The following is a 51,111-nucleotide window of genomic DNA, read 5'->3' as shown; positions in this document are numbered from 1 at the left end:
GCGGCGGGCGCTGCGGCGCCAGCCAGATCGTCAGCGCCGACACCGCCACCGGCCAGGCCAGCGTGCGCAAGGCCTGCCGCAGCACCGCGCCCACGCCCTGCCCGCCTCGCCAGCCGGCCCACGCGTCAAGCACCGCCACCAGCGCGGCCATCGCCAGCAGGAACCACACGGTGCCGGGCACCTGGCCCAGCTGCAGCAGGCCCACCGTCAGCGCCGCAAACGCCACGTACTCGCCTTGCGGGATGTAGATCACCCGCGTCACCGCGAACAGCAGCACCGTGGCCATCGCCAGCAGCGCGTAGATCGCTCCGTTCGTCACGCCGTCCAGCAGCAGGATGCTTGCAATGGAGATGTCCATGTCCGTCTCGTCTCAATGCGCCCGCCCCCAACCGGCACCCAGCGCAGCCCCGAAATCCGAGTGCCGCCGCGGATCCGGCTCTGCCGGTCCGCTGGTGGCGCCCCTCGAGGGGCGGCCGAAGGCCGTAGGGGTGAGCCCATCCCTGCCGGTCCGCCAGCGGCGCCCCTTGAGGGGCGGGCGAAGCCCGCAGGGGTGGGCTTATCTCTCCAGCCGCCAGTCCCCATTGACCACCTTCATGATCACGCCGGTGTCGGGCCGGAATCCCCAGTGGTCGGTCGGGCTGAAGTCGAGCACGCCATGGCTGACGGCGACGGCCTGCGCGTTCTCGATCGCGTCGCGCAGCGCGGCACGGAACTCCGGCGTGCCCGGTTGCGCCTTCTTCAGCGCGACCGGCACCACCTGTTCCAGCAGCAGGTGGCCGTCATAGGAATGTGCAGCCAGCTGGTTGCGCGTGCCGGCACCGAACATTTTTTCGTAGGCCTGCACGAACTTCAGGCCCTGCGCCTTGGACGGGTGCTCGTCGGACAGCTGCTCGGCCACCACCACCGGCCCCGACGACACGAAGGTGCCCTCCACCGCCTTGCCGCCGACGCGCATCAGGTCACGCGTGGCCGCGGCATGGGTCTGGTAGTACTTGCCCTTGTACCCGCGGTCCACCAGCGCCAATTGCGGCATGGCAGCGCCCGAGCCCGAGGCGACGATGACCATGGCATCCGGGTTGGCGGACGTGAGCTTGAGCGCCTGGGCCGTCACACTGGTGTCGGCACGTGCAAAACGCTCGGTGGCGACCAGCTGGATGCTCGCCTTCTCGAGCCGCGGCTTGAGTTCCTGCAGCCACGATTCGCCGTACGCATCGGTGTAGCCGATGAAACCCACCGTCTTGACGCCGGACTTCTGCATGTGCGCGACGATCGCGTTCGCCATCACGCCGTTGGACTGCGGCAGCCGGAACGTCCAGTGGTCCTTGCCGGCCGGCAGAGGCGCCGGCGACATCGCCAGGTGCGGTGTCTTGGCCTCGGCCGCCACATCGGCCATCGGAATGGCCACCGGCGTCGCGCCGGAGCCCATCAACACGTCGACCTTGTCCTCGGTCACCAGGCGGCGAGCGTTCTGCACCCCCTTGCTCGGGTCGGTGGCGTCGTCCAGGATGACCAGCCGCACTTTCTCGCCCGCAATCGTCTGCGGCCATAGCTTGAAGCCGTTCTGCATCGGGATGCCGAGGCCGGAGGCCGGCCCGGTGAGCGGCAGCACCACGCCGATCGTGAGGTCGGCCAGTGCCGTGCCGGAGGTGGCCACCGCGATGACAGCCAGGCCGGCCTTGAATACAGCTTTCATGGATTGTCTCCTTCGTCTTCGGGTCAGGGAAAGTTCATGCGCACAAGGTGCGGATGTCGTCGGGAACGGGGATCGATCTGAGGCGCCCCTCGGCATCGCGGATGCAAAAGGCACGCGTTTCGCGGCCCTCGCACAGCAGGGTCTCGTTCCGCATCACGCGGTGTCGCTGGATGAAGACTTTGCGGCGCCACTCCTCGATGTCGGTGTGCACCTCCAGGGTCTCGCCGTAAGTGGCCGGCTGCAGGAAGCGGGTGTGGATCTCGAGCAGCGGCGTGCCGATGATCCCGGTCGTCTTGACGAGTTCGCGCCAGGGCGGCACGCCGCACTGCACGAAGAAGTGCAGTGACGCAGCGTCCATCCAGCGCGAGAAGTTCGGAAAGAACACGATGCCGGCTGGGTCGCAGTCGCCGAACTGCACCTGCACCGCGAACGTGGTGGCCCGGCTCATGCGGCCTCCATGTTCTCGAGCAGCAGCGCAATGCCCTGGCCTCCGCCGATGCAAGCGGCGGCGACGCCCCAGCGCGCCTGCGCCTCGCGCAGCTGCCGCGCCACGGTGACGGTCAGCCGCACGCCGGTGGCCGCGAGGGGATGGCCCAGCGCGATCGCACCGCCATGCACGTTCAGGCGTGCTTCGTCGAGCCCCAATTCGCGCTGCACGGCCAGGGTTTGCGCGCCCTGTGCCTCGTTGATCTCGAAGCGCGCGATGTCGTCGAGCCGCAGCCCGGTGCGTTCCAGCAGCAGCCGGATCGCGGGTGCAGGGCCGATGCCCATGACCTCTGGCCGCACGCCCACGACAGCGGCGGCTGCCACGCGCGCCAGCGGCCGCCTGCCCCAGCGCTGCATTGCGGGTGTCGACGCCACCACGGCAGCGGCAGCGGCGTCGGTCAGCGCCGAACTGTTGCCGCCGGTCTGAACGCCACCGGGGTACACCGGCCGCAGCTTGGCCAGCACCTCCACCGACGACGGCCGCGGGTGGGTGTCCGCGGCAACTTCCTCTGTCTTGCCCGACAGGCGTATGCCCCGCGGCCGATAGCCTTCCAGTTCGAAGCGCTCGTCGCGCACCGGAACGATCTCGCCGTCGAACCAGCCGGCCGACTGTGCCCGCACGGCCCGTTCGAACGAACGCGCCGCGTAGCTGTCGACCTCCCCGCGGGTGAGGCCGTAGCTGCGTGCCAGGTTTTCTGCCGTATGGATCATCGAGATGGCAGGAGCCGAGTCGTTCAGCGCCTCCCACATGTAGTCCTTGAACCCGATCGGCGCACCGAGCTTGAAGCCCTGCCGGTGCTCGAAGGCGGCGATCGGGTTGCGCGACATCGATTCGGTGCCGACCACCAGTACCGTCTCGGTCCCACCGGCTTCGATCTGGTGCCCGGCCTGGCGGAACAGCTCGAAACCGGTGCCGCAGATGCGCTGCACCATCAAGGCCGGCGCCTCGAGCGGCACGCCGGCATACAGGCCGATGTGCCGCGGCAGGTAGAACTGGTCGAAGTCGCCGGGCGCCATGCTGCCGGCCAGCACCTGATCGACCTGCGCAGGGGGAATGTCCGTGCGCGCCAGGATCTCGCGCGCCACCTTGATGCCCAGGTCCGTGGGCGACACGCTGGCCAACGCGCCGCAGTAGTCGACCATCGGGGTGCGCACGCCGTCGAGCAGCCAGACCCCCTCGAAGCCGTCGAACATGCCTTTGGATGCCATCTCAGTTCCTGTCCGGTGTCATGCCACGCCCACCTTGGCCGCGCGCTTTTCCAGAAAATCCCGCACGCGCTGTTTGGCGGCGTCGTCGCCTTGCGCAATCGCCGACATCAGCGATTCGACGAACAGCCCGTCGCCCTGGGCCATGTCGGCGATGCGGGGCAAGGCGTGCATCACGGCGAAGTTCGACAGCGGCGCGTTGGTGGCCACCTTGCGGGCCAGCTGCATCGCATGCCGGAGCCCGGCGCCGGCTTCGACGAGGTAGTGAGACAAGCCGGCCGAGTGGCCCTCGTGCGCATCGAGCACACGGCCGGTGAGCATCATGTCGGTCATGGTCGAGACGCCCACCAGGCGCGGAATGCGCGCCGAGCCGCCGCCTCCGACGAAGATGCCGCGCTGCCCCTCGGGAAGCGCGTAGAAAGCCGAGGGTTCGGCGACCCTCAAATGCGCCGACGCTGCCAGTTCCAGCCCGCCGCCGACCACCGCGCCATGCAGCACCGCGATCACCGGCACGCGGCCGAACTGCACCTGCTCGAACGCTGCGTGCCAGCGCCGCGAATGCTCGATGCCTTCGCCGACGTCGCGTTCGTTCAACTCCGACAGGTCGAGCCCGGCACAGAAGTGCTCGCCCTCCCCGCTGACGATCGCCACCCGTGCCTGGGCGGGCAGGTTGACAAACGCGGTATGGATTTGCGCGACGAGTTCATCGTTGATCGCGTTGCGCTTGTCGGGCCGCGCCAGCTGCAGGTGCACGATGGGGCCATCGGCCTGCGCGCGCAGCAGCGGCAATTGAGCCAGCAGGCCGGGCACCGGTTGGAAGTTCATGCGCATTCCTGGAAGAAGTGATGATTCATCGGGCGAGCACGACGCGCGGGTCGGCCCCGCCTGCGTACAGCGCGGCGACGTCGGCGGCACGGCGGGTCAGCACCGCACGCTGGTTCACGTAACCCTTGTCGGTGATCTCGCCGGCATCGGCATCCGGCGCATCGGGCAGCAGCAGCGCCCGTGCCGGCGCCTGTGACGAGCCGCCGCCGTCGGCACGCAGGCTCAGCAGCGCGTCGCGCACGCGGGCTTTGAGCTCTTCGGGCGGCAGTTCGCGCGCGGCGGGCTGCAAGAAGATCAGCACGCCGATCTCGTCGCGGTCGTGCCCGGTGACGACCACGTCCTGCGCCAGCGGCGCCAGCGCCGAGACCACCTTCACGCGCAAGGTGCCCACGGACACCCAGGTGCCGGTCGTGAGCTTGAAGTCCTCGGTCACGCGGCCATTGAAGACGACGCCGCGCTCGGGCCGGTCTGGGTCGACGAGGTAGCCCGCGTCGCCGATCTTGTAGTAGCCCTCGTCGTCGAAGGCCTGCGCGGTGAGGTCCGGGGCGTTGCGATACCCGGGAAACACCGACACGCCTCGCACGCGCAGCTCGAGCTTCTCGCCGTTGGGCACGAACTTCAGCTCCATGCCCGGCAGCGGCAGCCCCAGGCAGCCGGCGCGGTCGAGCTGCCAATGTGCATTGGTGACCGCCGGCGACGTCTCGGTCGAACCCCATGAGGTGGTGAACCACACCGGCTCCCGACGCACCTTGCGCGCGACGGCCTGCAGCCGCTCCCAGGTGGCTTGCGGCAGCGCGGCCCCGGCGTAGAAGAGCATGCGCAGCCCCGAGAAGAAGCCGCGTGCCAGCGCCTCGTCGGACTCCAGGTACGGCAGCAGCATGTCGAAGCCGCGCGGCACGTTGAAGTACAGCGTCGGGCGCACCTCGCGCAGGTTGCGCACTGTCTTGTCGACAAGGCCCGGTGCGGGGCGGCCGTCGTCGATGTAGAGGGTGCCGCCGTGGCGCAACACCAGATTCATGTTGTGGTTGCCGCCGAAGGTGTGGCTCCAGGGCAGCCAGTCGAGCACGACAGGCTTCTCCTGCTCCAGGAAGCGCCACACCTGCGCGATCATCTGCTGGTTGGCGCACAGCATGCGGTGCGTGTTGACGACGACCTTCGGGTGCCCGGTCGACCCGGATGTCAGCAGGTATTTGGCCGGCGTGTCGGGCAGGATGGCCTCGAAGGCGGTGCGCACCTCGTCGCTTTCGATCGTGCGGGTCAGGCTCGAGAACGCCAGGGCGCCGGGGCAGGCTTCGGCGCCGCGGCTGAACACCGCCACCGCGTCGAGCCGTGCGCTGCTCACCGCCGCACCGTAGATGGCCGAGTCCGAGGCATACACCAGCGCGGGGTCGAGCGTGCCCAGGATGCCGTGCACCTTGCTGTAGTCCCTCGTCAGTCGGCAATAGGCGCTCGATACCGTGCAGACCGCGCGGCCGATGTGCATCGTCGCCAACATCAGCAGTGCGTGGTCCATGGCGTTGTCGGACAGCACGACCACGGGCTTGGCCGGCGGCAGCCTGAGTCCCAGCAGACTTTGCGCCACCGAGCCGACCAGGCGGCGCAACGCAGACCAGGTCAGCACGCGCCACTCGCCTTGCTCATCGCGTTCGGCGAGTGCCGGTGCGTCAGGCGTGTGCTCGGCCCAGTGCTCGAGCCATTCGCCGACGCAACGGGCATATGGCCGCAGCGGCTCGGGCGAACGCAGCACGAAGGCGCCGCCATCGAAGTCGATCTTCACGGTGCGCGCCGGCGCCAGCATGCCGGGATCTTCGAAGCATCCTTGGATCATTCCTGTCTCCATACACATACACATGTGTATGGAAAGAAATGCTAGTTATGTTGCCCATGATCTGCATCGGGGTTTGCCCCCGTACACATACATATGTGTATGGTTCCATGCTGGATAATCCCCGGCTTTCCGATGAGGCAGCTCCGATGGCAGATACCGAACGCCTGGCGCCCCTGCGCCGCCGCAAGCAACCCAGTGCCGCGACCGCAGAACAGCCGCGCATCTCGCTCACGCCCGAGCGCTGGATCGAGTGCGCCACCGCACTGCTGGTGGACCATGGCATCGACGCGGTACGGGTGGACGTGGTGGCCAAGACCCTGGGCGTCACCCGCGGCAGCTTCTACTGGCACTTCAAGGACCGCGACGACCTGCTGCTGCACATGCTGGAGACGTGGCGCAATGCCGCCACCGAACAGATCATCCAGCGCTTCGAGAAGGTGCAATCGGATCCGCGCGCGCTGGTGAAGGAGCTGCTGAGCCTGCCGTTCCGCGGCCGGGCTGCCGAGCGGGCCGCACGTATCGAGTTGGCGATTCGCGCCTGGGCGCGCAGTGACCCGATGGCACGTCAGGCACTCGACGACGTGGATTCACGACGCCTGTCATACATCGCACAGTGCTTCTCCGCCCTGGGTTTCGGCATCGCCGAGGCACGTTCGCGGGCCTTCATCCTCTATGGTTACGAGGTCGCGGAATCACTGCTGCATTCGCAAGGCACCGCATCGCAGAAGGCCGATCGCAGCGCGCTGATCGAGCGCTTGTTGCTCGCCTCTCCTTGAGACGGCCCGTCAAGAAGCCCGCGGTCCAACCGTCGCCTGCCACGCCCGTTGGCGCAGCGCAGGGCTGACCCGGTAGCGCTCGCCGCGGTAGCAGGTGTCGAGGTGGTCGAGCAGACGCACGACGTCGTTCGCAGGCCAGTGCTCCAGCCATTCGAACGGGCCGGCCGGGTAGTTGACGCCCAGCTTCATCGCGAGGTCGGCGCCTTCGGGCGTGCACACGCCCTGGTGCGCGGCATCGCACGCTTCGTTGACGAGCATCGCGATCGTGCGCGCCACGACGAGGCCCGGGGCATCCTGCAAGCGCCGAGGCGCGTAGCCGGCCGTGCCCAGCCATTGCGGCACCTGCTCCAGCCAGCCTTCGTTCGACGCTGCACTGCCGCTCCAGGCCAGTGCGCCGCCGCCCTGCAACGGCAGGTCGTACAGCGCCAGGTCCCGCACGCCCTCTTCCACGCTCACCTGCAGGGCTGGCCGACCATCGGTGAGGCGCAATTGCGCCAAGCCGGCCTGCAGGCCGGTCCAGGGGCTGTCGGGCCGATGGGCGCAGACGCAGCCCGCTGCCTGCGCAGCGCGTTGCCACAGCTGTGCACCCGGGCCGCCCCCATGCACGACGAGGTCGGCTGCTTCGGGCCAGGCAACCGTCTGTACGGGCTGCGAGCTGCCGGCTTCCGGCATCGCGGCATCGTGCCGATAGAAGCCGCGTCCCGACTTGCGGCCCAGCAGCCCGCCGTCGACCATCTCGCGCTGTACGAGGGAAGGTGCATAGCGCTTGTCGCCGTGGTTGGCGTGGTAGACCGACTCCGTTACCGAGTAGTTGGTGTCGTGGCCGATCAGGTCCATCAGCTCGCACGGCCCCATCCGGAACCCTGCGCCGCGCAAGCACGCATCCAGCACGGCCGGCGTCGCGGCCTGCTCTTGCAACAGCGCCAGTGCTTCGGCGTAGTACGGCCGCGCGATGCGGTTGACGATGAACCCCGGCGTGGAACGCGCGTGCACCGGGGTCTTGCCCCAGGCGACGGACAGCTCGAAGATGGCCTCGGCCACCGCCGCGTCGGTGTGCAGCCCGGACACCACCTCGACCAGCTTCATCACCGGCACGGGGTTGAAGAAATGCATGCCCACCACCCTGCCGGGCTGCTGCAGGCCACGGGCCAGCGCCGTGATCGAAATGGACGAGGTGTTCGACGCCAGCACGGCATGGGCCGGCACCAGCGCTTCCAGCTCTTGCAGCAGCTCGCGCTTGGCATCCAGGTTCTCGACGATGGCCTCGATCACGAGGCCGGCGTCGCGGGCCTGTTCCAGTGCGCTGACCGGCTCGATGCGCGCCAGCGTGGCGCCTGCCGCTTCCACGCTCAACCGGCCCTTGGCGACCAAGGCCTCAAGACTCGAAGCCAGCTTGCGATGGGCCTCGGTTGCTGCGCCTGCGCGAGCATCATGCAGCCACACGCGATGGCCCGATTGCGCGGCCACCTGGGCGATGCCGGCGCCCATGATGCCGGCCCCCACCACCAGCACCGGCGCGGTTTTCAACGCTGCACTCATGACGACCCCCACGCAGCCGGACGTTTCGCCAGGAACGCCGCAAAACCTTCGCGCGCCTCATCGCTGCCGCGCACGCGTGCGATGGTGCGGGCGGTGAGTTCGCGCACCTCTTCGTTCACGGGGCCCGCCTGCAGCCGGCCGAAAAGCCGCTTGATTTCGCTGAGCGCCTGCGGGCCGTTCTTCAGCAGCTCGTTCACAGTGGCCTGCACCGCCGCATCCAGCCGATCCGACGGCACCACCTGCTGCACCAACCCCAAGGCCAGGGCTTCCTCGGCGCGAATGCGTGCGGCAGTGAGCGCGAGGCGCCGTGCCTGGCGCGGCCCTACCGCATTGACGAGATAAGGCCCGATCACCGCGGGCAGGATGCCGAAGCGCGCCTCGCTGACGGCGAATTGCGCGTCGTCGGCGGCGACCGCGATATCGCAGGCGCATGCCAGCCCGGCACCACCGCCCAGTGCCAGCCCCTGCACTCGCGCTATGGTGGGTTTGGGGCAGGCCGCGATGCACGCCAGCATCGCGGCAAAGCGGCGCGCATCGTCCAGGTTCCACTCGAAGCTCGCCAGAGAGGCACGCTGCATCCACTCCAGGTCGGCCCCCGCACTGAAAGCCTTGCCTTGCCCGGCCAGCACGACGACCCGCACCTCTGGGTCGGCAGACAGCGCATCGAAGGCCTGCGCCAGCTCGGCGATCATGGTCTCGTCGAAAGCGTTGTAGCGTTCCGGCCGGGCCATCTCGACCGTCGCTACGCCCGTCGCCGAGCGAGAAACTTGGAGGGTGTTCATCGAAACATCACCAGTACATGAATCGGACAATCCGAGTGACGCCGCCGATCCGGCGCCGGTCCGCTGGCGTCGCCCCTTGAGGGGCGCGCGAAGCGTGCTGGGCTAGTAGGTCTCCAGGTGCAGCCGCCCTTCGCGCTTGAAGGTCGCGCCCAGCGTTTCCCATGGCAGCCCCGCCTGCAGCGCCACCTCGCGCAGCGCCAGCAACACGCCCTCTTCCATGCTCTTCAGCCCGCAGACATAGACGTAGGTGTCCGGGCTCGCGAGCAGCCCCGCCAGGTCGGCCGCGCGCTCTCGCATCAGGTCCTGCACATAGCGTTTCGGGCTCCCGGGCGTGCGCGAGAAGGCCAGGTTGACGTCGATGAAGTCCTTGGGCAGCTTCATCAACGGGCCGAAATACGGCAGTTCTTGCTGCGTGCGTGCCCCGAAGAACAGCATCAGCTTGCCGCCTTCGAACTTTCCGCCGGCACGCAGGCGCCGCCGCCATTCGGTCATCGCGCGCATCGGTGCGCTGCCGGTGCCGGTGCACACCATCACGATGTTCGAACGGGGGTGGTTGGGCATCAGGAAGCTGGTGCCGAACGGCCCGATCACCTGCACCGTGTCGCCCACCTTCAGGTCGCACAGGTAGTTCGATGCGATGCCCCGCACGGGGCGTCCCTGGTGATCGGCCGTCACGCGCTTCACGGTCAGCGAGACGTTGTTGTAGCCGGCGCGCTCGCCGTTGCGCGGGCTGGCAATCGAGTATTGGCGGGCGTGATGCGGCTTGCCGTGGGCGTCGGCGCCCGGCGGCACGATCGCAATCGACTGCCCCTCCAGCACCGGGAACGGCATGGCGCCGAAGTCCAGCACGATGTGATGGGTCTCGTTCTCGGTGCCGGCCTCGTTGACCTTGAAGTTGCCCGCCACGGTGGCGGTAGTCGGGCTCTTGGGGCCATAGAGATTGGTATACGCATGTGCCGCCGACCACGGCGGCACCGTGGCGCCATACGCAGCGGCGTTCAGCGGCGAATCGCCGGCCGTGTTCGACGCTGGCATCGCGGCAGCGCCCGGCGCCAGCGACACCTCGGCCTGCGCCATGTCCACCCCCGCGGCCGCGAGCTGGTCGTCGCTCAGCTCGGGCGGCAATTCGTCCCAGCCGAGCTGCGCCTCGATCGAATAGGCGAGCGCCTTCGGCATCTGGCGCCAGTTGTCGATCGCACCGGTCGGGCATGGCGGTACGCAAGCCATGCAGCCGTTGCACACGTCCGCCTTCACCACGTAGTTGCGGTCGTCATGCGTGATCGCGCCGATCGGGCACGTGGCCTCGCAGGTGTTGCAGCGGATGCAGATCTCGGGGTCGATCAGGTGCTGCTTGATGATGACCGTCTGCGTCGCCATGTCCATGCTGAATCCTTCAATTCGCGGTCGTCCTACGCGATACGGCAGCGCGTTCTCCAGTGGACACCGCGGATCCGGCTCCGTCGGTCCGCGTGGTGTCGCCCCCTTGCAGGGGGCTGAGCCGGACACGAACAGTCCCTGCGGACTGTTCGTGCCTGGCGAAGAGTCGGACCGTCCCCGGTCCGGCGCGGGCTGCAAGCCGCCGCAGGCCATAGGGATGGTCGCTATCAGCCAAACCGCACGTACTCGAAGTCCACCGGCTGGCGGTTGATGCCCATCACCGGCGGGGCGATCCAGTTGGCGAACTTGCCCGGCTCGACCACGCGCCCCATCAGCGAAGCCACGAAAGCACGGTCGTCGGGCGTCGCCAGCCACTGGTCCTTCTTCGCGTCCCACTCGGCCTGGGAAACAACGCGGCCTTCGGGCGAGACGCGCACGCCGGCTAGCGTGCCGATCTGGCGGTTGAAGGCCTTGTGCGGCACCGTCAGCCTGAACGGGATCCCGGCCTTCTCGATGACCTTGTTCCAGCGCCCCACACCCGCCATCGAGTCCTTGATGTAGTCGTCGCGCAGCACTTCGTTCAAGCCGTTGAGCATGGGCACGTCCTTCTCGGCAAGTTGCCCGTCACGCACCTCCAGCACCTTGTAGGTCTCGCTCTTGAGGCGGTGGTCGTCGGTGCGCTTGCCCTCCTCGTAACGACCTTTCAGCCCAGAGGTGTAGAAGGTCGCTGCGTTGGACGACTCGTCGGCGCCGAACAGGTCGATCGTGACGCTGTAGTGGAAGTTGAGGTAGCGCTGCAGAGTCGGCAGGTCGACCACGCCGGCGGCGCGGATCTTCGCCGGGTCGTCGGTCTTGAGCTGGTTCATCACTTCGCAGGTCCGCTGGATCACGCGCGACACGCCCGACTCGCCCACGAACATGTGGTGTGCCTCCTCGGTCAGCATGAACTTCGTCGTGCGGGCCAGCGGGTCGAAGCCCGACTCGGCCAGCGCCGACAGCTGGAACTTGCCGTCGCGGTCGGTGAAGTACGTGAACATGTAGAAGCTCAGCCAGTCCGGCGTGCGCTCGTTGAAGGCGCCGAGGATGCGCGGGTTGTCGGCGTCGCCGGAGTTGCGCTGCAGCAGCGCGTCGGCTTCCTCGCGGCCGTCGCGGCCGAAGTACTTGTGCAGCAGGTAGACCATGGCCCACAGGTGGCGCCCCTCTTCCACATTGACCTGGAACAGGTTGCGCAAGTCGTACATCGACGGCGCGGTGAGGCCCAGGTGACGCTGCTGCTCGACCGAGGCCGGCTCGGTGTCGCCCTGAGTGACGATGATGCGGCGCAGGTTGGCGCGGTGCTCGCCGGGCACGTCCTGCCACGCGTCTTCGCCGGCGTGATCACCGAAGTGGATCTTGCGGCCTTCCTCCTTCGGGTTGAGGAAGATGCCCCAGCGGTAGTCGGGCATCTTCACGTGACCGAACTGGGCCCAGCCCTGCGGGTCGACACTGGTCGCGGTGCGCAGGTAGACGTCGTACTGATGAGAGCCCTCGGGGCCCATGTCGCCCCACCAGCCCAGGAAGTTGGGCTGCCACTGCTCGAGCGCACGCTGCAGCGTGCGGTCCTCGGCCAGGTTGACGTTGTTGGGAATCTTCTCGCTGTAGTTGATGCCGGTCATTCAGATCTCCGCGGTCGATGCTGTGCTGGTGGGAGGAGGAAGAGAACTCGGTGGCGGCGCGACCCGTCGGGATCCGTGCCGCACAACGTGCCGGTCAGATCCGGTGCAGGTCGAAGGCGGCTTTCTCGCCCTTGCCGTAGACCTTCAGTGCACCCTTGTCGCCCACGGCGTTGGGGCGCTGGAAGATCCAGTTCTGCCAGGCGGTCAGGCGGCCGAAGATCCGCGTCTCCATGGTTTCTTTCTGAGCGAAGCGCAGGTTGGCTTCGAGGCCCGTGAGCGCATCGGGCGACATCGCTGCGCGCTCCTCGATGGCCAGGCGGATCTCGTCGGTCCAGTCGATGTCGTCGGGTGCGGCGGTGACCAGGCCCAGTCCGAGCGCCTGGTCGGCATCCAGCGCCTGGCCGACGGCAGCCCGTGCGGCCCCCAGGGGGCCGGCTTCCTCATAGAAGCGGCGCGCCAGGCGCGACTGGCCGTTGACCATCGGGTAGGTGCCGAAGTTGAGCTCGCTCAACTGCAGGCGCGGCGTGCGGTCGGCATCGTCGGGCAGCGCCAGCATATAGGCCCGGTCGGCCGCGAAGGCCAGTTCGGCCAGCGTGCCGGCGAAACACGACCCCGTCTCGATCAACGCGAACAGGCTGCGCGAGGACACGTCCAGCCGTGCCAGCGTGCGGCGCAACAGGCCGGTCACCTCGCGGACGAACCAGTGGTTCTGGTGCGCCTTCAGCCTCGCATCGCAAGCCAGCACGGCCTGGGCGTCGCCTTCGGTCTTCAACAGCCAGGTGCCGATGTCGGCCTCGTTGGTGCGCATCTCCAGGATGGCGTCGTCCAGCTCGCGCGCCATCTGCATCGGCCACCAGCCGGCGCCGGCGGCTTCGATGCCGGCGATGTCGGCCGGCTGCGCCGCGGCAGGCGACTTGACGGTGAAGGTCGCGGTGCGGCGGTGGCGGTCGATCTGCACATCGACATGCGAATAGCGGATCGCATCGGTCTCGAGGCGGCGTTGCAGCGGGACCAGTGCAACGCCTCGGGCATCGGCAGGACGGTCGCTGCCGGCAGCCAGCTTCTGAGCCCTCTCCTGCACCGCCTGCCCGAACTGGGCCGGCTTCGCGATCGCGTCGACCAGCCGCCAGTCCACCGCGCGCTGGCCGCGCACTCCCTCGTTGGTGGTGCAGAAGATGTCGGCCAGGTCATGGCGCACATGGCGCTTGTCGGTCACGCGCGTCAGGCCGCCGGTGCCGGGCAGCACGCCCAGCAGCGGCACCTCCGGCAGCGACACCGACGACGAGCGGTCGTCGACCAGCACGATGTCGTCGCAGGCCAGGGCCAGCTCGTAGCCGCCGCCGGCGCACGCGCCGTTGAGTGCCGCGACGAACTTCAGCCCGCTGTGGCGGCTGGAGTCCTCGATGCCGTTGCGCGTTTCGTTGGTGAACTTGCAGAAGTTCACCTTCCAGCCGTGGCTCGACAGTCCGAGCATGAAGATGTTGGCGCCCGAGCAGAAGATGCGCTCCTTCAGGCTGGTGACAATGACGGCGCGCACCTCCGGGTGTTCGAAGCGGATGCGGTTCAGCGCGTCGTGCAGCTCGATGTCCACGCCCAGGTCGTAGGAGTTCAGCTTCAGCTTGTAGCCGGGGCGCAGCCCGCCTTCCTCGGCCACGTCCATCGCCAGCGTGGCGACCGCACCGTCGAAGCTCAGCTTCCAGTGCCTGTAGCGGGAAGGATCGGTCTGGTAGTCCACGCGTGTGGTGTCGTTCATCTGAAGGCTCCTGTCGGCGCATGCACCAAACTGCATGCAGTGCTGTGTTGACTGCACAATAGTGCATGTCATGAGCCGCGTCAAGAACACCAAGCTCGGGCAAACCCCAGGAAGTGATGAGGCCCACCGCCCGTCGCAGCGAGAACGTCCGCGAAGAAAAACCACCGTCCACCGTCCGCACATCGCCAGTGCCGCCAGGGATCCGGCTGTGCCGTTCCGTCGGTGCCGCCCCGTGAGGGGCCGACGAAGGCCGCAGGGGACAGGCCGTCAGGCCGTCCAGTCCATCAGCCCCACCGCATCGCGGACCGCGGTACGCAGGCCCGCAAAACTGGCCTCGAGCGAATGTCCGCTGGTGTTGTAGCTGAGGTCGGCCTTGGCATAGAAGGCTGCGCGCCCGGCCAGGATGCGCTTCAAGTCGTCCATGGCCTCCCGGCTGCCGGACATCGGCCGGAAATCGCCCTGCGCGACCACGCGTTTCATGTGGTCCTCGGGTTCGGCCTGCAGCCACACCGTGTAGCAATGCGACAGCAGGAGATTGAAGGTGGCCGCGTCGGAAACGATGCCGCCGGGCGTGGCAATGACCACCTCGGGGTAGATCTGCACGGTCTCCTCGAGGGCGCGGCGCTCGTAGCGCCGGTAGGCGTTGGTGCCGTACAGCGAGTGGATCTCGACAATGCTGCACCCCGCGACCTTCTCGATCTCGCGGCTCAACTCGACGAACGGGAAGCCCAGGTCTTCGGCCAGCATGCGACCCAGGGTCGACTTGCCTGCGCCGCGCAGGCCGACCAGGGCAATGCGCGATTGGCGCGAGTGCTTGTCGCCGCCCGATCCGAACAGCTCGACCAGCTTCTGGCGCGCCCGATGCAGATCCGCCTCGGAGCGGCCCTCCAACAGCTCCCGGATCATCAGCCACTCCGGCGACGACGTCGTTGCATCACCGAGCAGCTCTGCCAGCGAGCACTGCAGTGCCTGGGCCACCTGGTTCAACACCAGGATCGATGCATTGCCGGTGCCCAGCTCCAGATTGGCCAGGTGCCTCTCTGAGACGTCCGCGGCCAATGCCGTTTCCTTGCGGGTCAGGCCTCGCCGTGCACGCACCGTGCGTATGCGCTCGCCGAGTGCGACCAGAAAGGAGTCTTTCGCCGCCCCTGCATCAGTGTTCAGTTCGGTCATGTCCACGGTGTGTTGCCCTTTCGCGGCGTCAGCAGAAGCTGTGCGGCCGTCCTCGGTATTTACCCGAGCATGCATTATTTTTCTTGACATGGATCAGATCACCCGCGTATTGTTCCCAACACATGCACGATACTTCATGTGATGCCGGCCCGCAAGCGCTTGCCCCCGCATCGCAAGGAACGAGGACCCGAATGCGCGAGCAGTTTCATGCCCTGGTGCGAACGATAACGCAGGCCCTTTCCGGCCAGCCGCTGGACGGCGGGTTGCAGGCATGGCTGAACCAGACCCACGGGCCGGGGTCCGACTGGTTCCAGCAGATGCAGGCGACATGCGAGGCGGGTGTGCGCGAGGGCTGGCTGTGCAAGCACGAGGCCGACGGCATCCGCTACGGCCGTGTCATCCGTCCTTCGCTTGAAACCTACGGTTTTTCGGTGGACGTCGTCGACATGGACGACGTTGCCGGCCCTCACCACATCCATCCGACCGGCGAGGTCGACCTGATCATGCCGCTGGCGCCCGACGCCCGCTTCGACGGCAGCCCGGCCGGCTGGAAGGTCTATCCGCCGGGCAGTGCACACCGGCCCACCGTCCGCCAGGGCCGCGCCCTGGTGCTGTATCTCCTGCCCGAAGGGCGCATCGAATTCACCCGTACATGAACCTGCTTTCCAATCATCTGGCCGGCCGTTGGCAACACGGCAGCGGCCCCGGCACACCGCTGTTCGACCCGGTGCTGGGCACCGAACTCGCGCGGGTCAGCAGCGAAGGGCTGGACCTCGCCGAAGGCTTCGACTATGCGCGCGAGACCGGGGGCACCGCATTGCGTGCCCTCACCTACCGCCAACGCGCTGCCTTGCTCGCCGAGGTGGGTCAGGTGCTGCAGGCCCATCGCGAAGCCTATTACGACATCTCGATGGCCAACTCGGGCACCACGCGCAAGGACTCGGGCGTCGACATCGAGGGTGCGCTCTACACGCTGGCGCAGTACGCGAAATGGGGCGAGTCGCTCGGCGATGCTCGCGCCCTGCTGGACGGCGACGCGATGCGGCTCGCCAAGGACGGCACCTTCCAGTCGCAGCATCTGCTGACCCCGGTCCGCGGCCTGGCGCTGTTCATCAACGCCTTCAACTTCCCGGCCTGGGGACTGTGGGAGAAAGCTGCACCGGCCTTGCTCTCGGGCGTGCCGGTCGTCGTCAAGCCGGCGACTGCCACAGCCTGGCTGACCCAGCGCATGGTGGCCGACGTGACGGCCGCCGGCGTGCTGCCGCCGGGCGCGCTGTCCATCGTCTGCGGCAGCTCCAAGGGCTTGATGGACCCCCTGCGGCCTTTCGACGTGGTGTCCTTCACCGGCTCGGCCGACACCGCTGCGCTGATCCGCTCGCACGTGGCCGTCACGCGGCATTCGGTGCGCGTCAACATCGAAGCCGACAGCCTCAACGCCGCGCTGTTGCTGCCCGACGCGTCGCCGGGCAGCGCCAGCTTCGAGCTGCTGGTCGGCGAGGTGGTGCGCGAAATGACGGTCAGGTCCGGTCAAAAGTGCACCGCGATCCGGCGTGTTTTCGTGCCGGGCCATTGCTACGACGCCATCGCCGAGGCGATCTCGGCCAAGCTGCGCGGCATTGCCGTGGGCAACCCGCGCAGCGACGGCGTGCGCATGGGCTCACTGGTGAGCCGTGAGCAGCTCGACGGCGTGCGTGCCGGCTTGGCGCAGCTGCGCGAGCAGGCCGAGCTGCTGCACGACGGTGCCTCCCACCCGATCGTCGATGCCGACCCGGCGGTGGCCGCCTGCATGGGCCCGACGCTGCTCGGCGCCCGCGACGCCCACGCTGCGAGTCTGGTGCACGAGGTCGAGGTGTTCGGCCCGGTGGCGACGCTGCTGCCCTATCGCGATCTGGGCGAAGCCCAGGCCCTGATCCGCCGGGGCGAAGGCTCGCTGGTCGCTTCGGTCTACGGCACGGACCCGCAGCAGATCGCCGAAGCCGCAGCGGCGCTGGCCGACAGCCACGGCCGCGTGCACGCGGTCTCGCCCGAGGTTGCGAGCCTGCACACCGGGCATGGCAACGTGATGCCGATGTCGCTGCACGGCGGCCCTGGCCGCGCCGGCGGCGGCGAGGAACTCGGCGGCCTGCGCGCGCTGAACTTCTATCACCGGCGTTCGGCCGTGCAGGCCGGTGCTGCCGCCATCGAGCGGCTCGCCGCCACGGGCTCGCGCCTGACGTTCTGACCGATCCCGCCGAGGAGACCGCCCATGAGCCTGCCCGCACCGCCGCGCCCGCAGTTCAACTTCGCGCAGCACCTCATCGATCTGAACGCTGGCCGTGCCGGCAAGACCGCCTACATCGACGATCACGGTTCGCTGAGCTACGGGGCGCTGGCAGAGCGCATCCGGTGCATGGCGGCCGCACTGCGCGCGCTGGGGCTCAAGCGCGAGGAGCGCGTGCTGCTGCTGATGCACGACTGCAGCGACTGGCCCGTGAGCTTCCTCGGCAGCCTGTATGCGGGCATCGTGCCGGTGGCCGTGAACACGCTGCTCACCGCCGACGACTACGCCTACATGCTCGAGCACAGCCGCGCCCAGGCAGCGCTCGTTTCGGCGGCGCTGCTGCCGACACTGCAAGCCGCGATGCAGCAGACGCCGCACGAACTGAAGCAACTGATCGTTGCACGGCCGACCACCGGGCTGCCAGCGGGCGCTCACGGTCTCGAGGCCTTGCTGGCCGCGCACCAGCCGCTGGCCACGTCGGCACCGACGCTGGCCGACGAACCAGCCTTCTGGCTCTACTCGTCCGGCTCCACCGGAAGGCCGAAAGGCACCGTGCACACGCATGCCAACCCGTACTGGACCGCCGAGCTCTACGCCAGGCCGGTGCTCGGCATGAGCGAGAACGACACGGTCTTTTCCGCAGCCAAGCTGTTCTTCGCCTACGGCCTCGGCAACGCACTGAGCTTTCCGCTGAGCGTGGGCGCGAGCGTGGTGCTGATGGCCGAACGCCCGACGCCGGACGCCTGTTTCAAGCGCCTGATCGAGCACCGCCCGACCGTCTTCTGCGGCGCTCCCACCGGCTATGCCGGCATGCTGGCTTCACCGGCGCTGCCGGCTCGCTCGCAGGTCGGGCTGCGCCTGTGTTCATCGGCCGGCGAGGCATTGCCGCAGGAGATCGGCGAGCGCTTCACTGCGCATTTCGGCTGCGAGATCATCGACGGCATCGGTTCGACCGAGATGCTGCACATCTTCCTGTCGAACCGCCCGGGCGACGTGCGCTACGGCACCACCGGGCGGCCGGTCGAAGGCTACGAGATCGAGCTGCGCAGCGAGGACGGCCAGGCCGTTGCGGACGGAGAGATCGGCGACCTCTACATCCGGGGCCCGAGTGCGGCGCTGATGTACTGGAACAACCGTGACAAGTCGCGCGACACCTTCCAGGGCGGCTGGACCAAGAGCGGTGACAAGTACAGCCGCGACACGAACGGCTACTACACCTACGCCGGCCGCAGTGACGACATGCTGAAGGTCAGCGGGCAGTACGTCTCGCCGTTCGAGGTCGAAGCCACCTTGGTGCAACACCCGAGCGTGCTGGAGGCCGCCGTCATCGGTGTCGCGGACGCCGAAGGGCTGACCAAGACCAAGGCCTTCGTCGTGCTCAAGCCGGGCCACCCCGCAGGGGCGTCGCTGGAGGCCGAACTCAAGGCCTTCATCAAGAGCAGGTTGGCGCCGCACAAGTACCCGCGCGCGATCGAGTTCGTCGACGAGCTGCCGAAGACCGCGACCGGCAAGATCCAGCGCTTCCGGCTGCGCGAGCGCGAACAGGCCGGAGCGGCCGCATGAATGTTGCGTCGCAGTTCGCCTCGGTGCGCTGGTCCGGCCGCGAGGACCGCATCGAGTACGTGCACCTCGCACCCGAGCGGCACGACCGGCCACTGCTGGTGTTCCTGCACGAGGGGCTCGGCTCGGTCGCGATGTGGAAGGACTTTCCCCGCGCGCTGTGCGAAGCGGCCGGCTGCCGCGGCCTGGTGCTGTCGCGCTGGGGCTATGGGCTGTCGAGCCCGCGTGCGCTGCACGAGCGCTGGCCGGTCGATTTCATGCACCACCAGGCGCGCGCGTTCCTGCCGGCCTTTTTCGAGGCGATCGACCTCGACACCACAAAGGACCGGCCCTGGTTCTACGGCCACAGCGACGGCGGCTCGATCGCGCTGATTCACGCGGCCGCGCAGCCCGACCGTGTCGGTGGCCTGGTGGTCGCCGCACCGCACATCTTCGTCGAAGACCTCACCGTCGCCAGCATCGAGAAAGCCAAGGACGGCTATGTCACGACCGACCTGCGCAGCAAGCTGGCGCGCTACCACGCCGACCCCGACTCCGCCTTTTGGGGCTGGAACGACGTGTGGCTGGACCCCGACTTCCGGCATTGGGACATTCGCGCGCTGCTGCCGCAGATCCGCTGTCCGGTGCTCGCGATCCAGGGCTACGACGACGAGTACGGAACGATGGCGCAGGTCGACGGCATCGCGCAGGCCGTGCCTGGCGCCGAACTGCTCAAGCTCGACGACTGCGGTCACGCGCCGCATCGCGACCAGCCTGCGCAGCTGATGCAGGGGGTGGCCGGCTTCATGCGCAGGCACCTGACGAACAAGACCCCGGAGTTCACCGGAGCTTCCTTCTAACCACACGGAGACCAACCCATGTTGACTGCTCGACGCTCCCTCCCGCTCGTCGCGACCGCGACGCTGGCCTTCTCGCTTGCCGCCGGCGCGCAGGCACAAGACAAGATCAAGGTCGGGCTGATGCTGCCCTACACCGGCACGTACGCCGCGCTCGGCACCGCGATCGAGAACGGCTTTCGCCTGTATGTGCAAGAGCAAGGCGGCAAGCTGGCCGGCAAGGAGATCGAATACTTCAAGGTCGACGACGAGTCGGATCCGTCCAAGGCTCCCGAGAACGCCAACAAGCTGGTCAAGCGCGACCAGGTCGACGTGCTGGTCGGCACGGTGCACTCCGGCGTCGCGATGGGCATGGCCAAGGTCGCGAAGGACAACAACACGCTGCTGATCGTGCCGAACGCCGGCGCCGACGCGATCACCGGGCCGCTGTGTGCGCCGAACATCTTCCGCAGCTCGTTCACCAACTGGCAACCCGCGTACGCGATGGGGCTGGTCGCGGCCGAACAGCGCAAGCACAAAACCGCGGTGACGCTGACCTGGAAGTACGCCGCCGGCGACGAGTCGGTGCGCGGCTTCAAGGAAGGCTTTGAGTCCAAGGGCGGCAAGGTGATCAAAGAGCTGAACCTGCCCTTCCCCAACGTCGAATTCCAGGCGTTGCTGACCGAGATCGCTGCGCTCAAGCCCGATGCGGTGTACGTGTTCTTCGCAGGCGGTGGAGCGGTGAAGTTCGTCAAGGACTACGCCGCCGCCGGCCTGAAGGACAAGATTCCGCTGTACGGCGCGGGCTTCCTCACCGACGGCACGCTGGAAGCCCAGGGCGATGCCGCTTCGGGCCTGTTCACGACGCTGCACTACGCCGACGACCTGACGCTGCCGAAGGACCGCTCGTTCCGCTTCAGCTACGCCAAGGCGTACAAGCTGCAGCCCGACGTGTATGCGGTGCAGGGCTACGACGCGGCGCAGTTGCTCGCTGCGGGCCTGAAGGCCGCCGGCGGCGACTTCAAGAACCGCGATGCGCTCGTCAAGGGCATGGAGCAGGCCAAGATCGACAGTCCACGCGGACCGTTCACGATGTCCAAGGCTCACAACCCGGTGCAGGACATCTACCTGCGCAAGGTCGACGGCAAGACCAACCGCTCGGTCAGCATCGCCGTGAAAGGGCTGGCCGATCCGGCACGTGGCTGCAAGCTTTGACGGCCCACCCCGTACGCGCTGCGCGGGCTTGCAGCCCGCGCCGGACCGAGGACGGTCCGGCCCTTCGCCAGGCACGGACAGTCCGCAGGGACTGTCCGAGTCCGGGCTCGGCCCCCTCGAGGGGGCAACACCAGCGGACCGGCGGAGCCGGATCCGCGGTGTTCGCTGGGACACCTCTGTGGCGGGCACGCGATTCTGTGAAGGCTGAGCCCGCGCGCAGCTGATCTGGATCAACCATGGACTTCACCACCTTTCTCATCCAGTGCCTGAACAGCGTGCAGTATGGGCTGCTGCTGTTCCTGGTGGCCAGCGGGCTGACGCTGATCTTCGGGATCATGGGCGTCATCAACCTGGCGCACGGCAGCTTCTACATGATCGGCGCCTACATGGCGTTCACGCTGTCGTCGATGACCGGCAACTTCGCGCTGGCGCTGGTGCTGGGCACCGTGCTCGCGGTGGTGCTGGGCTACCTGCTGGAGTGGGGCTTCTTCAGTTTTCTCTATGAGCGCGAACACCTGCTGCAGGTGCTGATGACCTACGGCCTGATCCTGGTCTTCGAGGAAACGCGCAGCCTGCTGGTCGGCGACGACGTGCACGGCGTCGAGGTGCCCGCGTGGCTGGCGGGCGGCATCGAGATCGGCAACGGCATGACCTATCCGGTCTACCGGCTCTTCATCTCGGGCGTGTGCCTGGCGCTGGCTGCCGGCATGTACCTGATGATCAAGCGCACCCGGCTGGGGATGATGGTGCGCGCCGGCGCCACCAACCGGGAGATGGTGCAGTCGCTGGGCATCAACATCTCGCTGCTGTACCGCTGCGTCTTCGCCGGCGGTGTCGCACTGGCGGTCCTGGCCGGAATGATCGCCGCGCCGGTCAGCTCGGTCTATCCCGGCATGGGCGGCTCGGTCCTCATCATCTGCTTCGTCGTGGTGGTGATCGGCGGCATCGGCTCGATCAAGGGCGCACTGGTGGCGGCCCTGCTGATCGGCTTCGTGGACACCTTCGGCAAGGTGTTCTGGCAGCAGGCGGCCGGCGCGTTGGTCTACCTGCTGATGGCGGTCATCCTGCTGTGGAAGCCCGAAGGGCTCTTCAAGCAAGGGACCTGACCGAAGGACTGACCATGAAGCATTCCACCTTCTGGGCCTGGACTGCAGCGTTCGCTGCGCTGGCGTCGCTGCCGCTGCTGCCGGAACCGATCGGCACGCCGTTTCACGTCGAACTGGGGGCCAAGGTCGCCATCATGGCGATCTTCGCGGCCAGCCTGCAACTGCTGGTCGGCTACACCGGGCTGGTGAGCCTGGGGCATGCCGCGTTTTTCGGCTTTGCCGGGTATGTGGTGGCCCTGCTGGCGCCGGAGTCCGATGTCGGCAACGGCTGGCTGCTGCTCGGCGCAGCCGCGGGCGCGGCCGCGTTGCTGGCCGCAGTGATCGGCGCGCTGGTGATGCGCACCCGGGGCATTTACTTCATCATGGTGACGCTCGCCTTCGCGCAGCTCGTCTACTTCGTCGTGCACGACACCGACTACTTCGGCGGCAGCGACGGCACCTACATCTACTTCAAGCCCGCGTTCACGCTCGCCGGCTGGCGCTTCGTCGATCTCGAGCAGCCCGGGCAGTTCTACTGGTTCACGCTGGCGATGCTGGCCCTGACGGTCGCCGCGCTGAGCCTGGTGCTGCGCTCTCGCCTGGGTCACGCCTTCATCGGCATCAAGCACAACGAACAGCGCATGCGTGCGGCCGGCTACGCCACGGTGGCCTACAAGCTGGCGAGCTTCGTGATCGGCGGGGCCCTGGCCGGCGTCGCCGGCTTCCTGTATGCCGTCCAGCACGGCTATGTGAACCCCGAGCTGCTGTCGTGGCACAAGTCGGGCGATGCCTTGCTGATGGTGATCCTCGGCGGTCTGGGCAGCCTGGCCGGCGCCGTGATGGGGGCCGCCACCTTCGTGCTGCTCGCCGAATGGTTCCAGGGGCTGACGAAACACTGGCAGCTGCTGATGGGCGGTTTCATCATAGGGCTGGTCGTGCTGCTGCCGCAAGGCATTGCCGGCGGCTTCACCCGGCTGAAGCAGCGGCGCTCGCCGCCGGTTGCCCGCCACGCCCCCGCCGCGGCCGACGAAGCGGGCGACATCTCGTTGCGCAGTTCCAACCCGGACGCATCACGTGCGCTGTTGCACCACGCGGAGACACCATGACCCCCCCGGCCTCCCACGGGCGCCCGCTGCTCAGCGCCCACGCCCTGACCCGTCGCTTCGGCGCCCTGGCGGCGGTGGCAGACATCAGCCTTGCGCTGCACCTTGACCAGATCCATGCAGTGATCGGCACCAACGGCGCCGGCAAATCGACGCTGATCAACCTGTTGTCGGGCGAATTGCCGGCCAGCTCGGGCACGGTGCAGCTCGATGGCCGGGACATCACGCGCTGGTCCCAGCCGCGCCGGGCCCGAGCCGGCCTGGGCCGCAGCTACCAGCGCAACAACATCTTCCTGCCGCTGTCGGTGCGCGAGAACTGCCGGCTGTCGGCGCAAAGCCATGCGCAACAGCCGTGGCGACTTTGGGAGTCGGCACGGCGCTGCCCGCACAGCACCCGACGTGCCGACGAGGCGATGGAGCGCGCCGGCCTTGCGGTCGTGGCCAACCAGCCGGCCGCCAGCCTGTCGCACGGACAGAAGCGCCAACTCGAAGTGGCGATGTGCCTGGCCACGCAGCCGCGCGTGCTGCTGCTCGACGAGCCGCTGGCCGGCATGGGCCCGGAGGAGTCCGAGCGCATGCTGGCGCTGCTGCGGGAGCTGCGCCGCGGCCACGCCATCCTGCTGGTCGAACACGACATGGATGCCGTGTTCGCCGTGGCCGGCTGCATCACCGTGATGGTCAACGGCTGCGTCCTTGCATCCGGCACGCCTGACGAGGTGCGACGCAACCCGGACGTACAAGCCGCCTACCTCGGCGAGCATTGAAGGCCTGCACCATGAACGACGCACTCATCGAAGCCGGCGGCCTGCATGCCTGGTACGGCAGCAGCCACGTTCTGCACGGCGTGGACTTTGCGCTGGCGCGCGGCGAGACTGTAGGCCTGCTCGGCCGCAACGGCATGGGGAAGTCGACGCTGATCCGCAGCCTGCTCGGCCATGTGCGCCAGCGCGAGGGCCGCATACAGGTGCGGGGGCGCGACCTCTCGCGCGGCCGTCCACACGAAGTCGCGAAGCTCGGCATCGCCTACGTCCCTGAAGGACGCGGCATTTTCCCCAACCTGACGGTGAAGGAAAACCTGGTGATGACCGCGCGTGCCGGCTCGCAGGGCCAGCGCGACTGGACCTTCGAGCGCGTGATGACCAAGTTTCCCCGCTTGTCGGAGCGTCTGGACCACCTCGGCTCGCAGCTGTCCGGCGGCGAGCAGCAGATGCTGTCGATCGGCCGCGCGCTGATGACCAATCCGGAAGCGATCATCCTCGATGAAGCGACCGAGGGCCTCGCTCCGTTGATCGTGGCCGAGATCTGGCGCGTGATCGGCGAGATCCGCGCGACCGGCCTGGCCACCCTGGTGGTCGACCGCAACTACCGTACCGTGATGGCGAACTCCGACCGGCTCGTGGTGCTCGCGAAAGGCCGCGTCGTACTCGCCGGCCGCAGCGATGAGCTGCAGCGGCGCCCTGCCGAACTGGGACGTTATCTGGGGGTGTAGTGCTCCCTCGCTGGGGGCCGATGGACGCGGCCCCGCACCAGCCCACCGCGAGGCCGGCACCTGCCGGCCTCGCCCTTTCCATCCGCCCCCTGCGTGCCCGGCCGTGTTCGGCCTTGGCCTTCCAGTGCGCTGATTTCATGCACTTCTTGAATCATTTACGGCGACAAGACCTAGGGAATCCCCCCTGACCTCTGGATTTTTATTTAATTAATTTAATTACATACCACCAGAGGAGACGCCACCATGCACCACATCCGCCGGCTTCCGTCGGGTTTCGTCATTGCCACGGCATCGCTGCTCGTCATGGCCGCTTGCGGCGGCGGCAGCAATGACGACACGCTGCCCCGACTCGCGCCAGCGACCCCCGCCGGGCTCGACGGAACATGCGACCAGCTGGCCGACCGGCTCGTGCTGACCGACACCGTCATCGACACCACGGCCACGGTGCCGGCCGGCGACCTGACGGTGGGCGGCCAGCCGGTGCCCGCACATTGCCTGGTGACCGGCCGCATGCACGAACGCACCAGCGCCGTGGACAGTCAGCCCTACGCCATCGGCTTCGAGATGCGCCTGCCGGTGGCGTGGAACGGCCGCTTCTTCCACCAGGGCAACGGCGGGCTGGACGGCTCGGTGGTGCAGGCCACCGGCGCCGCCGGCGGCGGGCCGTTGACGCATGCACTGCACCGGGGTTTTGCGGTGCTCAGTTCGGACGCAGGCCACAGCGCCGCACAAAACCCGGTGTTCGGCCTCGACCCGCAGGCGCGCCTGGACTATGGCTACCAGGCCGTCGCCAAGCTGACGCCGATGGCGCGGCAGGTGATCGCAACGGCGTACGGCAAGGCGCCCGACCGTTCCTACTTCGGCGGCTGTTCGAACGGTGGGCGCCATACCTTCGTCGCAGCAGCCCGCTATGCCGATCAGTACGACGGCTTTCTGGCCGGCGCGCCGGGCTACCGGCTGCCCCGGGCCGCGATCGCCAACATCTTCGGCGCGCAGCGCTACGCCAGTGTCGCGACCGACCCCACCGACCTGTCGACCGCCTTCACCGCGGACGAGCGCAGCCTGGTGGCCGAACGGGTGCTGGCGAAGTGCGACGCGCTGGATGGCGCCGAGGACGGCATGGTGCAAGACACCAGCGCCTGCCAGGCCGCCTTCAGTCTCGCCGACGACGTGCCCACCTGCACCGGTGCACGCGACGGCAGCTGCCTGAGCGCGGCACAGAAGACCGCCATTGCGCCCATCTTCAGCGGCGCCGTCAGCAGCAGCGGTGCGGCCGTCTATGCCAGCTTCCCGTACGACTCGGGCCTGGCCTCGCCCGGCGTCGCGTTCTGGGAGTTCACCGCCCCGTTGGTGCTCGATTCGAGCGCGATCGGCTTCGTCTTCCAGGTGCCGCCGCAAGACCCGGCCGGCTTCAACGGGCCGGCCTTCGCGCTGTCCGCCGACATCGATGCCCTGGTGGCCGCCGTGAGCGCGAGCAACGGCACCTACACCGAGCCGGCAATGAGCTTCATGACACCGCCCGACGTCCGCGACCTGTCCACCTTGCGCAACCGGGGTGCCAAGATGATGGTCTACCACGGCGTCAGCGACCCGATCTTCTCGGTCGACGACACGCAGGCGTGGTACGACGGCCTGCAGGCCACCCACGACGGCAAGGCGGCGGAGTTTGCGCGCTTCTACCGGGTGCCGGGCATGGGGCACTGCTCGGGCGGTCCGTCCACCGACCAGTTCGACATGCTGGGCGCTCTGGTCGACTGGGTCGAACGCGGCATCGAACCGCACCGTGTCGTCGCTTCGGCCCGCGGAGCAGGCAATGCCGGTGGTGCCAATCCCGACGTGCCGGCCGGTTGGGCGGCCGACCGCACCCGGCCGCTGTGCCCCTACCCGCGAGTGGCCCGCTACCTGGGAACGGGCAGCATCGAGGACGCCGAGAACTTCGAATGCAGATAATGGACGGATCTCAGAAGACGGCGGCAGCGCGGCCTGTCCGCGCTGCCTTGCCTGCCGCCCTTGCCCATGCTGATCGCCTGCCTCTGTGCCCGCTGGTGCCATGTCTGCAACGACTACCGAGCCAACTTCGAAGCCGTCGCTGCCGCGTGGCCGCAGCACGCGTTTCGCTGGATCGACATCGAGGACGAAGCGGAACTCGTCGGCAGTGTCGACGTCGAGAACTTCCCGACGCTGCTGATCCGCGGCGACGCCGGCGAGGTGCGCTTCTTCGGCACCGGCACGCCGTCGCAGGCCGAACTGCAACGGCTGGTGCGCGCGGCCGCCGAGCACCGGTTGTCGCCCGGCGACGAACCGGTGGTGCAGCTCGCGGCACGTCTCGAATGAGCCCGGTGCGCCCGGTGTGACAATGCGCCGGTGTCCGAAGAAAACCAGTTCATCGTCCCGCCGTCGTTCATCGAGCTCTTCGTCGAGCCCGGGCGGCTGAAACCACGCGAAAGCCGCGAGCACATCGCACAGCGCTACGAGTACTGCGAGGACCTGGCCCAGATGCTCGGCGAGACCGCACGCGACAAGCTATGGCAACTGCAGGTGACGGAGGCCGATGTGCTGGAGCGCATGCACCGCGGTCTGCTCGCCGGCGACACCGGCGTCGATGCTGCCGAGGCGACCTGGGTGATGCGGCGCGTCGCCGAGTTGCTGGGCTGGGACGACCCCTGGCGCGAGGCGCCGTAGCGGCTCGACGCCCGGTGGCGGCCGATGTGCGAATGGCGCAAGTGCCGAAGTGAAAACCCTGAGGTGCGCTGCGGGCCTTGCCCGTAGGCTGCACCTCATGAAACCGCCTTACGTTCCTCAGATCCGCCTGTACCAGGACTGGCTGCGCGAGCACCGCGGCCTGAGCTTCCCGGACTTCGAATCCCTGCGCCGCTGGTCGGTGACCGACCTCGACGCCTTCTGGCGCAGCCTGTGGGACTACGAGCAGATGGACTCGCCGACGCCGTTCACGGCGGTGCTCGCCGATGACCGCATGCCCGGCGCGCGCTGGTTTCCTGGCGCACAGGTCAACTACGCGCAGCGCGTGTTCCGCCACGTCGAAGCGGCCCATGCGGCCGGCATGCCGGCGATCGTCTGCGAGAACGAACGGGGTCAGGTGCGCGAGTTTTCGTGGCCCGAACTGAAGCGCCAGGTGGCGTCGCTCGCACTGGCTTTGCAGGACGCCGGCGTGCAGCGCGGCGACCGGGTCGCGGCCTACCTGCCCAACGTGCCGGAGACCGTGGTGGCCTTCCTGGCCTGCGCGAGCGTCGGCGCGATCTGGAGCGTGTGCGCCCCGGACATGGGCACGCGTGCCGTCGTCGACCGCTTCCGCCAGATCGAGCCGCGCGTGCTGATCGCGGCCGACGGGGTGCACTACGCCGGCAAGCCGCTGGACCGGGCCGGCACCATCGAGTCGCTGCGTGCCGAATTGCCCAGCGTGCGCACGCTGGTCGTGCTCGAAACCCCCTTTGCCGCACACCGCGTCGCGGCCGATCTGCGCTTCGCCGACGCGACGGCACGCAACGATTTGCGCACCGCCGGCTTCGAACCCGAATGGCTGCCCTTCGACCATCCGCTGTGGATCGTCTATTCCAGCGGCACCACCGGCCTGCCCAAGCCGATCGTGCACGGCCATGGCGGCATCCTGCTGATGGCTGCCGCCGGCGGCAAGCACTACGACCTGGGCGCCAGCTACAGCGCGAACAACTTCGGCGAACGCTTCCACTGGTACAGCAGCACCGGCTGGGTGATGTGGAACTGCCAGATCGGCGGGCTGCTGGACGGCGTCACCATCTGTCTCTACGACGGCAGCCCCAGCGGCCCGAAGGAGGCGCCCGACTGGACCGTGCTGTGGCGCTTTGCCGCGCGGCATCGGCTCACCTACTTCGGCGCAGGCGCGGCCTTCTATGCCAACTGCATGAAAGCCGGCGTCGACCTGCCGGCCTGCGGCGACCTGACCGGCATCCGCGCGCTCGGCGCCACCGGCTCGCCGCTGGCCGAAGAGGTGCAGCGCTGGGGCAGCGCACAGTTCGAACGCCTCGGCACGCAAGACATCTGGTGGAGCAATATCTCCGGCGGCACCGACTTCTGCGGCGCCTTCATCGCCGGCCACCGCGAGCTGCCTCAGGTGCCGGGGCGCATGCAGTGCCGGCAGATCGGCAGCGCCGTCGAAGCCTGGAACGAAGCCGGCGAGCCGGTCGTCGACGAGGTCGGCGAACTGGTCTGCACCCGGCCACTGCCCTCGATGCCGCTGCGCCTGTGGGGCGACACCGGCAACGCGCGCTATCTGTCCAGCTACTTCGATGTCTACCCCGGTGTGTGGCGCCATGGCGACTGGCTGAAGATCCTGCCCGACGGCAGTTGCGTGATCTTCGGCCGCAGCGATGCGACGATCAACCGCCACGGGCTGCGCATGGGCACGAGCGAGATCTACGCCGCAGTCGAGGCGCTGCCCGAGGTGCTCGATTCCATGGTCATCGACCTCGAATACCTGGGCCGCGACAGCCGCATGATCCTGTTCGTCGTGCTGCGCCCCGGACACACGCTGGACGCCGCCTTGACGGCCCGCATCCGCGACGCGATCAAGACCGCGCTGTCGCCGCGCTTCCTGCCTGATGAGTTGATCCAGGCGCCGGAGATTCCGCGCACGCTGTCGGGCAAGAAGCAGGAAGTGCCGATCAAGAAGCTGTTCCTGGGCCAGCCGATCGAACGGGTGGTCAACCGCGACGCGATGGCCAACCCACAGTGCCTGGGCTGGTATGTCGACCAGGCCGCGCACAGCGGCTGCGCCTGAATGTCGGTCCCTCAGTCGGCCAGCCGCACCCACGCGGGCGCATGGTCGCTCGCCTTCTCCTTGCCGCGCTGCTCCCGGTCGACACCGGCGTCGGCCAGCCGCGTCGCCGCGAGCGAGTTGAGCAGCAGGTGGTCGATGCGCAGCCCCGCATTGCGTGGCCAGCGATCGCGGAAATAGTCCCAGAAGGTGTAGACCGGCTCGCCGGGGTGCAGGTGGCGGATGGCGTCGGTCCAGCCCTGCGCCAGCAGCCTGCCGTAGGCGTCGCGAGATTCGGGCTGCAGCAGCGCGTCCTTCTTCCACGATCGCGTCGAATAGATATCGGCCACGTCGTCGGTCGGCACCACGTTGTAGTCGCCCGCCAGCACCACCGGGGCGCCGCACTCGCGCAGCGTCTCGGCGTGGCGGATGAAGCGCTCGAACCACGCCAGCTTGTAGTCGAACTTCGGGCCAGGCTGCGGGTTGCCGTTGGGCAGGTAGAGGCAACCGATCACCACACCGTTGACGGCAGCTTCGAGATAGCGACTCTGCGTGTCGGCGGCATCACCCGGCAAGCCGCGACGCAACTCGACCGGCTCCGCGCCGCGGGCCAGGATCGCGACGCCGTTGAAGCCTTTCTGCCCGTGCCACAGGGCACCGTAGCCGGCCTGGGCAATGGCGGCGGCCGGGAAGCTGGCGTCGACGGTTTTCAGCTCCTGCAAGCAGGCGACGTCCGGCTGCGATTCACCCAGCCATTCGAGCAGGCGCGGCAGGCGGCCATTGATGCCGTTGACGTTGAAGGTCGCGATCTTCATTGCCGGAGCATCGAGCAGTACACGTGCCCGCCGTTATAGATCATCATGAAATATCGTTGCATGACAATGAGATCGGCGGCATATCTAATCTGTCACTTTAATTTAAACATCGCCTCCGCGGACGGACATCGCTGCCCCTGCCGAGGCCGCGCTCAGCGTGCCGGCCGGATGCGGTAGACCGCATTGTTCCGGTCGGCGCTGACGTAGACCGTGCCGTCCGACGTCACGGTGACCCCGGTCGGGATGTACGGTGGCGGCATGCCCGGGCCGGCCTCGAAGCCGATCGGCAGGTTCTCTGCCACCGTGCGGCGTTGGCCGCTGTCGGGGTCGATCTCTGTCAACCGGCGCGCCGCCGCCTCGGCAACGATGAAGCTGCCCCATGGGGTCTGCGCGACGCCCTCGGGCAGCGCCAGGCGGTCGGCCACGATGGTGCGCTTGCCGTCGGCCAGCGCAATGCGCACGAGGCGCCCGGCAGCTTCGGTCACGTAGAGGGCACCGTCGCGTCCGCGCACCATCTGGACCGGGCCGGCGAGGCCGTGCGCGACGACGCGGCGCTGCTTGAAGTCCGCCCCGCTGGCCTGCACGACGTTGCCGGAACCCAGCTCTGCATAGGCCAGGCTGCCATCGTCGAACAGCACCGCATCGGACGGCGCCTGCAGCCCGTGCAGGAAGGCCACGGTCTTCAAGCTGGAGCGGTCGACCACCTGCACCGAGCCGGTGAACCAGGACGTCAGCGCGAAGTGGCGGGCCGACACCGAGACCGAGAACGGGTACTCCAGGTCGGACGACTGCATGCGAAAGACGTCCTTCACCTCGCCGCTGTGCCGGTCGATGCGGCGGAAGCTGAAGATGTCGGCGATCCACAGCGTATCGCCGTCGGCCTTCAGCCCGGCCGGCACCGACAGCTTGCCGCTCGTCAGCGTGCGCAACTCGCCGCTCGCGGGGTGATAGGCCTGCACCGCGTTGTCGACCATGTTGGCCACGTAGATCGTGCCGTCGGGAGCGATGGCGAGGTTGTCGATCGCCCGGTCGAGCTGCCTGACCACGGTTTTACGGCCGCTCGACAGCGCCACGCGCGACAACTCTCCGGTGTTCGTGTCGACCACCCAGAGGTTGCCCTTGCCGTCGAGGTTGGCGGCGGCGGGGATCTTGAACTCGCTGTTGATCACGCTGATCCTGCCGTCGGCGGGGTCGACCTTCGCGACCTGCCCCTTGAACCACAAGGGGCCGTAGATGAAACCGTCCGGCCCCACCTCGAAACCGTTCAGGCCGCCCAAATCCTTGGCGATCAGCCGCGGCGGCCTGCCGTCGAGATGGATCTCCCACAGCGCGTCGCCGAGAAAGACCTGCGTTGCATAGAGCTTGCCGTTGCGCGGGTCGAAGGCCAGCGAATTAAGGCCGGGCAGGCCCTTCGCCAGCACCCGGATGGGCGCGGCATCGTTTTCCCGGTAGTGCACCTGGCCTTGCAGATAGGCCGTCCAGGCCAGCTCGCCCCGGGGCCCGACCGCGATGTCATCCGCCTGTCCTTCGGGCGCGCCGATGAAGACGCGGGCTTCCCCGCTGCGACGGTCGACCTCCCAGATGGCATTGCCGACGACACTGGCCGCTAGCAGCCGGCCCTGGGCATCGACCGCGAGCCCATGCACGCCCTTGAAGGCGGACGGCGGCACCAGCACCTCGGGCGCCGACCAGCCCGACGGTCGGGTCACGGGTGCGGTGCTGCAGGCGGCAAGCGCGGCTGCGGCGAGCAGGGCGAAGGCCCGGCGGGCCAGACGGGACAGGGTCATGAGGGTCTCCTACATCATCGGTTCTTGCGGTGCCAGCCTAGGCCGCGCGTCCGGTCGGCGGCGTCGCTTGTGCGACATCGACGCGGGCGCAACGGTAACCCAGGTGCGGTGGCGCACGCACCTGGGACCATCGCCAGTCGACCCGACGGGCGAGGTTCCCGGGCGGTCGCTGCCTATACTCCGCACGGTCGTTCGCTTCGGAGCTCCCCGTGCGCCCTCGTGCCCTTGTTCTCGTCAAGCGCCTGCTGCTGGCGGTCTTGCTGCTGGCGCTGTTGCTCGCCGCCGCCGTCACCGCGAGTTGAGTCTGCTCTACACCTGGCGCGGCACCGACGCGGCGGCGCCTCCCATCCTGCTGATGGCGCACCAGGACGTGGTGCCCGTCGCGGCCGGCACCGAAGGCGACTGGAGCGTCGCGCCCTTCTCGGGCGAGGTGAAGGACGGTTTTGTCTGGGGTCGCGGCGCCTGGGACGACAAGGGCAACCTGATCGCGCAGCTGGAGGCCATCGAGATGCTGCTCGCCGCCGGTTTCCAGCCGCGGCGCACCGTCTACCTCGCCTTCGGCGCCGACGAGGAAGTCGGCGGCCAGCGCGGCGCGGTACAGATCGCCCGCCTGCTGGCCGAACGCAACGTGAAGCTCGAGTTCGTGATCGACGAGGGCCTGCTGATCACCGACGGTGTGATGCCTGGGCTGTCGAAGCCTGCGGCGCTGATCGGCATCGCCGAGAAGGGCTACCTGTCGGTCGTGCTGCGCGTGGCGGCCACGCCGGGCCATTCTTCGATGCCGCCCCCCCAAGGCACCGGCGCGATCCCGATGATGAGCGCGGCGCTCAAGCGGATCGATGACGAACAGCTGCCCGGCGGCATCCGTGGCGTCGCCCGCGAGATGTTCGAGACCGTCGCGCCCGAGATGGACGGCTTCGGTCGCATCGCGCTGTCCAACCTGTGGCTGTTCGGCCCGGTGGTGCAAAAGCAGCTCGAAGCCGGCGCCAGCACCAACGCGATGCTGCGCACCACCACCGCGCTGACGATGGTCAACGCCGGCAACAAGGACAACGTGGTGCCCGGTCGCGCCGAGGCGACGGTCAACTTCCGGCTGCTGCCGGGCGACACCAAGGACGGCGTGCTGCAGCATGTCAAGCGCACGGTGGCCGACGACCGCTTCGAGCTCTATGCCCTGCCCGGCAGCTCGGAGGCGTCGCCCGTCTCGCCGACGCAATCGCCGTCGTACCAGTTGATCAACCGCACCGTGCGCGAAGTCTTCCCCGGCACCATTGTCGCGCCGGGTCTGATGATCGGTGCGACCGACTCACGCCATTTCACTGCGATCAGCGACCACATCTACCGCTTCTCGCCGGTGCGTGCACGGCCGGAAGACCTGCCGCGCTTCCATGGCACCAACGAACGGGTGTCGACCGCCAACCTGGCGGAGCTGGTGCGCTTCTATCACCGGCTGGTCGAGCAGGCGGCGGCGAGCCGGTGAAGCGTACCGTTGCCGCTCATCGCAGCCCTGCCGTCAGCCGTGCCAACAGGGTCTGCCCCTGAGGCCAGTCGCCCAGCCCGCTCGCTGCATTGATGTGCCCCGCGTCGCCGATACAGGCGAACTCGCTGCCCCAGGCGCCTGCCAGCGCGCGGGCATGCTCGACACTGCCGAACGGGTCGTTGCTGCTCATCACGACCAGCGACGGAAAGGGCAAGGCCGCGCGCGGCACCGACTCGAAGCCGCGGGTCTCCTCGCGCGGAAAGGCTGCCGACGCCGGATCGGGCACCGACACCAGCATTGCCGCGGCGATGCGATCGGCGCTGCGCGGCGTGGCCATCACGGCGAGCAGCGAGCCCAGGCTGTGCGCCACGACCACCACCGGCCCACCGGCGCGGCGCACAGCCTGCTCGAAACCGTCGCACCAGGCCGAGGCCTCGGGTCGCTCCCAATCGGCCTGTTCGATGCGCACGAAGCGTTGCGGCTCGCGCTGCTCCCACAGGGTCTGCCAGTGCGTCGGACCGGAGTTGCCGATACCCGGCACCATCAGTACGCTCGCCATTCCTGTTCACTCCTTGATTCTGGGGTCGATACCGGCAGTCTAGGAACGGGAGCCGGCACCGTCCATGACGAGCCATAAGCCTCGCGCGTGCCGGACCGACGAATCGAAGAAAGATCACCCTTGCCCACGATGGAATCGAAACCCGACCTGGACGCCAAGGACTGGCGCATCCTCGAAATCCTGCAGCAGGACGCGCGCATCACCTGGGCCGACCTCGGCCGCCAGGTGGGCCTGTCGGCGCCGGCCGTCACTGAGCGCGTGCGCGTGCTCGAAGACCTGGGCGTGATCCAGGGCTATGGGGCGCGCGTCGACCCGCATGCGCTGGGCCTGGAGCTGACTGCGTTGATCCGGCTGCGCACGACGCATGCGCAGATGCGCACCTGTCTCGAGGCCTTCGAGCGCATGGCCCACGTGCTCGAGACGCACCGCGTGACCGGCGAAGACTGCTTCGTGTTGAAGGTGCTGGTCGGCAAGGCCGTGCAGTTGCAGGCCGTGGTCGACGACCTGGCGCGCTATGGCGCCGTGGTCACGTCGGTGGTGCTGTCGTCGACGCCCGTCAAGCCGATCGTGCGCACGCTGGCCCGGCCGGGCTGACTCAGGCCGGCACCGGCATGCGGGGGGACACCAGCTCGCGGTCGTCGATGCCCCAGTGCAGGGCCGCCGCCAGCAGGCCCAGCCCCATTGCGCCGAACCATACGGCGTCGTACGAGCGCGTCACCTCGAACACGTGCCCGCCGAGCCACACGCCGAGGAAGGAGCCGACCTGGTGGCTCAGGAACACGAAGCCGAACAGGGTCGACACATAGCGCACGCCGAAGATCTGCGACACCAGGCCGTTGGTCAGCGGTGCGGTGCCGAGCCACAACAGGCCCATCGCGATCGAGAACGCGTACAACGTGGTGGTGCTCAACGGCAACATCACGAAGGCCGCAATCGCGGCCGTGCGCAGCAGATAGATCAGCGCCAGCAGCCGCTTGCGCCGGTAGGCCGCCCCGAGCGGGCCGCAGGCATACGTGCCGAGCACGTTGGTCAGCGCGATCAGAGCCAGCGCCACCACGCCATCCTGCGGGGTCAGCCCATGGTCGAGCAGATAGGCCGGCATGTGCGACGCGATGAAGGCGAGCTGGAAGCCGCAGGCCAGAAAGCCGAAGTTGAGCAGCCAGAAGCCGCCGTGCCCGAAGGCCTGGCGCAATGCCGTCGACAGCGGCATCGCCGGTGCCGCGCCGGCGGATGCCGAACGGGGTTCCTTCAACGGCAGCGCAAGGGGCAGCAACAGCGCGATGACGAGCGCCATGGCCATCAGCGCCGCGACCCAGCCCATCGCGTCGAGCAGCTCCTGCGTGGCCGGCACCATCGCGAACTGGCCGAAGCCGCCGATCGCCCCTGCGGCGGCCAGCGCCCAGCTGCGGCGCTCCGGCGCGACGATGCGGCTCAAGGCGCCGTAGATGGCGCCGAACGACGTGCCCGACAGCGCGACGCCGATGCACAGTCCCCCGCTGAGCGTGAACTGCAGCGGTGTCTGCGACTGCGCCATCAGCACCAGCCCGACGGCGTACACCAGCACACCGGCCGCGATGACCTTCATCGAGCCGTAGCGGTCGGCCACCATGCCGGTGAAGGGCTGCGCCACGCCCCAGGCCAGGTTCTGCACCGCGATCGCGAAGGCGAAGGTCTCGCGCGACCAGCCGTGGTGCATCGTCACCGGCACCAGGAACAGCCCCTGCACATGGCGCACGCCGAGTGCCATGCCCATGATCAGCCCGCCGGCGACCACCAGCGTCCACGGGTGCGTCCAGAACGATTTGCCCTGCATTCGACCAACTCCTTGCTCGCATTCGCCAAGGTCAAGCGAGAAGTCCTGACCTGCTGCCCCGAATTACACTGTTCATATTGAGACGACTCAAACGATATTTCGGTGCCTTTCACATGAGCTGAAGGAATGTCAGTACCGCTCTCGCAACTCTCCTTCCTCGACCTCGTACGCGGTTTCGTCGCGGTCGGCCGCCGCATGAGCATCACGCTGGCAGCGGAAGATCTGTGCCTCACGCAGTCGGCGGTCAGCCGGCAGGTGCACGCACTGGAGGGGCGGCTGGGTGTCAAGCTGCTGGTGCGCGGCCACCGCTCGATCGCTTTCACGGCCGAGGGCGAGCGGCTGTTCCGCAGTGCCGACGGCGCGGTGCAGCAGCTGCAGGACGTGATCGCCACACTGGTGCCGAAGGACGAGCGCCGCCCGGTGACGCTGTCGGCCAGCATCGGCGTCACCGGCCTGTGGCTGCTGCCGCGGCTGGGCCGCTTCCAGCAGCGTCACCCGGATGTCGATGTGCGGGTCGCAGCGAGCAACCGCGTGGTGGACATGGCTGCGGAGGGCGTCGACCTCGCGATCCGGTATGCCCCCCAGGCGGCCGTCCCCGCCGATGCGATCCGCCTGTTCGGCCAGGTGCGTGCGCCGGTCGCCCACCCCTCGCTCGGGCTGCGCTCGATCGACAGGCCTGCCGTGCTGACCGATCACGTGCTGCTGGAACTCGACGACCCGCCGCCGCAGCGCCCCTGGCTGCACTGGAGCGACTGGATCGCCGCGCGCGGCTGGGGCCGCGCCAAACCGCGCGGTGTGCTGCGCTTCAACCAGTACGACCAGATCATCCATGCGGCGATGGCCGGCCAGGGCATCGCGCTCGGCCGGCTCGAATTGCTGGAGCCGATGCTGGCCGACGGGCGGTTGGTCGCGCTGGCGGCGCCCGAGGAAAGCCCGACGCCGGGGCACGCTTACTGGCTGCTGGCCCCGGCCCGGCCATGGAGCCCGGAGGTCAGCGCGCTGGTCGAGTGGGTCCGGGCAGAGGCCGCCCCGCCTGCACGGCCGCGCCGCGCCAGACAGCGCCGGCTGCGCACTTGACGCTCGCTGCTGCCCGGTGAAGGCTCAGGCCCCCGGGGTGCGCTTGAAAAGCTTGACCAGGCGCATCAGCCTTCCTGCCGACGGCTCGGGGACCGGTCACGCGCCTCTCCCCGGCGCCGTCGTAGGCGAACGGGCTCCGGCGGGCGGCCTCGGAACCGGGGGCGGCAACAGGCGCGGCGGTCCGGCTCCCGCGGGATGCGATTTCCGCGGCTCGGTGGACGCTGTACTAGACTGCAGCCCTGCCCCAACTGCTGTCATGTACGCGAAGTTCTTCGGTCTCAGGCAAGAGCCTTTCTCGATCGCGCCCGATCCGCGCTACCTCTTCATGAGCGAGCGGCACCGCGAGGCGCTGGCGCATCTGCTCTACGGCGTGCGCGGCGGTGGCGGTTTCGTGCTGCTGAGTGGCGAGATCGGCGCGGGCAAGACCACCGTGTGCCGGTGCTTCCTCGAGAAGATGCCCAAGCGCTGCAACGTGGCCTACATCTTCAACCCGAAGCTCACGGTGGAGGAGTTGCTGCGGGCGGTGTGCGAGGAGTTCCGCATCCCGCCGCTCGACCGCGGGCACGGCACACCGACCGTGAAGGACTACGTCGACGCGCTCAACGAGTTCCTGCTGCGCACGCACGCCGTCGGCCAGAACAACGTGCTGATCATCGACGAGGCGCAGAACCTGTCAGCCGACGTGCTCGAACAGCTGCGCCTGCTGACCAACCTCGAAACCAGCGAACGCAAGCTGCTGCAGATCATCCTGATCGGCCAGCCCGAGCTGCGCACGATGCTGGCGCGGCCCGAGCTGGAGCAACTGGCGCAGCGCGTCATTGCCCGCTTCCACCTCGAGGCGCTGTCCGAGTCCGAGACCGAGCAGTACATTCGCCACCGCCTGGCCGTGGCCGGCATGACCCGCGCGGTGCCCTTCGAGCGCGGCGCGCTCAAGCGCATCCACGAGCTGTCGCGCGGTGTCCCCAGGCGCATCAACCTGCTGTGCGACCGCGCGCTGCTGGGCGCGTATGCCAGCGGCAAGACGCGGGTCGACGACGAGATCATCGCCAAAGCCGCCAGCGAGGTGTTCGACAAGGGCGAAGCGATACCGGCCGAGCGCTCGCGCCGCCGGGTCGCGCTGGCTGGGGGCGCCGTCGGCCTGCTGGCCGGCGCGGCATTGGCGGCGGCGGCCGGCTTCGCCGTCGTCGGACGGGACCCTGGGCTGGCTCCGGCGGTGGCCGCCGGCCCGTCCTTCGCAGGCCGGGTGACAGAACCGCCGGCGAGTGCTGCGTCTGCAGTGCCCGCGGCAGCGCCCGCCCTGGCCGCCAGCGAAGCCGTGACGATGGCAGCCGAGGACGAACTGCCGCCGCCCGGCACCTTCAAGACGTTGATCGCGGACGACAAGCAGGCCTGGCGCGAGCTGGCCGCCGAATGGGAGCTGGCGCTCGGCGACGGCGACCCCTGCCAGGCCGCGCAGCGGCAGCAGGTGCACTGCTTCAGAAGCAGCCGCAGCAGCCTGGCACAGATTCGGCTGCTCGGGCGTCCCGGCATCCTGACGCTCAACGACGGCAGCCCGGCCGGCGGGCACGCGCTACTGACCCGGCTCGCCGGCGACAACGCCGTGCTGCGTGTGGGCGACGTCGCCCACACCGTGCCGCTGGCCGCGCTGGCGCAGGTATGGCGCGGCGACTTCGCGACCTTCTGGCGGGCACCGCCCGGCTACGACAACAAGGCGGTGGCAGAGACCGGTCCGGTCGCCGAATGGCTTGCGAAACAGCTCGCGCAGTTGCCCGGGCAGCCGAGCGACGGGCCGCTGCGCGCGCGCATCCACGCGTTCCAGCTGTCGCAGGGGCTCGAGGCCGACGGCCTGGCGGGCCCGGTCACCTTCATGCAGCTCAACCGTGCCACCGGCGTCGACGAACCGCGCCTGCAGGGAGCGAACTGATGTCCTACATCCTCGACGCGCTGCGGCGCGCCGATTCCGAACGCGAGCGCGGCTCGGTGCCGGGGCTGCACACCCAGCCGGTGCCGCCGGGCTCGGCCCACACCCGCACCACGGCCTCGTCACGCCCCTGGGCCTGGATCGCCGTGGGCATCTCGCTGGGTCTGCTGATCCCGCTCGCATGGCTGGCGTTGGGCCGCGAGACGCCGCACGCCACCGTGGCGCTGGCGCCTCCCGCGCCGACGCCTGCTCCGGCGGTCGCCGCCCCGCCTTCCCTGCCGGCGGACCCGCCCCCTGCGCCGGTGCCGCCAGTCGTGGTGACACCGCCCACCGCCCCCCCGGTGGTCGAGCGCGCGGCGCCATCCCCGCCCCCGCCCTCGCCGGCGCCCGCCCCCGTCGCCGTCGCCGCCGCCGTGGCGCCGCCGCCCGTGCCTGCGGCCGGCAGCCGCATCCATACCCCAAGCGAGCTGCCCGACGATGTGCGTCGCAGCCTGCCGGCCCTGTCGGTCGGCGGGTCGGTCTATTCGTCGAACCCGTCCGACCGGGTGCTGATTCTCAACGGGCGACCGTTCCGCGAAGGCGACCAGCCGACGCCGGACCTGACGCTGGAGGAGATCCGGCTGAAGAGCGCGGTGCTGCGCTTCCGGAACTACCGCTACGCGATCTCCTACTGAATGAAGCCGGCGCGGCTTGCCGGCAGCCGCGCGGCTGTGCCATCATTGCCCGCGTGACGCACCCGTGCCTGCCTTCCACCGACACCGCGGCCCCGACGGGATGCGCGGCATGGGTGCGCAGCGGTGGTGTCGACCTGCCCCCTCTTTCGCTCTCCATTCGCCCGATTCGAATTCGACAGGATCGTTGAGCTGCGGCCTCGGCCGGTGCTCGGCGGTCCCGCTCGGACGCCTGCGTGCGCGCCCACTGCGGCGCGCCCCGAATCGAATGCCTCGCTCAAGGAGAGCCCCCATGTCTTCCGCCGTGCTGGACGCCCCTGCGTCCACCTACCCTACCCTGCATGACGTCTGGCAGACGGCCGCCCGCCTGGCCGGCCGCGTCCTCGAAACCCCGGTCTGGCGCTGGCAGACCGGCGTCGTGCACGACCGACTGCCCCCCGACACCGAGGTGTGGCTCAAGCTGGAGCTGTTCCAGCGCACCGGCAGCTTCAAGCTGCGCGGCGCGCTGAATGCACTGGCGTCGCTCGATGCCGCCGCATTGCAACGCGGTGTGGTGGCCGCCAGCGCCGGCAACCACGCGATGACGGTGGCGCACGCGGCGCGCGCGGTCGGCACCCGCGCCGCCGTGTGCATGCCGCGCCACGCCAGCCCGATGCGTATCGCCGCGTGCCGCGCCGACGGCGCTCAGGTGATGCTGACCGACACCGTGCACGAAGCCTTCGCACTCGCGCAGCAGCTGGTGACCGACGAAGGCCGCACGATGATCCACCCGTTCGATGGCCCGCGCACCGCCGAAGGCACGGCCACCGTGGGTCTCGAATTGCTGCAGCAGGTGCCCGACCTCGACGCGGTGGTCGTGCCGGTGGGCGGCGGCGGCCTGTGTGCCGGCATCGCCGCTGCAGTCAAGCAGCTGCGGCCATCGTGCGAGGTGTATGGCGTCGAGCCCTACGGCGCCGACGCGATGTACCGCAGCTTCGAGGCCGGCGAGCCGGTGCGGCTGGAGCGCGTCGACACGGTGGCCGACAGCCTCGGCGCGCCCTATGCGCTGCCGTACAGCTATGGCGTGTGCCGGCGTTTCGTCGACGCCATCGTGCGCGTCTCGGACGACGAGCTGTGCCGCGCGATGCACCACCTGTTCCGCGACATGAAGCTGGTGGCCGAGCCGGCCGCGGCAGCTGCAACGGCCGCGCTGCTCGGCCCACTGCGCACACGGCTCGAAGGCCGGCGTGTCGGCCTGATCGTCTGCGGCTCCAACATCGACGCTCAGCGCTTCTCCGAGCTGCTCGCACGCGGCAGCGCATAGGCGATCACGTCGTCGCCGGCTTTCGTGCCCAGCGAGCCGTGGCCGCCGGCGGCGACCAGCAGGTATTGCCGGCCGTCTTCGCCCTGGTAGGTCATCGGCGTCGCCTGACCGCCGGCCGGCAGGCGGCTGCGCCACAGCTCCTCGCCGGTCGCGAGGTCGTAGCCGCGCACGTAATAGTCGAGCGTGCCGGACAGAAAGGCCACGCCGCCGGCCGTCACGATCGGACCGCCGAGGTTGGGCACGCCCATGCGGAACGGCAGCGGCAGCGGCGAGCTGTCGCGCACGGTGCCGTTGCGATGCTGCCAGATGATCCGCCCGGTGCGCAGGTCGGCCAGTGCGACGTAACCCCAGGGCGGCGCCTGGCACGGCAGCCCCAGCGGCGACGTGAAGGCGCCCAGCTTGACGGCGAACGGTGCGCCGAAGTTCTCGTTCAGCGACGGCAGGTGCTCGTCGGGCTGCTCGCCCCCCTGCACGTAGAGCGAGGTGTCGTCCTGGCGCGGCACCAGCTGCGACGTGAAGGCGAGGTAGGTTGGCGTCGCGAAGGCCACTTGCCGCTGCGGATCGACCGCGATGCCGCCCCAATTGAAGACCCCGAAATTGCCGGGGTAGATCAGCGAGCCCTTCGTCGTCGGCGGCGTGTAGCGGCCTTCGTAGCGCAGGCGGTGGAAGGCGATGCGGCAGTACATCTGGTCGAACAGCGTCGCGCCCCACATGTCGCGCCCGCTCAGCGGCGGCGGGTCGAACGAAAGCGCCGACACCGGCTGGGTCGGCGCGGTGTGATCGCCCTCGGCAGCGCCCTGAGGTGCCGGCACCTCCTTGACCGGCAGCACCGGTTGGCCGGTGCGGCGGTCGAGCACGAACACTTCGCCCTGCTTGGTCGGCTGCACCAGCGCCGGCACACGCTTGCCGCCGATCGTGAGGTCGACCAGGCTCGGCTGCGACGGCACGTCGTAGTCCCAGAGGTCGTGATGGACCGTCTGGAAATGCCAGCGCACGCGCCCGGTCTCGAGCTCGAGCGCCACCACCGACGACGAATAGCGCTCGACTGCCTCGCTGCGCCGGCCGCCCCACTGGTCGGGCGGCTGGTTGCCCAACGGCACGTAGACCAATCCCAGCTCGGTGTCGACGCTGGAGATCGACCAGCTGTTCGGCGAACTCGGCGTGTAGGTCGCACCGGGTGCGATCGGTGCGGTGGCGTCCGGGTTGCCGGCGTCCCAATTCCAGACCAGGGCCCCGGTGCGCACATCAAAGGCACGGATGACACCCGACGGCTCGTGGGTGCTGACGTTGTCCAGCACCGTGCCGCCCACGACGATCACCCGGTCGGTGACGACCACCGGCGAGGTCGAGTAGTAGCCGCCCGCGCGCTTGTTCGGCATGTGGGCCCACAGGTCGATCTGCCCGGTGCCGCCGCCGAAGCTGCGGCAGACCTGCCCGTTGTCGGGGTTCAGGGCGATCAGCCGGCCGTCGGCCGTCGGCATGAACAGCTTCGCCGGGCAATCGTCGGTGGCCGGTCCCTCCCGGGCCGCCACCGGTTGCGAACCCGTGCCCACCGGTTCGCGTGTCGTCGGCGCCGGTGCGCCCGCCGCGGCACCGGGCGGCAGGTAGGACAGGCCGCGGCAGGTCAGGTGTTGCAGCGCCAGCTGGCCTTCGATCTTGGGGTCGTAGCGCCACAGCTCGGCGCCCGTGGTCGCGTCGAGCGCCACCACCCGCTGGTGCGGCGTGCACAGGAACAGCCGGTTGCCGACCTTCAGCGGCGTCACCTCGAAGGTCGTCTCCTGCGGGTCGCCGGGCTGCCCGCGGACGTCGCCCGTCTGGTAGTGCCAGGCCACCTCGAGCCGTGCCACGTTGCCCGGTGTGATCTGCGCCAGCGGCGAATAGCGCTGGCCGTGCCCCGTGCGGCCGTAGGCGTGCCATTCGCCGGGCGGCACCCTGCCGTCCGCCGGCTCGGCGGTGGCAGCGGCCTGCGGCAGCACCCCCTCGACATCGTGCGGATCGGCCAGCCACGACACCGCCGCGACGCCGCCGAAAGCCAGCAGCGCCAGTCCCAGCGCCAGCCGTCCGCCCTGCATCGCGGCCGGTTCGAGATGGCGCGTGACCCAAGGTGACAGCAGCAGCAGACCGAGCAGGAACGGGACGTCCCCGCGAATCGCGATCGGCCACCAGTCGAGTCCCGCTTCCCACAACGCCCACAGCAGCGTGCCCGCGACGGTGGCGGCAAACACCCACAGCGCGTGCGAGCTGCGCTCCATCAGCAGCCGGCCGGTCAGCAAGAAGGCCAGGCCGGCGATGAGGTAGTACCACGAGCCGCCCAGCGCGATCAGCCAGGCACCGCCGATGCCGAGCACCAGGCCCATGGCGACGACGAGCAGGCAGATCAGCAGCAGTACGGGCGATGGACTCGATCGAAGCATGGAGGGTCCCCTGCAGAGCGCATGACGCGCCATGCCGGGCAAACGCGGTTCCCGCCGGCGCGTGGGCGCCGGGGCCTCCGATCAGGCCTGGATGCGCTGCAGCGCCTGCTCGATCGAGCGGGCGTCGCTGGGCCTGACGAGGCGTTCGACCTCCTGCCCGTCACGCAGGAACACCAGCGTGGGCCAGAGCTTGACACCGTACGACCGCCCCAGCGGCCGGCCCTTGCCGTCCTCGATTTTCAGGTGGCTGGCGGCAACGTTCCGCGTGAAGGCGCGCTCGATCAGCGGCTGCGCGGCCTGGCAGTAACCGCACCAGGGGGCCCCGAACTCGAGGACGAGAGCGCCCTGGGTGGCGTCGATCTCGGCGCGTGTCGGTTCGATCGGCTCGAAGCGGGTGGTCATCGGCATGGCGTGTACTCGTGGCGTGAAAGCAGGTCTGCGGCTTCTTTTGCCGAGCGGGCAATTTGCGGGCCGAACCGCGGACCGCGCAGGCAGCGGCATGATCTGCGCGAGCGTACCGCTCGCACTACGGATCTTCGGGGCCGGCCCGGCCGCTGGGTGCTTGACTTCAAGCAAGCTTCAGCTTCTATGCTTGCGTTCGTTCTTCACTTCGCACCCTCCCCATGAAACATCTTTCGCCCGCCGCCCGTGAACGCACGCTGCTGCTGACACTGGCGGGCATCCAGTTCACCCACATTGTCGACTTCATGGTGATGATGCCGCTGGGGCCGCAGTTCACGCGGCTGTTCGGCATCAGCGACGCGCAGTTCGGCTTGCTGGTGTCGGCCTATACGCTGGCGGCCGGTGCTGCCGGGCTCGGCGCCACCGGCTTCATCGACCGCTTCGAGCGCAAGACCCTGCTGCTGTGGGCCTACCTCGCCTTCGGCATCGCCACGCTGGCCTGCGGCCTGGCCGACAGCTACGCCATGTTGATGGCCGCACGCATCGCCGCCGGCCTGTTCGGCGGCCTGATCGGCACGTTGGTGCAGACCATCGTCGGCGACGCCATTCCCTTCGAGCGGCGCGGGCGCGCCATGGGCGTCGTGATGGCCTCGTTCTCGCTCGCCACCGTGGCGGGCGTGCCGGCCTCGCTGTGGCTGGCGCAGGCGTTCGGCTGGCACGGCACCTTCATCGCCATCGCGGTGGCGAGCTTCGCGATCGCAGCGCTCGGCCTGCGCACGCTGCCGCGGATCGACGCGCACCTGCACGCAGGCGTCGGGTCGCGCTGGTCTGCGCTGGCCGCCGTGCTGCGCGAGCCCAACCACTGGCGCGCCTTCGGGCTGAGCGCGCTGGTGATGTCGGCCGGCTTCACGACCATCCCGTTCCTGACCATCTACATGACGTCGAACGTCGGCATCGCGCTCGATGACGTGCCGCTGGTCTACCTCGCCGGCGGCGTGGCCACGCTGTTCACCGCACGCTGGATCGGCGTGCTGGCCGACCGCTGGGGCAAGGTGCGCACCTTCCGCTTCGTGGCTGCCGGCTCCATCGTGCCGTTGCTGCTCGCCACGTCGCTGGGAGCCGTGCCGTTGTGGGTGCTGCTGATCGTCACCACGCTGTTCTTCGTGCTGGTGTCGGGCCGCATGGTGCCGGCGATGGCGCTGGTCACCCAGGCCACCGTGCCTGCACTGCGCGGCACGTTCATGAGCCTGAACAGCTGCGTGCAGTCGGTCGCGATGGGCGTCGCATCGCTGATCGGCGGCCTGTTGATCTCGCGCGACGCTGCCGGGCGCGTGGAGGGCTACATGCACAACGGCTGGTTGGCGGTGGCCATGACGCTGCTGATGCTGTGGTGGGTCGGGCGGCTGCGCACCGAGCCCTCCGGCGCACCGGTTGCATGGACCGCAGACGGCGGCAAGGCTGCGCCGGGAACCGTCGCCGACTGACGACAGGGAAACGGCGCGGGCATGTCGGTTGCCCTTACACCGTGCCGAGACTCCGGCGCATGGCAGCCGCCTCAGGATCGCTGCCGCGTGGTCGGAGGGGCTCGTCTTTCACCCATCCGTCTTAGGAGATCCATCCATGAAGACCATCACCAAAAGCGTCGCCGCTGCGGCAGCCCTTGCCACCGCACTGGGCGTTGCCTATGCCCAGTCCGGCAACGCCGGCGGCACCACCAGCGGTGCGCCCAGCTCCCAGGGCACCACGCCGGACGCAGCGGCCCCTGCCCAATCGGGCACGGTGAACCCGGGCGCCGCGCCTTCAGCTGCGCCCGCCGCCACGCCCCAAGGCCGGGCCATGGGCAACGAGGCAGGAAGCGGCACCACCACCGGTACCGCGGACAGCGCCACTCTGAATCAGGACGCGGCGACAGGGGAACGCGCGGCACGCGCCGATCGGAACTGACGCGCTGTTCCCGGCGGTCTTGCGGCCGCCGGTATCGACACGAGGAACCGGGCCCGGCGCCCGGTTCCTGTTTTTCACCGGGTGAAGGCGAACACCTGGTGCAGCGGCCGCGTTTCGGGCAGCACGTAGACCACGCCGTGCCGGCCGTCGAAGCTGGGCTTCAGCACACCGTCGTAGAACGCCGGCGGCACGTTGATGCAGCCATACGAGATGCGGTTGTCGGTCGGTGTGGGCGTGGCCAGCCGTTGTTGCCGCCGCTCCTTCGGGTGGACGGGGCGCAGGCGGTGCATCGACACGGCAGCGTCGTAGTCGACCCAGATGATGTCCTCGCCCTTCAGATTGCGGCCATGCTCGGCGACGAAGCGGCCGGCCGGCGTGGTGCGCTCGTGCGCGCGGATCTCGGACATCTTGCGCTGTCCGATGCCCGGCACCGAATCGTCGCCCTTGGCCAGGCCCAGCAGCACCGGCGCGGCCCCTTGCAGCCGCCCCTGCGCGTCGAACACATACAGGCGTGCACCGACCTTGTCGAGGATCGCGAACGGCAGGCCGTTCGGGTCGTTCGTCCTCACCGCAGCCTCGGCCACCGTGCGCACGGTGCCCGCCGGCTGCACTTCGCCGAAGTCGGCCTCGGCAAAGGCGGCCGGCACGGCCACGCACGACGCCAGCATGCCGGCGAGCATGATCTTGCGGGGAATACTCATCTGCGGGCCGCTCCTGATCGGGCGCGCGGCGCCACGGGGCCGCGCACCACCGGTCAGCAAACGGAGTGCCCGGCGCAGGCCGCTTCAGCGTCCCGAAAGGCCCCGTCGAGCCAGCGCGACAAGGCCGCGTTGGACAGCACGGCCGGGATCGAACGCGCAACGATGCGGTAGACCTCGCCGCGGCCGACCTTGCTGCGCCGGGCCGGGTCGGGCCAGTGCGCGTTGCGGCCCAGTTCACGCAGCGTCGCCAGGCCGATCAGCAGCGGCCACAGCGAAGCCAGGCGCAAGCGCACGCAAGACCGCGGGATCGCCAGCACGTAGGCTGTGCCCTGCCGGTAGCGGTCCAGCGCGAGCCGCAACAGCGGCGCCCGGGCCGTCAGTGCGTCGTCGCGGCGCAGCGGCCGGCCCGCCACGGCCGCCGGCATCAGCGGCAGCGGCAGGTAGCAACGCCCCGCCGCGAGGTCGTCGCCGCAGTCGCGCAGCACATTGGTCAGCTGCAGCGCCCGGCCGTAGTCGATGCCGCGTGCCGCCATCTGGGGCGCGTTCCAATGCCGCAGCGCGGGGCTGTGGCGCATCGCCATCTCGGTCCAGAACTCACCGACGCAGCCGGCCACGAGGTAGGTGTAGCGGTCCAGTTCGTCGGTGGACGCCAACGCGATCGGCGCTTGCGCCGTGGCGCCGGCAAAGTGCTGCAGGTCGAAGCTCATGCCATCGATCAGGGTCGACACCACGCGGCGCACCGCGGCAGCATCGACCGGGTCGAGCCGCTGCAGCAACTGCAGCGCGGCGGGCATCGCTTCGAGCAGCGTGCGCTCGTCCGGGTTCAGTGCAGCAGTCACGTCGATGACCGCCGCTTCGTCGCCGGCGATACGCTCTCGCAGCGCCGTCAGCCGGGCCAGGCGTTCGCTCTCGCTGGTGCCCTGCGTGTCGGCGATGGTGTCCGCGGCCCGCGCCAGCAGGTAGGCCAGGCTCACCGGCACGCGCAGCCCCGGCGGCAGCACGCGCAGGCTGAGATAGAAGGAACGGGACACCCGTTTCAACAGGTGGCCCAGGAGGGCGTCGGTGCGGTCGGTCATGGCAGGCGAGAAAGCCGGGCGCATTCTCGCCGATGGGCGGCTGGCTCTGCCTTCCCGCCCTCTACACCTATCCGCGCCGGTAGTTCTCAAAAAACTGCCGGCTCTCCGTCCCCTTGGCGATGGCCGCGAACATGTCGACATCTTCAGGTTCGGTATCGTATGGATTCGTTCCCAACCCTTCTCTCTCCGGGTAGTGCGTGCTCAAAACCAGTCGTGAGTCGTCGAACAGCGCAAAGCGGTGAATTCTGGTGGCCTTGTCCAGTTCGACATGTCCTCGGGTCACCCCGAAGCGTCCCAGAACCCTGATGTCATCGCCAAAGAACACCGGGCCTTCGGGCGTGGCATAGACACCGAAGAAGCGGTCTCCCACCCGTGTGAACATGCCGAAAGTTCTTTGCACCCCGGCACGCTCCACCTCCTCGCGAGAGACTAAACGGGAAGCACCGGTATCAACGTCGTACTCCAGCGTCTCCTTGTAGGTGTCGTAGCTCCGCAAGTAGATCATGCTGCTGTGATCCGGGGGCAGCGCACTCAGTACTCAGAGATCTTCGTCAGCACCAAGCTTGTGTTCAGCGCAGAAGTGAAGTGCTTCGTCATCGTCGTGTGGCAGACGATATACCCGTCTTGCGTGCCGCCCATCTTGAACAGCAAACGTTGTTCGAGGGGCACCTTGTCGAGCACGTCCGCATCCAGGCTGTAGCTATAGACGCTGTAGAGCTTCGCGCCTCCCACCACCAGAGGGGTGGCTTTGTAGTCGGATGACTTTCGATCCCAGCAGTCGAAGGTCTGCGTGAACGTCATGTACCAAAAGTCCTCATGCCACTTATCGTCTTCGTCGATGTAGACCGTGGGATGCATGGACAGATGGGGTATGTTGATACCAAGCAATGCATCCCGAATCTTGGTTCGCACGACAAGATTGGCGCCGGAGAACAACACGTCTGGAACCGGTCGAAGCGGACTCAAGCGGCGGCGGCGCTGCGCGTCGTGAGCGCCGTTTCGAAAGACAAGCGGCGGAGACCCGACTGGCTGCGCCTCGAATCGGAAAGTCCGGTCTTCTGTATTGGCGTCGGGGAGCAACGCAGGCAGTTGCTCGTTCTCGGCTTCTTCAATGAAGAAGTACTCTTCGTCGTAGTTGCGCATAGCCTTTACTTTCTTGTCCGAAGTCGATACCGACCGTCACTGACAAACTTGATGTCTTCTTTCTTCTGCTTTGGGCCTTGCTTGCCAAGATGGTTGCGGCCAACAGGGCAGTGACCAACATGAACGGCACCGACGTTGTCAACGCCCCCACATCCGATCGGGCTACCGGGCGCGAAGTGCTTGGCAATCGTAGTCAAAGGCGCTTTCGTCGGTTTGTACTGAATCAGCTCTAGCACCTCTGTGCTCATGTCATCCAGCTTTTTGGGAATGAGGTGTGCTTCGTCCTTGCCGACACACTCTTTTCGAAGGTGTGGATCGAGTTCCTGAATCTTCCTCGACACCATCTTGTGGTAGGTCAAAGGTTCGTCGTCGTCGTCGTAGTCGTTCTCAGGATCTGCGACAGCGGTATGGTTCCCTCGATGAGGCTGGATCCCCAAATGACAGGCGCCTTGCAGCGTACAAGGGATGAAAGCCAGGTTGGAGAGGGAGTTGATGTCATAACCGCACTTCTCGATCTTCCTTCCCAAGCCGGAAAGCTTGACGCCCTCCGCGGAAAGCACGTGATGCGCTTGCATTCGAATGCCATGAAAGCGCGGGTGATCCCTGTCCCGCTCCGTGTGGCTCTTCATATTCGCCAAGTACACGCTGTTCTTGGCCGTGTTGCCGATCTTCATCGCGAAACGTATCCCTGCTTACTTTTTGACGATTCGGTTGTAGTCGACATTTACCGATACACCACGGTCCCCGGCCGATGCCGCGGTGTGCTGTGCTTCGTACTGCCGCAGATGCGGCAGCGCTTGTCGCGCTTGATGCTTTCGCGCTTGGCCAGCACGGTGGTTTTCGTGTTGCCGCGCAGCACCAGGCCCTTGCTGCGCGCCCGCACGAGCTTTTCGCCGAGTGCATGCAGGTCGTCGACAGCACGGGAGAAGTCTTCGAGCAGCCGCACAAAGGCGCTCACCGCGGCCTGCGCGCGCCGGATCTTGGCGCCTGCGGTGGCGGCCTTCGCGCCTGCCGCTGCAAAGCGCGCGGTCAGCATGCCGATGCGCGCGGCCACGCCGGCGCCCAGGCTCAGCAGCGCCGTCACCAGCAGCAACACGACTTCGATGGCGACATACGCACCGCCCTTGCCGGCGGTGTAGGCATAGAAGTTGGGCGGAATGGCCTCGACCGCGAGGCCCACATAGGCCAGGTAGCCCAGCGCGCTGTCGTGGTCGGCGATCAGCTCCAGCACGATGGCGAAGTTGGGATCGTTGCGGATCGCCTTCGCCAGCTCGGGGTCGATGTCCATCAGCACCGTGTCGACGAAAGCCTGCACCGGCTTGGGGTCGCCGCCGGCGATCAGCGTGGGCAGGTTGGCGATGGCTTCGCGGTGCCGGTAGATCTTCTTCGCCTTGTCGGCGGTGTTCAGCACCGACTGCGCGCCGTCTCTCACGGCGGCGCCTGCGGCTTCCAGGCGCGCGATGCGGTCGTCGATCTGCTCTTCGATGCCCCGCTGCCACCACGCCCAGTTGTAGAGCGTGTCGTCGGGGTTCTCGATGTGCCTGTTGAGCTCGTCGCGCAGGCTCTCGTATCTCTGCTTGCTGTAGGTGGCCAGCCGGTCATAGCTGGTGCCGGCGAATTCCTTGACGTCGCGGCCCAGCTTGACCCAGGTGTCCTTCTCGAACAGCTCGGCCTGGTCGTTCAGCCAGTCGGCGCCGCCCTGGTTCCAGCCTTCGCGGGCGGCCGTGATGAAAGCCATCGTGGGGCCTTCGTCCCACTGCTGTTGGAACTCGGCCATGTGGTCCGTCAGGTTGAGATACGCCGCGTGCAGGCGGTGCACGATGGCGTCGCGGTCTTCGACGATCTCCTGCTCGGTCACGTCGGGCCGGGCAACGGCGAGAACGGCGCCGTCCTGGGACGCGAGGACGCGCCGGGTTTCTGTCGTAGGGGGGGTGTCTGGCATGGTCATTTGAGCGGGTTGACGGCGGCGGATTCGCTGACGGTCTGGCCGGCCACGTCGAGCTTGAGGTGATCCAGCGGCCAGCGTGTGTTCCAGGCGTCGTCGTAGCTGGCCTCGATGTCGACCCAGGACATGTCCTCCTTGGGCATCAAGGGCAGCACGTAGCTCTGCCGCCCCGGCCCGCTGAAACTCTTCTTGCCGGCCTGCACGGTGATCTTGCCGGGGCACTGGGTGACGATGCCGCCGGCGTCGAGGGTGAGGCTGGCGCCGCCTGCCGTGCTGAGCACGATGCGCTGGGCCGCGGCCCAGTCGATGTGCGCGGCCTTGCTTTTCACGTCGACCAGTTGCCTGGCCGCCAGTTGCATCGGCCCGGCCTGCGCCTGCACGTCGACGTCGCCTTGTGCGGCGATCACCGTCAGTCCGGTGCCTGCCGCCTCGCTGCCCGGCCCGATGGCCCCGGCCAGCACGCCGATGGCCTGGCCGGTGTGCAGCCGGGCCTGCCCGCCGATGGCCTGGTGCAGGTCCTGCCCGGCCGCGGTGTGCACGATCTCGCCGGCGGCCACGTGGAGGTCCTGCCCCGCGGTGAGCCCGAAGCCGGCCTTGGCGCTGATCGCGATCACCGGGTCGGTGGTGTGCGGCAGCTTGTCGTCTTGCGCGGCGGTGTGCTTTTGGGCCGCATCGGCCTGGGCGGGCTCG

45 protein-coding genes and 2 pseudogenes are annotated in these 51,111 nt (G+C 68.5%); 22 read left to right on the top strand and 25 right to left on the bottom strand.

The annotated features are described in order from the left end of the window. The 6 genes and pseudogenes from M8A51_RS24950 to M8A51_RS24925 form a co-directional block, all read right to left on the bottom strand. Positions 1-358 (bottom strand): annotated as a pseudogene (locus tag M8A51_RS24950) (branched-chain amino acid ABC transporter permease); the annotation flags it as partial. A 198-nt stretch (positions 359-556) separates the two neighbouring features. Then, entirely contained in the window at positions 557-1,693 is a 1,137-nt protein-coding gene (locus tag M8A51_RS24945; protein ID WP_251781338.1) for an ABC transporter substrate-binding protein, read from the bottom strand. Between the two features lie 34 nt (positions 1,694-1,727). Then, positions 1,728-2,141 carry an acyl-CoA thioesterase gene (locus M8A51_RS24940; RefSeq protein WP_251781337.1) on the bottom strand — a complete coding sequence of 138 codons (414 nt, stop codon included), beginning with the start codon at positions 2,139-2,141 and terminating at the stop codon, positions 1,728-1,730. After that, complete coding sequence (locus tag M8A51_RS24935; protein ID WP_251781336.1) at positions 2,138-3,388, bottom strand: thiolase family protein; 1,251 nt, start codon at positions 3,386-3,388, stop codon at positions 2,138-2,140. The genes M8A51_RS24940 and M8A51_RS24935 overlap by 4 nt, the downstream gene beginning before the upstream one ends. A gap of 18 nt (positions 3,389-3,406) precedes the next feature. Then, complete coding sequence (locus M8A51_RS24930) at positions 3,407-4,216, bottom strand: crotonase/enoyl-CoA hydratase family protein (RefSeq protein ID WP_407062262.1); 810 nt, start codon at positions 4,214-4,216, stop codon at positions 3,407-3,409. Between the two features lie 19 nt (positions 4,217-4,235). Beyond that, on the bottom strand, positions 4,236-6,038 hold the full coding sequence (locus tag M8A51_RS24925; protein WP_251781334.1) for a feruloyl-CoA synthase: 1,803 nt from the start codon (positions 6,036-6,038) through the stop codon (positions 4,236-4,238). A gap of 47 nt (positions 6,039-6,085) precedes the next feature. On the opposite strand from M8A51_RS24925, the gene M8A51_RS24920 reads away from it, so the two are divergent. Next, positions 6,086-6,814, top strand: a complete 729-nt coding sequence (locus M8A51_RS24920; protein WP_251781333.1) for a TetR/AcrR family transcriptional regulator — start codon at positions 6,086-6,088, stop codon at positions 6,812-6,814. Positions 6,815-6,823: 9 nt separating this feature from the next. On the opposite strand, the gene M8A51_RS24915 is transcribed toward M8A51_RS24920, so the two are convergent. From M8A51_RS24915 to M8A51_RS24890, 6 genes are all read right to left on the bottom strand, one after another. Next, entirely contained in the window at positions 6,824-8,353 is a 1,530-nt protein-coding gene (locus tag M8A51_RS24915; RefSeq protein WP_251781332.1) for a 3-hydroxyacyl-CoA dehydrogenase, read from the bottom strand. Further along, positions 8,350-9,135 carry an enoyl-CoA hydratase-related protein gene (locus M8A51_RS24910; protein WP_251781331.1) on the bottom strand — a complete coding sequence of 262 codons (786 nt, stop codon included), beginning with the start codon at positions 9,133-9,135 and terminating at the stop codon, positions 8,350-8,352. The genes M8A51_RS24915 and M8A51_RS24910 overlap by 4 nt, the downstream gene beginning before the upstream one ends. A 102-nt stretch (positions 9,136-9,237) precedes the next feature. Beyond that, entirely contained in the window at positions 9,238-10,518 is a 1,281-nt protein-coding gene (gene boxA / locus M8A51_RS24905; protein ID WP_251781330.1) for a benzoyl-CoA 2,3-epoxidase subunit BoxA, read from the bottom strand. Positions 10,519-10,739: 221 nt separating this feature from the next. Further along, positions 10,740-12,167 carry a benzoyl-CoA 2,3-epoxidase subunit BoxB gene (gene boxB, locus M8A51_RS24900; RefSeq protein WP_251781329.1) on the bottom strand — a complete coding sequence of 476 codons (1,428 nt, stop codon included), beginning with the start codon at positions 12,165-12,167 and terminating at the stop codon, positions 10,740-10,742. 94 nt (positions 12,168-12,261) lie between these two features. Beyond that, entirely contained in the window at positions 12,262-13,920 is a 1,659-nt protein-coding gene (gene boxC, locus M8A51_RS24895; protein WP_251781328.1) for a 2,3-epoxybenzoyl-CoA dihydrolase, read from the bottom strand. Between the two features lie 267 nt (positions 13,921-14,187). Next, positions 14,188-15,093, bottom strand: a complete 906-nt coding sequence (locus M8A51_RS24890; RefSeq protein WP_251781327.1) for a helix-turn-helix transcriptional regulator — start codon at positions 15,091-15,093, stop codon at positions 14,188-14,190. 191 nt (positions 15,094-15,284) lie between these two features. Here M8A51_RS24890 and M8A51_RS24885 point away from each other — a divergent pair, with 191 nt between their 5' ends. The 13 genes from M8A51_RS24885 to M8A51_RS24825 all read left to right on the top strand — a co-directional run bounded on the left by M8A51_RS24885 (position 15,285) and on the right by M8A51_RS24825 (position 29,394). After that, positions 15,285-15,749 (top strand): 4-hydroxylaminobenzoate lyase, encoded by a 465-nt coding sequence (locus tag M8A51_RS24885; RefSeq protein ID WP_251781326.1) that lies wholly within the window; start codon positions 15,285-15,287, stop codon positions 15,747-15,749. Continuing rightward, the gene (locus tag M8A51_RS24880) at positions 15,746-17,314 is read left to right on the top strand and encodes a 3,4-dehydroadipyl-CoA semialdehyde dehydrogenase (protein ID WP_251781325.1); all 1,569 of its coding nucleotides are present in this window, start codon (positions 15,746-15,748) and stop codon (positions 17,312-17,314) included. Before M8A51_RS24885 ends, M8A51_RS24880 begins: the two co-directional genes overlap by 4 nt. Positions 17,315-17,338: 24 nt before the next feature. After that, the gene (locus M8A51_RS24875) at positions 17,339-18,916 is read left to right on the top strand and encodes a benzoate-CoA ligase family protein (protein ID WP_251781324.1); all 1,578 of its coding nucleotides are present in this window, start codon (positions 17,339-17,341) and stop codon (positions 18,914-18,916) included. Beyond that, complete coding sequence (locus M8A51_RS24870; protein ID WP_251781323.1) at positions 18,913-19,752, top strand: alpha/beta fold hydrolase; 840 nt, start codon at positions 18,913-18,915, stop codon at positions 19,750-19,752. The genes M8A51_RS24875 and M8A51_RS24870 overlap by 4 nt, the downstream gene beginning before the upstream one ends. An 18-nt stretch (positions 19,753-19,770) precedes the next feature. Beyond that, positions 19,771-20,943: an ABC transporter substrate-binding protein gene (locus M8A51_RS24865; RefSeq protein WP_251781322.1), complete on the top strand. Its 1,173-nt coding sequence runs from the start codon at positions 19,771-19,773 to the stop codon at positions 20,941-20,943. Positions 20,944-21,179: 236 nt separating this feature from the next. After that, on the top strand, positions 21,180-22,049 hold the full coding sequence (locus M8A51_RS24860) for a branched-chain amino acid ABC transporter permease (protein WP_251781321.1): 870 nt from the start codon (positions 21,180-21,182) through the stop codon (positions 22,047-22,049). Between the two features lie 14 nt (positions 22,050-22,063). Beyond that, a complete protein-coding gene (locus M8A51_RS24855) occupies positions 22,064-23,134 on the top strand; it encodes a branched-chain amino acid ABC transporter permease (protein WP_251781320.1) in 1,071 nt (356 codons plus the stop codon). Then, positions 23,131-23,895, top strand: coding sequence for an ABC transporter ATP-binding protein (locus tag M8A51_RS24850; RefSeq protein ID WP_251781319.1), 765 nt, complete (start codon positions 23,131-23,133; stop codon positions 23,893-23,895). The genes M8A51_RS24855 and M8A51_RS24850 overlap by 4 nt, the downstream gene beginning before the upstream one ends. Positions 23,896-23,906: 11 nt before the next feature. After that, positions 23,907-24,620, top strand: coding sequence for an ABC transporter ATP-binding protein (locus M8A51_RS24845; protein WP_251781318.1), 714 nt, complete (start codon positions 23,907-23,909; stop codon positions 24,618-24,620). Positions 24,621-24,863: 243 nt separating this feature from the next. Then, positions 24,864-26,570, top strand: a complete 1,707-nt coding sequence (locus tag M8A51_RS24840) for a tannase/feruloyl esterase family alpha/beta hydrolase (RefSeq protein WP_251781317.1) — start codon at positions 24,864-24,866, stop codon at positions 26,568-26,570. A gap of 66 nt (positions 26,571-26,636) precedes the next feature. Next, positions 26,637-26,954 (top strand): thioredoxin domain-containing protein, encoded by a 318-nt coding sequence (locus M8A51_RS24835; RefSeq protein WP_251781316.1) that lies wholly within the window; start codon positions 26,637-26,639, stop codon positions 26,952-26,954. A 30-nt stretch (positions 26,955-26,984) separates the two neighbouring features. Then, a complete protein-coding gene (locus tag M8A51_RS24830) occupies positions 26,985-27,302 on the top strand; it encodes an ATPase with chaperone activity (RefSeq protein WP_251781315.1) in 318 nt (105 codons plus the stop codon). 97 nt (positions 27,303-27,399) lie between these two features. Next, positions 27,400-29,394 carry an acetoacetate--CoA ligase gene (locus M8A51_RS24825; protein WP_251781314.1) on the top strand — a complete coding sequence of 665 codons (1,995 nt, stop codon included), beginning with the start codon at positions 27,400-27,402 and terminating at the stop codon, positions 29,392-29,394. 11 nt (positions 29,395-29,405) lie between these two features. Here M8A51_RS24825 and xth read toward each other — a convergent pair whose 3' ends face one another. Then, the gene (gene xth / locus M8A51_RS24820) at positions 29,406-30,185 is read right to left on the bottom strand and encodes an exodeoxyribonuclease III (RefSeq protein WP_251781313.1); all 780 of its coding nucleotides are present in this window, start codon (positions 30,183-30,185) and stop codon (positions 29,406-29,408) included. A gap of 152 nt (positions 30,186-30,337) precedes the next feature. After that, positions 30,338-31,972: an NHL repeat-containing protein gene (locus tag M8A51_RS24815; protein WP_251781312.1), complete on the bottom strand. Its 1,635-nt coding sequence runs from the start codon at positions 31,970-31,972 to the stop codon at positions 30,338-30,340. Between the two features lie 262 nt (positions 31,973-32,234). Between M8A51_RS24815 and M8A51_RS24810 the strand changes: the two are divergent. Beyond that, positions 32,235-33,452, top strand: a pseudogene (locus M8A51_RS24810) (M20 family peptidase); the annotation flags it as partial. 16 nt (positions 33,453-33,468) lie between these two features. Here M8A51_RS24810 and M8A51_RS24805 read toward each other — a convergent pair. After that, positions 33,469-34,011, bottom strand: a complete 543-nt coding sequence (locus M8A51_RS24805; protein ID WP_251781311.1) for an RBBP9/YdeN family alpha/beta hydrolase — start codon at positions 34,009-34,011, stop codon at positions 33,469-33,471. A 129-nt stretch (positions 34,012-34,140) separates the two neighbouring features. Between M8A51_RS24805 and M8A51_RS24800 the strand changes: the two genes are divergently transcribed. Then, positions 34,141-34,605, top strand: coding sequence for an Lrp/AsnC family transcriptional regulator (locus M8A51_RS24800; RefSeq protein ID WP_251781310.1), 465 nt, complete (start codon positions 34,141-34,143; stop codon positions 34,603-34,605). A gap of 1 nt (position 34,606) precedes the next feature. On the opposite strand, the gene M8A51_RS24795 is transcribed toward M8A51_RS24800, so the two are convergent. Further along, positions 34,607-35,824, bottom strand: a complete 1,218-nt coding sequence (locus tag M8A51_RS24795) for an MFS transporter (RefSeq protein ID WP_251781309.1) — start codon at positions 35,822-35,824, stop codon at positions 34,607-34,609. Between the two features lie 126 nt (positions 35,825-35,950). On the opposite strand from M8A51_RS24795, the gene M8A51_RS24790 reads away from it, so the two are divergent. The 4 genes from M8A51_RS24790 (at position 35,951) to M8A51_RS24775 (ending at position 40,796) form a co-directional block, all read left to right on the top strand. Next, positions 35,951-36,901 carry a LysR substrate-binding domain-containing protein gene (locus M8A51_RS24790; protein WP_251781308.1) on the top strand — a complete coding sequence of 317 codons (951 nt, stop codon included), beginning with the start codon at positions 35,951-35,953 and terminating at the stop codon, positions 36,899-36,901. Between the two features lie 256 nt (positions 36,902-37,157). Then, a complete protein-coding gene (locus M8A51_RS24785; RefSeq protein WP_251781307.1) occupies positions 37,158-38,825 on the top strand; it encodes an ExeA family protein in 1,668 nt (555 codons plus the stop codon). Next, positions 38,825-39,496, top strand: a complete 672-nt coding sequence (locus M8A51_RS24780) for a general secretion pathway protein GspB (protein ID WP_251781306.1) — start codon at positions 38,825-38,827, stop codon at positions 39,494-39,496. Before M8A51_RS24785 ends, M8A51_RS24780 begins: the two co-directional genes overlap by 1 nt. A 289-nt stretch (positions 39,497-39,785) precedes the next feature. Further along, complete coding sequence (locus tag M8A51_RS24775) at positions 39,786-40,796, top strand: threonine ammonia-lyase (RefSeq protein WP_251781305.1); 1,011 nt, start codon at positions 39,786-39,788, stop codon at positions 40,794-40,796. Here M8A51_RS24775 and M8A51_RS24770 read toward each other — a convergent pair. Both M8A51_RS24770 and M8A51_RS24765 read right to left on the bottom strand, forming a co-directional pair. Next, entirely contained in the window at positions 40,757-43,210 is a 2,454-nt protein-coding gene (locus tag M8A51_RS24770) for a membrane-bound PQQ-dependent dehydrogenase, glucose/quinate/shikimate family (protein WP_251781304.1), read from the bottom strand. The two genes, M8A51_RS24775 and M8A51_RS24770, sit on opposite strands and share 40 nt — an antisense overlap. A gap of 81 nt (positions 43,211-43,291) precedes the next feature. After that, positions 43,292-43,618, bottom strand: coding sequence for a thioredoxin family protein (locus M8A51_RS24765; RefSeq protein ID WP_251781303.1), 327 nt, complete (start codon positions 43,616-43,618; stop codon positions 43,292-43,294). Positions 43,619-43,833: 215 nt separating this feature from the next. Here M8A51_RS24765 and M8A51_RS24760 point away from each other — a divergent pair, with 215 nt between their 5' ends. Beyond that, positions 43,834-45,096, top strand: a complete 1,263-nt coding sequence (locus M8A51_RS24760; protein WP_251781302.1) for an MFS transporter — start codon at positions 43,834-43,836, stop codon at positions 45,094-45,096. A gap of 136 nt (positions 45,097-45,232) precedes the next feature. Then, positions 45,233-45,556 carry a hypothetical protein gene (locus M8A51_RS24755; RefSeq protein ID WP_251781301.1) on the top strand — a complete coding sequence of 108 codons (324 nt, stop codon included), beginning with the start codon at positions 45,233-45,235 and terminating at the stop codon, positions 45,554-45,556. A gap of 74 nt (positions 45,557-45,630) precedes the next feature. Here the strand turns inward: M8A51_RS24755 and M8A51_RS24750 are convergent, their stop codons facing one another. The 7 genes from M8A51_RS24750 to M8A51_RS24720 all read right to left on the bottom strand — a co-directional run. Beyond that, positions 45,631-46,257 carry a L,D-transpeptidase gene (locus M8A51_RS24750; RefSeq protein WP_251781300.1) on the bottom strand — a complete coding sequence of 209 codons (627 nt, stop codon included), beginning with the start codon at positions 46,255-46,257 and terminating at the stop codon, positions 45,631-45,633. Positions 46,258-46,310: 53 nt separating this feature from the next. Beyond that, a complete protein-coding gene (locus M8A51_RS24745; protein WP_251781299.1) occupies positions 46,311-47,333 on the bottom strand; it encodes a phytoene/squalene synthase family protein in 1,023 nt (340 codons plus the stop codon). A gap of 67 nt (positions 47,334-47,400) precedes the next feature. Continuing rightward, complete coding sequence (locus tag M8A51_RS24740) at positions 47,401-47,838, bottom strand: hypothetical protein (RefSeq protein WP_251781298.1); 438 nt, start codon at positions 47,836-47,838, stop codon at positions 47,401-47,403. Positions 47,839-47,864: 26 nt separating this feature from the next. Further along, positions 47,865-48,476, bottom strand: coding sequence for a hypothetical protein (locus M8A51_RS24735; RefSeq protein WP_251781297.1), 612 nt, complete (start codon positions 48,474-48,476; stop codon positions 47,865-47,867). Positions 48,477-48,481: 5 nt separating this feature from the next. Next, on the bottom strand, positions 48,482-49,150 hold the full coding sequence (locus tag M8A51_RS24730) for an AHH domain-containing protein (RefSeq protein WP_251781296.1): 669 nt from the start codon (positions 49,148-49,150) through the stop codon (positions 48,482-48,484). 50 nt (positions 49,151-49,200) lie between these two features. Then, complete coding sequence (locus M8A51_RS24725) at positions 49,201-50,418, bottom strand: hypothetical protein (RefSeq protein WP_251781295.1); 1,218 nt, start codon at positions 50,416-50,418, stop codon at positions 49,201-49,203. Positions 50,419-50,420: 2 nt separating this feature from the next. Next, positions 50,421-51,111: DUF2345 domain-containing protein (locus M8A51_RS24720; protein WP_251781294.1), on the bottom strand; the 691-nt coding region annotated here is incomplete at its 5' end.

The organism is Caldimonas mangrovi (assembly GCF_023721835.1).
GTDB classification, from domain to species: domain Bacteria; phylum Pseudomonadota; class Gammaproteobacteria; order Burkholderiales; family Burkholderiaceae_C; genus Caldimonas; species Caldimonas mangrovi.
The sequence above is the reverse complement of the archived record's forward strand: the minus strand, read 5'-3'. Positions and strand labels throughout refer to the sequence as shown.

Bases quoted from the DNA above. Each gene is read 5' to 3' on its own strand.
- M8A51_RS24880 (WP_251781325.1), top strand. From the start codon at position 15,746: ATGAACCTGCTTTCCAATCATCTGGCCGGCCGTTGGCAACACGGCAGC.
- M8A51_RS24835 (WP_251781316.1), top strand. From the start codon at position 26,637: ATGCTGATCGCCTGCCTCTGTGCCCGCTGGTGCCATGTCTGCAACGAC.
- M8A51_RS24785 (WP_251781307.1), top strand. From the start codon at position 37,158: ATGTACGCGAAGTTCTTCGGTCTCAGGCAAGAGCCTTTCTCGATCGCG.
- M8A51_RS24945 (WP_251781338.1), bottom strand. From the start codon at position 1,693: ATGAAAGCTGTATTCAAGGCCGGCCTGGCTGTCATCGCGGTGGCCACC.
- M8A51_RS24805 (WP_251781311.1), bottom strand. From the start codon at position 34,011: ATGGCGAGCGTACTGATGGTGCCGGGTATCGGCAACTCCGGTCCGACG.
- M8A51_RS24815 (WP_251781312.1), bottom strand. From the start codon at position 31,972: ATGACCCTGTCCCGTCTGGCCCGCCGGGCCTTCGCCCTGCTCGCCGCA.
- M8A51_RS24800 (WP_251781310.1), top strand. From the start codon at position 34,141: ATGGAATCGAAACCCGACCTGGACGCCAAGGACTGGCGCATCCTCGAA.
- M8A51_RS24795 (WP_251781309.1), bottom strand. From the start codon at position 35,824: ATGCAGGGCAAATCGTTCTGGACGCACCCGTGGACGCTGGTGGTCGCC.
- M8A51_RS24725 (WP_251781295.1), bottom strand. From the start codon at position 50,418: ATGCCAGACACCCCCCCTACGACAGAAACCCGGCGCGTCCTCGCGTCC.
- boxB (WP_251781329.1), bottom strand. From the start codon at position 12,167: ATGACCGGCATCAACTACAGCGAGAAGATTCCCAACAACGTCAACCTG.
- M8A51_RS24825 (WP_251781314.1), top strand. From the start codon at position 27,400: ATGAAACCGCCTTACGTTCCTCAGATCCGCCTGTACCAGGACTGGCTG.
- M8A51_RS24840 (WP_251781317.1), top strand. From the start codon at position 24,864: ATGCACCACATCCGCCGGCTTCCGTCGGGTTTCGTCATTGCCACGGCA.
- M8A51_RS24910 (WP_251781331.1), bottom strand. From the start codon at position 9,135: ATGAACACCCTCCAAGTTTCTCGCTCGGCGACGGGCGTAGCGACGGTC.
- M8A51_RS24750 (WP_251781300.1), bottom strand. From the start codon at position 46,257: ATGAGTATTCCCCGCAAGATCATGCTCGCCGGCATGCTGGCGTCGTGC.
- M8A51_RS24860 (WP_251781321.1), top strand. From the start codon at position 21,180: ATGGACTTCACCACCTTTCTCATCCAGTGCCTGAACAGCGTGCAGTAT.
- M8A51_RS24935 (WP_251781336.1), bottom strand. From the start codon at position 3,388: ATGGCATCCAAAGGCATGTTCGACGGCTTCGAGGGGGTCTGGCTGCTC.
- M8A51_RS24885 (WP_251781326.1), top strand. From the start codon at position 15,285: ATGCGCGAGCAGTTTCATGCCCTGGTGCGAACGATAACGCAGGCCCTT.
- M8A51_RS24925 (WP_251781334.1), bottom strand. From the start codon at position 6,038: ATGATCCAAGGATGCTTCGAAGATCCCGGCATGCTGGCGCCGGCGCGC.
- M8A51_RS24770 (WP_251781304.1), bottom strand. From the start codon at position 43,210: ATGCTTCGATCGAGTCCATCGCCCGTACTGCTGCTGATCTGCCTGCTC.
- M8A51_RS24855 (WP_251781320.1), top strand. From the start codon at position 22,064: ATGAAGCATTCCACCTTCTGGGCCTGGACTGCAGCGTTCGCTGCGCTG.
- M8A51_RS24920 (WP_251781333.1), top strand. From the start codon at position 6,086: ATGTTGCCCATGATCTGCATCGGGGTTTGCCCCCGTACACATACATAT.
- M8A51_RS24730 (WP_251781296.1), bottom strand. From the start codon at position 49,150: ATGAAGATCGGCAACACGGCCAAGAACAGCGTGTACTTGGCGAATATG.
- xth (WP_251781313.1), bottom strand. From the start codon at position 30,185: ATGAAGATCGCGACCTTCAACGTCAACGGCATCAATGGCCGCCTGCCG.
- M8A51_RS24930 (WP_407062262.1), bottom strand. From the start codon at position 4,216: ATGCGCATGAACTTCCAACCGGTGCCCGGCCTGCTGGCTCAATTGCCG.
- M8A51_RS24875 (WP_251781324.1), top strand. From the start codon at position 17,339: ATGAGCCTGCCCGCACCGCCGCGCCCGCAGTTCAACTTCGCGCAGCAC.
- M8A51_RS24765 (WP_251781303.1), bottom strand. From the start codon at position 43,618: ATGCCGATGACCACCCGCTTCGAGCCGATCGAACCGACACGCGCCGAG.
- M8A51_RS24915 (WP_251781332.1), bottom strand. From the start codon at position 8,353: ATGAGTGCAGCGTTGAAAACCGCGCCGGTGCTGGTGGTGGGGGCCGGC.
- M8A51_RS24775 (WP_251781305.1), top strand. From the start codon at position 39,786: ATGTCTTCCGCCGTGCTGGACGCCCCTGCGTCCACCTACCCTACCCTG.
- M8A51_RS24740 (WP_251781298.1), bottom strand. From the start codon at position 47,838: ATGATCTACTTGCGGAGCTACGACACCTACAAGGAGACGCTGGAGTAC.
- M8A51_RS24850 (WP_251781319.1), top strand. From the start codon at position 23,131: ATGACCCCCCCGGCCTCCCACGGGCGCCCGCTGCTCAGCGCCCACGCC.
- boxA (WP_251781330.1), bottom strand. From the start codon at position 10,518: ATGGACATGGCGACGCAGACGGTCATCATCAAGCAGCACCTGATCGAC.
- M8A51_RS24790 (WP_251781308.1), top strand. From the start codon at position 35,951: ATGTCAGTACCGCTCTCGCAACTCTCCTTCCTCGACCTCGTACGCGGT.
- M8A51_RS24745 (WP_251781299.1), bottom strand. From the start codon at position 47,333: ATGACCGACCGCACCGACGCCCTCCTGGGCCACCTGTTGAAACGGGTG.
- M8A51_RS24755 (WP_251781301.1), top strand. From the start codon at position 45,233: ATGAAGACCATCACCAAAAGCGTCGCCGCTGCGGCAGCCCTTGCCACC.
- M8A51_RS24865 (WP_251781322.1), top strand. From the start codon at position 19,771: ATGTTGACTGCTCGACGCTCCCTCCCGCTCGTCGCGACCGCGACGCTG.
- M8A51_RS24845 (WP_251781318.1), top strand. From the start codon at position 23,907: ATGAACGACGCACTCATCGAAGCCGGCGGCCTGCATGCCTGGTACGGC.
- M8A51_RS24760 (WP_251781302.1), top strand. From the start codon at position 43,834: ATGAAACATCTTTCGCCCGCCGCCCGTGAACGCACGCTGCTGCTGACA.
- M8A51_RS24780 (WP_251781306.1), top strand. From the start codon at position 38,825: ATGTCCTACATCCTCGACGCGCTGCGGCGCGCCGATTCCGAACGCGAG.
- M8A51_RS24890 (WP_251781327.1), bottom strand. From the start codon at position 15,093: ATGACCGAACTGAACACTGATGCAGGGGCGGCGAAAGACTCCTTTCTG.
- M8A51_RS24870 (WP_251781323.1), top strand. From the start codon at position 18,913: ATGAATGTTGCGTCGCAGTTCGCCTCGGTGCGCTGGTCCGGCCGCGAG.
- M8A51_RS24735 (WP_251781297.1), bottom strand. From the start codon at position 48,476: ATGCGCAACTACGACGAAGAGTACTTCTTCATTGAAGAAGCCGAGAAC.
- boxC (WP_251781328.1), bottom strand. From the start codon at position 13,920: ATGAACGACACCACACGCGTGGACTACCAGACCGATCCTTCCCGCTAC.
- M8A51_RS24940 (WP_251781337.1), bottom strand. From the start codon at position 2,141: ATGAGCCGGGCCACCACGTTCGCGGTGCAGGTGCAGTTCGGCGACTGC.